The following is a 47,786-nucleotide window of genomic DNA, read 5'->3' as shown; positions in this document are numbered from 1 at the left end:
AGCTTGGGATTTGGTCCCGCTTGAGGCCGGGGAGCTGATCCGCTCACCCGCACCTTTGGGGTACGTATAGATACATTACGGCCAACCCGCGAGGCCGTCAAAAGCACGCCACACCCCGGGCGTGTCGGGCCAAAAGACCCCTCATCCGGCGGGCTGAACGGCCCATGCTGCCACCTGCACCCACGGGCTCAATCAATCACAACTCCACCGCCGGCATCCGCTCATCGAGAGTCGCCGGTACGACCGAGCGTCGCCGTTGCAACGGCGACGCTCGGCAACTACGGCGACTCTCGGCGGTTTTCGCTCAGAAGAGAAGCAACCCGCCCACCGGAAATACAAAAGACCCGCCACATCCGGGTGGATGCAGCGGGTCTTGACGTAGCTAAAACGCGTGACTAGTCGACCAGATCGTGGCGAACCACGATCTCGTCGCGGCCGGGTCCGACGCCGATCACAGAGATCCGTGCGCCGCTCATCTTCTCGAGGGCGAGTACGTAGTCCTGGGCCGCCTGCGGAAGATCCTCGAACGACCGCGCGCCGGTGATGTCTTCAGTCCATCCCGGGAGCTCTTCATAAATTGGGGTGGCGTGGTGGAAGTCTGACTGCGAGACGGGCACCTCGTCGAAGCGCACACCGTCCACGTCGTACGCGACACAGACAGGGATGGTCTCCAGGCCGGTCAGCACATCCAGCTTGGTCAGCACGAAGTCGGTCACACCATTGATGCGCGCGGTATAGCGGGCAATCGGAGCGTCGTACCAACCGGTGCGACGCGGTCGACCCGTGGTTGTACCGAACTCGAAGCCCTTGGTGCGCAGGAATTCGCCGGAGTCATCGAAAAGCTCGGTGGGGAACGGGCCGGCACCGACGCGGGTTGTGTACGCCTTGACGACAGCGATGATGCGGTCGATGCGGTTCGGGCCGATTCCCGAACCGGTGATCGCACCACCCGAGGTGGCATTCGACGACGTGACGAACGGGTATGTGCCGTGGTCGACATCCAGCATGGTGGCCTGGCCACCCTCGAAGAGGACGACCTTGCCATCGTTGAGTGCATTGTGCAGCGTCAGTGCAGTGTCGTCGACCATCGGGCGCAGGCGCTCGGCGTAGCTGAGCAGGTCTTCGACGATCTCGTCGACGGTGATTGCCCGACGGTTGTACATCTTGACGAGCATGTTGTTCTTCTGCTCGAGGGCACCCTCGACCTTTTGCCTCAGGATGTTCTCGTCGAACAGGTCCTGAATACGGATGCCGACGCGGTTGATCTTGTCGGCGTACGTCGGGCCGATTCCACGGCCGGTCGTACCGATCTGGCGCTTACCGAGGAAGCGCTCAGTGACCTTGTCGATGGTGCGGTGGTACTGGGTGATGACGTGCGCATTGGCGCTGACCTTGAGCTTGGATACATCGACGCCGCGGGCACTGAGCGCATCAAGCTCTTCGAAGAGGACCTCAATGTCGACGACAACGCCATTGGCGATCACCGGCGTGACGCCGGGGGTCAGGATGCCGGAGGGCAGCAGGTGCAGTGCGTACTTTTCGTTTCCGACGACCACCGTGTGTCCGGCGTTGTTACCGCCGTTGAACTTCACTACGTAGTCGACGCGCGGGCCCAGAAGGTCCGTCGCTTTGCCCTTGCCTTCGTCGCCCCACTGGGCTCCGATCAGAACGATCGCTGGCATGTGTCGTGCTCCTCCTGATGAACTCGCTGGCCGGCCCCCGAAGCGGCGCCGTGCAGCGCAGAATTCACCCCATCTTACCCAAGGCTGACCTCCGGGTCTGATGGGGTGAACCGATTATGCGGCGTCGAGCTCCCATGAATGCAGCAGCTTCAGGGTCGCGGGACTGAGCGTCACAAGCGCAGGGTTGGAGCTCGTGCTCAAACCCTTCCAGATCTGATTGGACCCGCTCCCCTTGCCGTACATGCCCGGCGTGCTCGGCGTGAGGTGCTTGTAGAGGTCGAGATAGCTCGACGTTGCGCTCTTCAGGTGCCCGTCTGTTTCGAGCGTCCATACCTGGGAACCGGCGCTCACTGAGCAGTTCTTCAGCGTGGCCGGGGTCGCAGCGGTGAGGCAGAGACCCGGAAGCGCCGCATTGTGGATCGCGCCGCGGGCATCCATGATCCAACGCTGCTCTTCGACGTCGGCACACAGCTTGCTCGTTCCGGTTGCCACGACGCTGTTTGCCGAACCGACGTCGTTGACCGAGAGACAGCGACCGTTGTCGATGGTGAACGCTGTGCCCTCAGGGAGCACGGTGGTTGCGCTCTCGGTCATGCCGTTCGCGGCCAGCAGCGCCACCAGCTTCGATTTCGCCGCTGCCTCTCCCGCTGCAAGGGCGACCATGTTCTTCTTGACAAACGACTCGACTGAAGCCGCCGCCGTCTGCTGGGCCTGGATCCGAGAGACGACATCCTGTGATGACGCGCTGAGACCGCTGAGGTCGTCCTTCCAGCTGGAGAGCTGCAGAGCTGCAGAGGCGGGCAGCACGGGAACGTCAACACCGACCAACTTCTGCAGTGACGCGTCGAGCTCGGCGACCTCCACCGCACGGAGAGCGCTATAACCCTGCTCCTCCCCGATGACGACGGCAGCTGCCAGGGGCGCGAGACCGGTGGCGATGGTGATTGAGTCACCCAGCGTCGTGGTGACACCGTTCTGGCGGCAGTTGACTTCGGCACCTGTTGGCGCGGCGGCATCCTCAATGTTGATATTGAACTGCTTCACGCCGTCGGTGGCCAGCAGCGCGGTGTTCTCGGTGTGGCCGTCCTGGAAACTGACCGCGATCCAGCACTGGCGCGCCGCACTCACGTTCGCGGTATCGACGGCGGCAGCAGCCGGGGTGAAGACATTGCCATAGTTGCTGCGGAAGGCCGGGTACATCAACGTCTGCGCCGGCGCCGATGGGTTGTACCCGCCCAGCAGCGTGAAGACCGGAACGCCTACCTTGCTCGGCTTCGGCGAGCTGAACGTCGGGTTCTTCACCTTGGCATCGACGTACGACGTGGTTGCGGTGTCCCAGTCGCGGTATCCGCTCGGGTATGCGAGGTCGGGGACGACAGTCTTCAGCGAACGCTGGATGATGTCGGCGCTGTAGCCGGTGTAGTGCGTGTATTTGGAGAGCGTGCTGGTAACCCAACCACCCGCCATTGAGTCACGGTTGTAGTTGTAGGTGCCCAGGTAGTTCTGCAGGAAGGGATCAACGTTCACCGAGAATCCCCCGGGCAGGAAAGCGCTGTCGCCCGCCAGGTTGGATCGCATGCGATCGCGGTAGGCGATATAACCCCAGCCGCTCTCGCTGTGCTGGCTCGCGTTGATGACCTTGGCATCGCCGGTCAACGAATTGTCGACTCCAGGGAAGTGCCCGAGGCCGTATGAGTGCCCGAGTTCGTGGCTGAACTCGTTGCCGACGGAGTCGTAGAGGGTCGCCATACCGTTTCCGCCACTCAACCCGTGCGACACGACACCGTTGGTGTAATTGCCTGCCGAGTGGTGAATGATCCGCTCGTTGAACGTTCCTGGCTGGGACTGGTTCATGGTGGAACTCGACGTACCGAAGTTCGCCAGGTTGATACCCGTGCTCACCTGCGCCTTGCCCACGTTTTCACGCATGTCGCCGCTGTAGACGTCGCCGCTCGTTGAGCTGGCATCCGTGTAGATCGCGCCACTGGCGACAATGACCTTCTTCAGGCTCACTGTTTCGTATTTCGCAATGATCATCTTCGCCGCGGGCACTGTCTGGAAGTAGTCAGATCCAGCCTTCTCCGGCTCGTTCAGCATGTAGTGACCTGTGGATGTCGGTGCCGCCGTCAGCATTCCCAGTTCAATCGAGCTGATGATGAGCTCGGTGGGAGCAGAGAACTCGAATTTGTCTGCTGCAAGCACGCCGGTCTCACCCGTGTTGGTCGTGAATTTCAACGACAAACCGGTCTTCATGACGTCCCACGGAAGCTGCGTGGTCCATGCCTTTCGCGTATAGACGACATCGTCTCGATTGCCTGTGATGTTCATGTCTGACCGCGGGATCTGGGTCGGGTCGTCGAGCGCTATCGTGCTGGTCACCACTCCGTTGATGCTGACCTCGACAGACACTGACTTTGCAGCCTTCTCCGGCGAGAACAGCAGCAGGGCTGCGCGCTGCGTCACAAGGGTCGGCATTTTTCTGGCGCGGTTGCCAGCAGCGTCGATGGTGTGGCTCTGTGCGAATTGCACCTGCCCGCTCAGGCTTCCTGCCAGATCATCGCGCAGGGTGCGTTCCGCGCCGGTCGCTGTGGTGTCGTAGAAGCCTTTTGCTCGCAGATCGTCGAGGTCGTACGCGTCGGCGTCCGGTTCGGGGGTCGGGGTCGGCACGGGCTCTGCACTCGGGGCTGGAGCGGGAGTCGGCTCGGCACTCGGGGCCGGAGTCGGCTCAGCACTCGGGGCCGGAGTCGGCTCAGCACTCGGAGTCGGAGTCGGCGCCACAGTCGGACTCGGCGCTGGCGCCGGAACTGACACGTCTGGAGTTGAGGGCGCCGCAGTCGGCGTCGCTGTTGGCGCCGGCGTCGCTGTCGGCTTCGCTGTCGCTGTCGGCTTCGCTGTCGCTGTGGGCTTCGCTGTCGCTGTGGGCTTCGCAGACGGTGTCGCTGACGGCTTCGGAGCAGATGACGCTGACGGGCTCGGTGACGGAGTACTCGACGGAGTCGTCGGTCTCGGAGCCTGGGGCTTGGCCGAGGACGGTCGTTTGGAGTTCACCATCGGCGCCTCGTCCTGTGGCCGGTGCTTCACTCCCCCGCCAGGCAGGATGCCGGTTTTGCCTGCCTTGGGTTCGGTGACGACGGGGAGCGACGGATCATCCACTCCCTTGTCAACGAGTGGCGCGCTCTTCGGGGCAGTGACGGCGTCCGACGCGCGGGAGGACGCATCCATCAATGAGCTGTTGGCGCTGCAGGCACTGATGCCGAGAAGGAGAACGCCCGCGCCGGCGACCGAAATCCAGCGACGGGTCAGACGATGGGCACGGGTTGAGTGGCGGGGCATATTCAGTCCTCGAGGCTCGTGTTCCCGCACAGTTGCAAATGCTGGCAGGTCAGTCGGGTGCGCTGCAGCTGATGAAGACTAGTCGAAGTGCACTAGCTGGTGCGCAAGAGACAGTATGACGTCAGACGTCTAGCCGAATCAAGAGAAAACCCGGAATTGGATACCTCAGTTGTCTACTACAGGTCGGTCAACAGGCTCACCGATGCTCTGTGGAGAGCCAGCGTCAGTCGTCTCGTCGGGCGCAGCTTCAGAAACGGGAGCAGCTTCGGCGGCAGCCGGGGTCGAATCAACAGCCTCTGGCCTGATGATCGTGATGAGCTGGGTGCTGGTGTGCAGCGACTGGATTCGGGAGATCGCTGAATTGTCAGAATCGTTCAGCAGGGTGGTCAGCCTGTCGACTTCGTCGAGCTCACCGATCTCGCGCGCGGCCCGGCGGAGCGCGTAAAGGGAGCGCAGCACGCCCCTATTTGGCTCGTGGCTCCACGGGATCGGGCCGGCACCACGCCACCCGGCCTTGCGCAAGGCATCTAAACCACGGTGATAACCGACTCTGGCGTACGCATACGACTCCAGGTAGCGCCCTTCGGCGTGCGTCACGTCAGCCAATTCGGCCCAAGCCAGTGATGACGTGGGATGCAGGGCAACGACGCGAGCGATATCGCTCCTGGCCGCCGCAGCAAGCGCCGCCTGAACCTCTGGTTCAGCGGGAAGGAGCGTCTCGGGCTGGTCAAGCAGATTTTTGCCGGTCACAAAAACATCGTACTGCGGACGCCCGGGTTCCGCCCGGCGAGATCAGGCCGCGGGCTTCAGGCTTCCGCTGAGAGACTGCAGAATGATCGCGGCCACGTCGTCCCTCGAACGCTCAGGCTCGAAGACCAACCATTCAAGTCCGCCCATCAACACCGCTCCGAAGACGCTGCTCGCCATCAGCTCACTCGTCGCCCGCGTCTGTGATTCAGGGAGCGCTTCAGCAATGGCTGACGCGAATTCACCCAGTGCGTCATGGCGGAGTGCAAACAATGTCTCTTGCCAGGCTCGATCGGTTCTGAAGATTTCGGCGGCCATCAGCTTGGCCAATGCCGAATTCTCTGAAATCCGGTGCAGGAGCGTGTCGACAAGTACCGTGATCGCACCCCAGCCATGCAGGCCGGAGCGGGCCTCGCGAAGAACTTCCGCGAGGGCACCGACTCCTTCCTCAAGTAACTCCTCGAACAGCTGGTCCTTGTTCTTGAAGTTGTAGTACAAACTTCCTTTTGCCACGCCAGCGAGCTCGGCGACTTCGTCCATCGTCGTGCCGGTGATGCCTTTTGACGCGGCGATCTGAAGTGCCGCGTCAAGGATGGCCTTCTTCGTACCGGTCACCCGTGGCATGACAGCACCTTTCCGCGCTTTAGATCGTGAGTTCGGGGTGCAGGCGAGCAATCGTCCACATCCGCTGCTTTGACGCGCTCCATGCGCTGATGGCCAGGGAGCCGATCATTACGAGTGCAAGCAACGCAACCGAGACCCACAGCCTATAGTCGATGCCGCCCGTAATGAGCTCCCGCAAGCCGCTGACGACCCAGGATGCCGGCATATACGGGTGCAGTGCCTGGAAGAACACTGGCGTTGTTTCGACGGGATAGGTTCCGCCAGACGAGCTCAGTTGAAGCATGAGCAGCACGAGGCTCACCACGCGCCCAGCAGCTGAGCCGAGCAAGATGATGAACATCTGTTGTAGGGCCAGGAACGCAAGCGTCGTCAGATAGATGAACGCGCTCGTGGCCACCCAGTACGCCGGTTCCAGACCGATTCCGTAGACAAGCACGAGCATCATGATGATGACCTGGCCAAGAGCAATCGCCATCGCGGGCAGGAAGCCGGTCATGACGGCCCGCAGACCGCTGGCAGATGTTGCCAGTGCGCGGGTCGGCAGAGCACGCAGGATGAGCCAGGAGATCAGCGCACCGACGAAGGTCGCGAGTGCGATGAAGAACGGTGCGAAACCTTCACCGAAGCTCGACGATTCGTTGTCCCAGGTCTGGTCGAGGACGATCGGGTCAGAAATGATCGTCGACTTTTCGTTGATAAGGGATTCAGAGTCGTTGGGAATCTGAGCCGCACCGTCGGTGAGGCCATCGGCGAGCGTGTGGCTGCCATCGACGAGCTGTCCTGCCCCGCTTTCGAGCTGTGTTCCGCCATCGAGCAACGCCTGAGAACCATCAACGAGCGTCTGTGTGCCTGTAAGTAACGAGCCCGCGCCGGTCGACAATGTTGCCGCGCCGGACTGGGCGGTGGACAGACCGGATGAAAGCTGCTCGGCCCCCGTGGCGAGCTGGCCTGCGCCAGCCGACAGCGTGCCGGTTCCGGAGGCGAGCGACGCTGCGCCGGCATCCGTCTGGGCTGCGCCGGCCTGAACCTGCGCGGCACCAGCCTGCAATTCGGCGAGCTTCGGCACAATGGCTGCCGCTGGTGTTCCGGCAGGCAGCGAATTGATCGTGTCGATCATCGTCTGTACGTTCGCCGCGACCTGCGCTGTTCCTGCGGCGACCTGTCCGGTGCCGTCCTTCAGCGTGTTTGCGCCGGTGGCGAGACTCCCGGCGCCTGCCGCGAGTTCGGCGGACTTGGACGACAGAGTGGATGCGCCGGATGTCAGGGTCGACAGTCCGGAAGACAATGAACTCGCACCGGTGGCGAGCTGGCTCGCGCCGTCGTTGAGTGAGACTGTTCCATCGGCAAGAGTCCCGAGGCCAACGACCAAATCGCCTGCGCCTGCCTTGGCGGTATCGAGGCCGTCAGCAAGCTGAGTGGCACCGTCGGCGGCATCCCGGAGTCCGCTGCCCGCATCGTGCAGGCCAACGAGCAAAGTGTTGACCGTCTGGTCGCCGATGCTCAGTGCGACGGTGTCGCGCAACTGGACCATCGCCTGCTTGCCGAGTGTCGACGCCAGGAAGCTGTTGCTGTCGTTGTAGTTGACCTGGATGACTGACTGCGACGGAGTGTCGGTGCCAGCCGAAACCGCGTTCTCGGAGAACTTCTCGGGGATCGTCACCGAGAAGTAGTAATCGCCGTTCGAGACGCCTTCTGCCGCACCGGCGGCATCCGTCACCTGCCAGTCGAGGTCTTTGCCATCGAGCAATTCATCGACGACATCGTCACCGGCCGTGAGGATGTCACCATCACGCTCGGCTCCGACATCCTCGTTGACGAGAGCGACGGGAAGGTTCTTGAGCTCGTCGGTCGGTGCCCAGAACGCCCAGAGATAAAGCGCGCCGTAAATCAATGGAATGAACAGGAGCACAGCGACCGAGATCTTCGGCAGGGTGCCCTTGCGGAACCGACGCAGCTCGGTACCGGAGGAGAGGAAAGCAAACATGTTCTAGAAGTCCTCGCTGATCGAGATGACGGTGGGGGTAGCGCGCAGGGTGGTCCAGAGTTCGGGCTCACCCGCGGTTGCCGCCACGATGACGACCGTGCCGCGCGCGGCGATCGCATCAAGGCACTCCCAGAGGACTCGCCTCGATGCAGCCTCGTGGAGCTGTTCGATCTGGTCGACGAAGAGCACATCGGGCTTCGAGAGCATGGCAAGCGTGATGCGAAGCAGCAGCGCTTGAAGTTCGGTGAGGTCCCAAATGGTGTCATTGGTCGAGGGCAGCGGGGCTGATCCGAAGATCGGGGCAGCGACCGCGGCGAACTGGGCCTGTGTCGGAGTCTTCACGAATGCCCACCACGGTGAGATCCAGGACTGGCGCTCGCGCACAGCTGCACCGACGCTGACCGACTCCTCCAGCGAATCAATACCGTCGAAACCGGCGATCGATGTGCGCTTCTGCACGCGGCGCGCGCCGCGCGGGAGGGAATGACCGAGCACTTCGACGGAGCCCGACGACTGTTTCATTCGACCGGCGAGCGTGAGCAGCGCACTCGTGCGCCCGCTTCCAGACGGCCCGCAGAGAACGGTGACACCGGTTCCGATGTCGAGGTTGACCGGCCCATAGACGGGGCCACGTTTGGCCTGCAGAGCGAGGTCATCCGCCCAAATAGTCGACTGCACGAGTCCTTCTTTCTAGTTTGTACTGACCAGTCAGTCTAACAAGAGGTGATTGAATGTCAATTGCAAGGAAGTCCTGCGGTGAACCCGAGGCGTGACACCGACGCTCGGGGCACTGCTCGTGGGGAGGGGGACGACGCATGATCATCACTCTGACCGAGGTAAGTAAGGGGCGCAGGGGCTCAGCTCTGCCGCAGACCTCGATCGAATACGTCAGTGGCCGAGCGAGTTTGGCTGTCGCCGAGACGGCTCAACGCCCGAGCGTGCTCGGCCTCATAGCTTCTGGCCGGATGCATCCGGACACGGGACAGGTCACGCTCGATGGGAAGACGGACTACCGACAGATGCGCAGGCGCATCGCGCTTGTCGATGCTCCGGATGTCAACGATCCGTCAACCGAGCTGACCATCTCTGACGTTATCTCCGAAGAGCTCATGTTCGCCGGCCGGCCGGCCGGTCCCGCCGCCACTCGACGGGCGATAGGCGATCTTGGGTACGACGACTGGCGCGGCTGGAGCATTGGCACCGTGCCGGCGATCGTGCGCGTGAGATTGCTTACCGAGCTGGCCACCATGCGCCCGGACGTCGAAGCCATCGTGCTGACTGCGCCAGACAGACATGGCGGTGATCCAGCTGACTGGTGGATGCGAGCCAGAGAACTCGCCTCACGAGGGTACGCAGTGTTGGCGATCGCCGGAGTCGCTTCAGCCACAGCGCTCGGTCTGCATGTCGCAGCGGGCGGCATCTTCCACGAACCGGCACTCGAAGCTACAGGCCCTGAAGCCATCACGTCCGGCAACGACCAACTCACGCTCGAACGCGAACGCGAAGTAGCAGAGGAAAGCGAACGCCCCGGAGAGTCCGACCCGTCGGACTACACAGCGCAGGATGCCGACATCGACCAACAGGATGACACTCCGGAGGCCCGCTCGTGAAGATTCCAGCAATGATCGCGGCTGAATTCCGGCGCCTCACCCGCACCCCAATGGCGGTACTCACGCTGTTGGCACTCGGCATCATTCCGTTGCTCTACGGAGGCCTCTATCTCTGGGCCAACCAGAATCCCTATGACAAGCTCAATGAGATTCCGGTTGCCCTGGTCGTCGAGGACACCGGCGCTTCGGTCAACGGCACCGAAACCAATTTCGGCAATGAAGTCGCCACAGAGCTCCTGGACGGCAAGCTGCTCAACTGGCACAAGGTGACTGCCGAACAAGCGCAGACGGGGGTCGACGACGGAAAATACGATTTCAGCCTCACACTGCCCGCTGAATTCTCCGCAGACATCGTCTCATCGACCGGTGATTCCCCCAGGCAGGCCGAGATCATCTTCACCACCAACGATGCCAACAGCTATCTGGGCACGACGATCGGCGAACAAGCGGTCAAGGAGATCAAGACCGCGATCGTGGCCAAGGTCAACGAACAGGCCGCGTCCCAGTTTCTTGACGGCTTGGCCACGATCAGGACCAGCCTGGTGCAGGCCGTTGACGGCACACAGAAACTTGTCGCTGGTGCGACGACAGCGGCCAGCGGCGCCGCCGAGCTGGCATCGGGCAATGCCCAGCTCGCGTCGGGCTCTGTCACGCTCCGCGACGGGCTCAACACGCTCGCCTCCGCAACATCCGACCTGCCGGCTGAAACTGCCGAGCTCGCCGATGGTGCCGCTCAGGTTGCCGCGGGCGATGCACGGATCGCCACTGTCGGAAATGACGTAGGAACGGTGTCGCAGGATGTCGTCAATCGGCTTCCCCAGGCTCGCGCCGATATCGCTCAACAGCTGACCGCATCCGGGGTTCTTACTCCAGCCCAGATCAACCAGGTGTTGGCCACCCTTGACGAGTTCGGGGCAAGGGTCACCGCAGGCAACGCGCGGGTTCAGGGCGTTGTTGGACAACTCAACGAGCTCTCTCGCGGATCAGCCGAGGTCGCCTCGGGCGCCAGAGAGCTGGCAAATGCCTCTCCAGAGCTGGCCAGCGGTATCGCGAGAGCGGCCGCCGGGTCGACCACACTCGCCACCGGGGCCGCTCAGGCAAGTGCCGGTGCAACGCAGCTGTCGAATGGGCTGCCTGAAATAGTCAACGGCCTCTCGACACTCGAATCGGGACTCCAGTCAGGCGTCACGAGCATTCCGGAGACAACACCGGAACTCCGAACTGCTCAGGCGAAGAACATCGCTGAACCCGTCGCAGTCAAGACGGCCGCTGTCGCCCAGGCCGGCAACTATGGGGCTGGGCTGGCGCCATTCTTCGTTGCCCTGGCCGCCTGGATCGGGATCTATTCGCTCTTCCTGATCGTCAAGCCCGCATCGGCACGCGCAATCACGGCCCTGCATTCACCGATCAAGATCACACTGGCCGGCTGGCTCACTCCCGCAATAATCGGAGCCCTGCAGATGGTCGCGCTCTTCTTCATCGTTGACAGAGTGCTCAACCTCACTGTTGAGAATCCCTGGCCGACTTACGGCATCATGGCGCTCTGGGCGATGATGGCCGCCGCGGTGGTGCTCGCTCTCAATATCTGGCTCGGAAGCGTCGGCCAGTTCATCGGCCTGATTCTGATGGTGGTGCAACTCGTGACGGCCGGTGGCACGTTCCCCTGGCAAACTCTGCCTGGGCCGCTGGCGACAGTTCACCATCTACTGCCGATGTCGTACGCAGTAGATGGGTTGCGACAGTTCATGTACGGCGGCAATATGGCGGATGCGGTGACCGATGTGCTGGTGATAACGTCCTGGCTGGTCGTCGCCCTCATCATCGCCGCGATAGGGGTGACGCGCATGACGCACTTCCGCACCCTGCGCGACCTGGAGCCGAGCCTGATCGAGTAGCACCGTGACCGGCAGGCCTCGCTAGAGCGGGGTCTGCTGGTGGGCCGCGACTTTCCAGCCACCACCCTGATAGAGGTATGTGGTGGACATCCGGAATTCGCGGGTGGCACCATCGCGACTCGTGATCGCACGGTAGACAACGACACCGGCACGGTTTCCGAGACGGATGATCGCCGGCTCGAGGAGTTCGTAGCCATCCCATGGCTCGAACGTTTCGAATGCCTTACGGACCACCTCACGGCTGTAGACGCCGTCGTTGACGATCATCAGGGCATCCTGCGTCATCAAGCGCTGGAAGTAGCTGCCACCACGACCGGCGATGATCGCCTGCCATCCGGCATGTTCCTCGTTGAGGAGGCGGGCGGGCAGATCGTCAGTGATCTCAGTCATGAGCCCCACGCTAGCGCAGCAACCCTGCATCGGCTGGGTTTGATTCTTACAAACCTCGTGCACGCTGGCCGTCGGCTCTAAGCAGTGGCGCGATCCCGCGCTACGGAGCCATCAACGCCGTCAAAAATGACCGAGAGCGCATTGAGAAAGGTGCTGGGATAGTCGAGGGCGATGAGTCGAGACCACAGAGCAGTCGCGTTCGGGTGCTGGTCGCGACTGATCACGGCCGCCGGCTGGACCCAGCCAGGTGAACTCGCCTGTGTACGCGGTGCCAACCGATCTCGCGCTGCCGTGGCACAGAAGGCGAAAGTGAAACTCGAGTATGCGGCGTAGAAGCGCAAGATCTCGGAGTCGTGCAGCCCCGCAGACCGAAGGACGCTCAGCAACGATTCCATCATGTCGAGCTCGGCCGGACCGACGGTTCGTCCTGCTGCCGCTTCAGCACCCAGGCACGGATACTCAAGAAAGACCTCGAGGCAGTTCTGTGCGCCGGCGGTGAGGAATCCACGCCAGTCAGAGGGATCAACGGTCGTTCGGTCGATGATGATGAGCATGACTCGGTCGAATAGGGCTGCAGTCAGGTCATCGTGATCCCGGAACTGCCGAGCGACATTGTCGACATCGGCGCCAAGTTCGACGGCGATATCGCGAAAGCGCACAGTTTTCGTTCCGGGACGCGCAGCAATGACCATCCCCGCGTCAAGCAGCACCCCGCGATCAATCGGCGCGCCCGTCTTCACGAATCGCCGTTTCCCCCAGTCAACAACCATGGTGCCTATTGTGCCCCACAGTGGCGTTCCCATAGAACGACACGTCTATATGCAGCGCTGAGAACGAAACAGAGAAACCCCGCACGATCGCGATGAAAGTGCGGGGCTCCTCTGCGGCCCTGTCGAGGTGCGCCGACTAGCTCAATCGACCACGACGCCGCAGCATCATCATTCCGGCTCCCAGTAACAGAGACAGGATCGCCGCAAGGAGCGGAATCAGCACTGCGGCTCCGGTGTGCGCCAGCGGTACCGCTTGAGCGACCACTGTGGTGTCGCTGTCCGTGAGCTGGGCATCCGGCCCCTGCTCAGTTTCTGACTCCACGGTGACCGTGTTCGTGACCGACGGATATGCGGCCTCGCCCACATTCACCGTCAGTGCGATCGTGGCGCTGTCGCCGACAGCAAGAGGACCCTCGATCGTGCAGCTGACCTTCTGATCCTTCTCGGAGCACTGAGCGCCGTCACCGTCGGCGGCTGCGAAGCGCAGGCCGTCAGGCAGAACATCAGTGACGACGATTGCATCGGCGTTCTCAGTGGGTCCTGCGTTGGAGACAGTGATGCGGTATTCGCCGGTCTGCCCCACTCGGAATGCGCCGGCGCTCTGTTTCGTGACAGTCAGCGAGGCCAGTGCCGGAACGGTGACGCCGTCTTCTGCCGTGTTGTTCGCCGGGTCGGATTCGGGAGTGGTGGAGGCAACTGTGGCGATGTTCACCACTGTCGGGTACGCAGCCGGGCGCACGACCGCGGTGATGCTCAGCGCAGGAGCCGTGTCACCAGGAGCAACGTCGGCACTCAACGCACACGTCACCGTCGTTCCGTTCGCCTGCGGTTCGAGGGCGACGCATGACCAGGCAGGATCGCTGCCCGCCGTATCGACGAACCCGAGACCGACGGGGAGCGTGTCGGTGACAACCACTCCCTCAGCGACCGATGGCCCACCGTTTCGCACCTCAAGGTCGAAGACAAGGCTGTCGCCGATCCGCACAGATCCCGAGTGGGTCTTGGTGATCGATAGGTCGCTCAGCTGGGCGATCGTGACTGTCTCATCATCGGTGTTCGACGACGGGTCAGGGTCAAGCGTCGGCGATGAAGCCGTGGCGGTATTCGTGACGGCGCCAGCTGACAATGCCGCGTCGACCTGCACCAGCATCGTGAGCGGATGCGCCGCAGCACCGGATGCAAGGGCCGACGTGCCTGCCCAACCACAGTCAACGGTTTGACCCGATGCATCGATCGGACCTGCCACGCACGCCCAGTCGAGCGAGTCCAGAAGTCCGACGTAGCTCAGACCGACCGGAAGCTGATCGGTGATCTGCAGAGGCGCGACCGCGGCCGACGGCCCATTGTTCGTCACCTGCAGGAGGTAACGCCCCTGCTCACCGGCGGTGAACAGCGTGACGGTCTTGGCCGACGCGTCGACAGCCGTCTTCGTCAGGCTGAGGTCAGCACGTGCCGTCACCGTCACATCCGCCGGGTCATCGTCGGTGTGGGTTCCGGCAGTGTCAGTCCAGGTCAGGACTGCCTGGTTCGTCAGGACTGCTCCGTCGACCACTGCCGAATCGATCAGTGCGGTCACCGTGATGTCGGAGCTGCCAAGCGGAAGCACAGCGCGATCGCACGTGCCGGTGGAGACACTGCAGGTCCAGTCGATTCCGGAGATAGCCGTGACGCTCAATCCTGTCGGTACGAGGTCAGAGACACTCACCACATTCCCCACCGACGGTCCACTGTTGGTCACTCGCACCGTGTAGTCGACGGTTGTCCCTGCAACGAACGGGCCGCTGGATGCGACGTCCTTTTCGATCTCCATGGATGCAACAGTCGTTATCGTCGTCGGGTCGGTCGCTGTGTTGTTGGCGGGATTCGGGTCGTCGAGTGGTCCATCGACCGACGCAGTGTTCACCAGGGTCTGCGCCCCCAGTTCCGCCGGAATCGCAACCGTGATGGTGATGGTGTCAGCAACCGCCGAGTTGACCAGCATCGTGTCGTGCTCGCACGTCACGGGGGTCAGCTTCGTGGTGATGTCAGTCGCGCCGATGACACAGTCCCATCCGGAACCGCTTGCGGCGGTGGGCACGAATCCCGCTGGAACGATGTCGGTCACGGTGATCGTTCCCGGCGAGTCCGACGGCCCGCTGTTGGTCACGACGAGACTGTAGTCAAGACTCGTTCCCGCAACGACGGAGCCAGTGTGGCTCTTCGCGATCGAGAGGTCCGCGTTACCGACCAGAGCCGTCGAGGTGTTGTCAGAGGTTGACGTTGCGTTCTCGGAGCTCACGTCTACCGTGTTCACGATCGGGGACGTCGTCGAGAGGTTACTCGCGGTAGCAACGTGGAGTCGCACCGTTGCCTCATTTTTGGTCGTCAGCGCCGACAGGTTTCCGGTGAGAGCGCACGTCACAGTCGTCGTTCCTGTACAGGTCCAGACACCTGCCACATTCGTCTTCGAGCTGTATGTCATCCCCGTCGGGAGCACATCGGTGAAAGTCACCAGGCGAGCGTCAGCGGGACCGTCGTTCGTGACGGTGACCTGGTAGACCGCTTCGGCGCCCGGGATGATCACGGGTGTTGGTGACACCAGCGATTTCTCGACGCGCAACGACGTGGCAGTCGACGGCGTGATCGAATCCACTGATGAACCGTTATTTGCAGGTGTCGGATCTGTCGTGGTGCCTGGGTTGACCTCGGCGGTGTTCGAGATGGGGCCGTCGACATAGGAGGAGTCGATCGTGGCTGTCACGGCCAGCAGACCTGCGGCTCCAACCGGCATTGCTCCGCCGTTTGCGGAGTACTCGCAGGTGATCGTCTCACCGGCGTCTGCCGGTTTCGTATCGCAGTCCCAGCCGGCACCAGTGGCGATCGCGCCGCTAACGCCCGCCGGAATGACATCCGTCACGGTGATGGGCCCACGCGATACAGAGGGTCCAGCGTTCGACGGGTTCAGCTCCCAGGTGATTGAGCCACCCGCTACCGGCGCAGTCGTAGTGATCGACTTCGTCAGCGCGAGATCTGCCCGGGTCGAAACCGTGTTGGGATCGTCATCGGCGTTGTTACCGCCGTGTGAATCGTGCGTCTTGGCTGCGACAGTGGCAGAGTTCGGCACTGACGTTCCGTGGACAACGGAAGCCGAAGCGGATGCAGCAACAGTGATCACCGGGAAGGACGCCTTGCTCGCCAGAACCTCAGTGGCAACCGTGCGCGCACAGCTGAACGCCCCAGCCGACGTGGGAACCGTGCAGGTCCACCCCGTGCCGCTCGCAGCGGTGATCGTCACTCCAGCGGGAAGCGTCGGAGTGTCAGTGACGACGAAGTTACCCCCCTCGGCTGCGCCTACCGCGGCATCCGGTCCGTTATTCGTCACGGTGAGAGTCCATGCTGACGGCGTGGTCGTCCCGGCAACGAGAGAGTCGCCCGCCGTCTTGGCGAGTGCCACGTCGGCTTCATTGATTCGAGCCTTCGCGCTGGCGGACGGCCCTGCGTAGTCAGTGGAAGCGTTGTTAGGGGCACCGGTGGCGTCGGTCACAACAGCCGAGACCGTGTTGGTGTGGACAAGTCCGATGCCAGCCCCGGGGTCGATCAGCGCTGCTCGTGTCGGAGTTGTCGAATAGGTGATCACGATGGAGTGACCGGCGGGAAGGTTCAGGAACGGAGCCCAGGCCAGCGTTTGGACGCCGTCGGCCGAAACGATCGTCGGCTCGCTGAGTGGCTGTGCAGTTGCCTTGTTGATGCTGATGGTGCCAGAACCGGCAACGTACTCCCAATTCTTGGGCAGCTCATCTGTTGCCCCGACCGATACCGCAGTGCCACGTCCGGTATTCGTCAGTGTCACAGTCCAGCCCAGGGGTGAATCGACGTAGGCTATCCCGCCGTTAGCGACAGTTTTGGCTACGGTGACGTGGGGGAAGTCGGGCGTGACGGCGGCCGTGGCTGTCGGCTCGCGGTACGTCGATCCACCGCTCGATTTGGAGTATTCCCGTCCATCGTTCGGTAGCGAGTAATACGTCGGGATCGAGACGACGTTGTCGATGCGAGTCGTTGCAAGCGTCGTCGACTCGGCGAGTTTTGCCGTGTAGGTGAACGTCGTCGACGCACCCTTGTCGAGCTGCGCGGTCGTCCAGGTGATGGTGCGCGCCGAGGCATCGATGACACCGCCGCCAGAGGTTACGGTGACAGTGTTCATGTCGAGGCCAGCTGGAATCGCGTCAACAACGGTGGCGTTGTATGCGGCGCTCGTCGTTTCGAGGTTGGCGTTGGAGACCGTGACCGTATAGGTCAGCAGTTCTCCGGGCTCCGGAGTCGTGTTGTTCGCGCTCTTCGCTATCGACAACTTAGGTTCGGTGATGGTGATCGCAGCGGTACCCGGCGTTCCGCTCTCGTCTGGCGTAGTGCCAGCCGAAGTGGGGTTTCCCTTCTCAGCGGTGTTCCACACCAGGCTTGCTATGTTCTGCCGCACGGTACCGGCGGTATTTCCGACAAGACTTGTCACCGTTCCGGTGAAGGTAACCCTCACGATTCGTTCAGTGGGCGCTGACGCGAGTGTACCCAGGAGCCAACCGATTTTCGTGCCGTCGTCGCTGCTCGGAGCGAGTGCCGCACACGGCGTTCCGTCCAACGAGCACGTGGCACCGGTGGCGCTGACCGAGATGCCGGCGGGCAGCGTGTCGATGATTGCCGCGTTGTAGAACATGACGTCTGCCGGGATGGTGACATCGATCTGATATGTGACGAATTCGCCGATCGTTGCCGTTGGTTTGTCAACACTCTTGACCGTCGTCGCGCCGATAACTGCAACGGTTGCGGCCGTGCTCGTGGCCGTGACAACCTTTTCGACGGAGCCGTCGTTCGAACCGTTCATCACCGTCGATGCCGTGATGGCCGCGACGTTCGAGTAGCTGGCAAGTCCCGCGGACGCTGGGCTGATCTGTGCGGTGAAGGTGAGTTTCACCGCGTTCGGGAAGAGCAGTTCGCCCGGGGCCGCAAGCGTCCAGGTGAGCTTCGTGCTGCCGACCGCACAGCCATTCTCTCCGGCAGCCGCACCCGTTCCTGTTCCCGGAGTCACAGTGGTGGCTGCAGAGGCGCTCGGCTCGGTGAACTCCTTAAAGATGAGACCGTTGGGGAGGCAGTCAACGACGACTGAGTCGTACGCCGCCGGGGCACCCTCGGTGTTGCCTGCGACAAGCGTGTACGTGACGATCTCGCCGCCTCGCGCCTCGGACTTGTCGATCGCCTTCGTCAGAGTGGGCTTTGGTACGACGACGGAGACCACAGCTGACGCAGTGCGATCGGGAAGCGACGCGCTCCCGACTTGCGTGCTGACCATGCTGCTGAACCGTGCAGTGTTCGTCAGGGTTCCTGTACTCAACTCGACACCGACGAGAGCACCGGAGATTGTCACGGTGAACACCTGGTCGGTTGCCGTGCTGTTGTTCCAGGTGGCAGGAAATGTCAGGTTACCGGCCGTCAGGCTAAAGCCAACCGGAAGCGCTCCACCGTCCAGTGTCGCGGCAAACCCTTCAGCACTCGGCAGCGTCATACCGGTCGGAAGAACGTCGCTGAGTAGGCCGTTGTACACCGTCGTTCCTGCCGGAATGGTGACGCTGTATGTGTAGTCAACGGTTTCACCGGCAACGACCTGCGTCGCTGCCTTGTTCGCACCGGGGAGGTTTGGTTTCACCGACTTGGCGACGGTGGCGTCTGCCAGTTTCACCGTGGCGGTGGCATTCGCTGCTGGCACGTTCCACTTGTCGGCTGTCGCTGTGCTGTTGTCGAGCGAATCGGTCGGGAAGTACTCGGTGTCTGTTCCACTGGTGTTCGGCGACGTGAATTTCACAACTGACGCGTTGTTTCTGAACACCTTCGAAACGCTGACCTCGGCCGGGATCGTCACGTTGTAGGTCACGGTCTCCGTCTGGCCCGGAAGAATCGGGCCGGGAACCGTCCAGAGGATGATGCTGCGCTTGGCACTCGTCGACGCCAGCGCGTTCGCGCGGTATCCGGCGTCGCCGAAGTCGAAGCAGCTGGCCGCGGGTGCCGTGGAAGAGATGGTCGAACAATCCAGACCCACCGGTAGCAGGTCCCATAGCTCAACGTTCTGTGCAGCGAAGTCATGAGCTCCGCCCGCCGTGCCATCGTTTTTCACCGTCAGGGTGAACGGGATGACATGGCCCTCGGCCACGAGGTTCGTGCCGCTCGGTGCCACATACGATTTAGCGAGTGACAACCTCGGCGTCGTGATGCTGTAATCCGCTGCATCACGGAGCGCGACGACTGTGCCGGCAGTGTTTTCCTGGCGGTACTTCATCAGGTTGGCGGTGATGTCGATGCCGGCGATCGCCGACGCATCGGTGACCACTGCCTGCACGTACATCGTCAGCGTCGCACCCATTGGCATATAGAGATTGGTATCGCCTCCGGTTCCGACGGATCCGAGGTGCCAGGCGGCGGGATCAGTGCCCGCACCTGTGGCTGCCTCAGTGCCAGAAACCGGCACGACCATCGACGCGAACGTTGGATCGACCGAGTAGCCGACGTATTCGGTACCGACCGGCACGAAGTCGGTGATGACCGCGTTGCGTGTTACAGCGGATGAGGAGAAATTGACGGTGAGCTCGAAACAAACAGCGTCACCGAGCTGGTAACCAGGCACGTCGGTATCGACGTACACGCTCGGGCTGGGCGGATTCGCACAGTCGAGCGCAGTGCCGTTCGCGATCGGGCGGGTGAGCACCTTCTTATTGATGGTCGGTGCCGTCGGGATGATGGTCGCCTTCGAGTCGTCGATCACGTCGACAACAGAAGGTGATTGCTGTGCGGTGACATCGGTGGTGGTGCCGGCGATGCCAACTGTGTTGGTGAAAGAGTCACCGACTGCCGTAGGAACCCCGTTCCCGGTGCCCGGCGTCGACGTTCCTCCATAAGCGGCACCCATCAGCGCCTGGTACGTGATCGTGTGGTCGGTGTTTGAGGCCAGCATGCTGCCGGTGATCGTCGGTTCCATGACCAGCGTGTACGTGCCGTCAGCGTTGTGTGTGGTGCTCGTCACACTCGCCCCGAGCACATTGCCTGCCTGGCATCCGTTACCTGAAACTCCACCGGGAACCAGCGGGCACAATCCGTTGGGGATGAGGTCTGTGATCGTCATTTTGCTGTCGTCGGTGTATTCACTCGCGCGCAGTAGCAGTGTGAATTCGGCCAGCTGGCCACCCGAGAAGGTGTCGCCCCCTGACGGCGTCGACACACTCTTGACGATCGACAGATCCATCGCCTTGACCGTCAGCGAGTCGGATGCGGTCACGACCGGGCTAGAGCCCGATGCGACGGTTCCGGTGTAGGTCCCTGTCGCGACAACCGTGTTGGTCAGGGATTGCCCGGCCTTCGCCCCGTCCTGCTGCCTCGTCGACGCACCCGTGTTGTTGTCAAGGTTCGAAGCCTGGGCGAGTGACTCCGCACCAGGTGCGGTGCCCGCCCACAGGGTGTTTTCTCGCAGAGGAATTCCGGCGGCATAGGTGATGGAGGTCTCGCCGGGCAACACGGTTCCGAAGGTCCAGGTGACCTTTGTGTAGACGCCAGCACCCAGCCGTCCGACCTCGTTTGCTGCGAGCTGTACCGTCTCGACCTTCGTCAGCGAGGTTCCAGCCGCGAGGCATTCTGAAGCAACGACGGTGTCACTCTGGCCCAGCCGACCCGATCCGGGATATTCCTCTCCGACCGTGCTGTTGTCCACACCTCCGCAGCCGAGGAACTCGAGTCCGGCAGGAAGATAATCGACGACCACGACATCACGCGTCGGGGCAACTCCCGTGTTGCGGACCGTGAGGGTGTATTCGGTCGTCTGGTCGTGCACGCCACGCATGAGCTCGTGTTCCGGGCTCGGTTCGCTCTTTTCAACCTCGATCGCGTTGATTTTGGTCGTTCCACCGACCGTTGAATCAGAGGCGATCGATGCGTCGGCCACCGCAACGCCCGTTGTCGAATTGAACTTAACCAGCTTGCGGGGGTTGCTCGGCGCATAAACCGATGCCTGGCCGGTGAACGAAGACCCGACCGGATACAGCGCAGGATCCGGCTGCACGCTGAAGGTGAGGGTCGCTGCGAGGTCGCGCGGCAAGTCGGCCAGATTCGACCAGATCAGGACCTGGTGGCTGACCGCCGGCGGACCAACTCGGTCGACGATGGTCACGATCGTGGGCTCTGGCATTCCGATCGCGTCTGCGCCCGTTGCGCTTCCGGTGACATACGTCACGCCGGCCGGAAGTTCGTACCTGAAAGCCACGTTGTACAGGTCGGTCGACGGCGAGCCGGTCGCCGTCAGAGAGATGCTCGCCGTCTCACCCGCCAGAATCGTCGAATCGCTCGTCGCCTCAAGGGTGACGAGCGTGTCAGCCATCGCGGGAGCGGCGACCGCGCCGACGACCAGTGCGCCAGCCACGAGAACGCCGGCAACGATGCTCGCTATGACTCGGTTGAACGCACGCGTCGGCGAGAGCATGCCCCCCACGGTGAATACGTGACGTGGTTTACGGCGCGACGAATGGTCGTCGTGGAGAGTCGGCATTGTGAAGCATTCCTCTGGTCTACGGGTCAAATCAGCTGACACTGCGAAATGCTCTTACGCACACCGACGGCAGTAGCAACAGAGGCCACGCGCAACATATGTCACTCACTATTCTGACGGACAGAACGACTCGTCTGTCCCACCACCCCCATCACTGGGGGGATGCCGCGTGTCGCTCAGTTTTTGGCGCGGCAATCATCGCCCCACGGCGACGCCCGCACTGCCTCCGCTGATCAGAAAGCGACGTGTTGCATGACCCAGCTGTGCATCGTCACTGCCGCAGCGGCCGATGCGTTGATCGAGCGCGTCGAGCCAAACTGAGTGATCTCAACGACGGCATCCGCTGCCGCGATCGCCTCATCGGACAGCCCAGGGCCCTCTTGTCCGAACACAAGCACGCAACGCTCCGGAAAGTCGAACGTCTCGATCTTGACGCAGCCCGGCACATTGTCGATTGCGATGACCGGCAGATTCTCTGACTTCGCCCAGACCAGAAATTCGGCGACGTCCGGGTGGTGCAGCACGTGCTGGTAACGGTCGGTGACCATCGCGCCACGCTTGTTCCAGCGCTTACGGCCGATGATGTGCACGGTATCCGCTGCGAAGGCGTTGGCGCTTCGCACGATCGAGCCGATGTTCATATCGTGCTGCCAGTTCTCGATAGCAACGTGGAACGGATGGCGGTGCTCGTCGAGGTCAGCGACGATCGCCTCCATGGTCCAATAGCGATACCGATCGATCACGTTCCTGGTGTCGCCGACCTTCAGCAGCTCAGCGTCGTACCACGGCTCGTCCGGCCACTCCCCTTGCCACGGACCCACCCCGTGGGTCGACAATTCAGCTGTCGGGTTCTGGGGCTGCTTCACGTCGGTATTCTCCACCCGTCAACCGTAACCCGCCGGGCTGGGCACTCAGCCCGCCTCAACCTCGCAGCTAGTCGGTTGTCACGCACCCTTTCGGTATGCCTAAAAATTGGCTATTATTTCGGCATGCCTAAATCTGCGACGACGATCGACACGCAGCACGGCGCGGCGCCGCACACGACAGCCAACTCGTCTGCACGCCTGATCTGGCTGCTTGGCCCCGCACTCGTTGCCGGTGTCGCCTATCTCGACCCTGGCAATGTTGCCAGCAACATGACGGCGGGCGCCGCCTACGGCTACCTACTTGTGTGGGTCGTCGTTGCCGGCAACGTGATGGCCTGGCTGATCCAGTACCTCTCGGCCAAACTTGGCATCGTCACGGGCAAGAGCCTTCCCGAGATTCTGGGCCTGCGCATTCGACGCCCACTGGCCCGGCGCCTCTACTGGTTACAGGCCGAGCTCGTCGCGATGGCGACCGACCTTGCCGAAGTCATCGGTGGGGCTGTCGCACTCAACCTGCTGTTCAATGTGCCGCTTCTCCTCGGCGGCGCCATCACCGGCGTGATCTCGATGATCGTTCTCGGCGTGCAGAGCCGTCGCGGCCCCCACGTCTTCGAGCGTGTCATCATCTCGTTGCTGCTCATCATCGCCGTCGGATTCACCGCAGGCGTTTTCGTGTCGCCACCGGATGCCGGTGGCGTGATTTCAGGGCTCGTCCCTCGTTTCGAGGGAACCAACTCGGTGCTGCTCGCGGCATCGATCCTCGGTGCCACGATCATGCCGCACGCCATTTACGCGCACTCCGCGCTTGCCCGCGACCGATTCCCGCAGTTCGTGGGACGCTCTGACACTCGCCGGCTGCTCTGGGCGACGAAGTGGGACGTCTCGATCGCCATGTTGATCGCTGGAACGGTGAACCTCGCGATCCTGCTGCTTGCCGCCTCCGCGCTACAGGGTGTTGAAGGAACAGACACACTCGAAGGTGCGTACCAGGCGCTCGACACCACCCTGGGACCCGTCATCGCGACAGTCTTCGCCGTCGGCCTGCTGGCATCCGGTCTGGCATCCACCTCGGTTGGAGCGTATGCAGGGGCTGAAATCATGCACGGCCTGCTGCGGATCAGGATGCCGATCCTCCTGCGCAGGCTGATCACGCTGATTCCGGCGCTCGTGATACTGGGTTCTGGCTTCGATCCGACTGAGGCACTGGTGCTCAGCCAGGTCGTATTGTCGTTCGGTATTCCGTTTGCGCTCATTCCCCTCGTCTGGATCACCGCCAAACGCGGCATTCTGGGCGAGTATCGCAACCGCTGGTTCACGACGGTGGCCGGAGCCATTGCTGCGGTGCTACTCGTCGCGCTTAATGTTGTGCTGCTCGTGCTTGTGTTCAGCGGGGCCTAGCCCAGCGATTTGAAACTACGCTGAGGTGACATGAAACCCACGACTCCGGCCGCCGAGGACTACCTCAAGACCATCTACTCTCACACCGAGTGGCAGGCGGAGCCCATTACGCCCTCAGCCCTCGCCACGCGGTTGGGTGTCGCCCCGTCATCGGTCACCGAGATGGTGAAGAAGCTTGCCGCATCTGGGTTGCTCACCCATGTGCCCTATGGCCCACTGACCCTGACCGCGGCCGGTCGCCTGCAGGCGACTGCCGTCGTACGCAGGCACCGCCTGATCGAGACATGGCTCGTCAGCGAGATGGGATACGACTGGGACGAGGTACACGAAGAAGCCGAGGTACTTGAGCACGCGATCTCTGATCGACTGCTTGAATCGATGTCGTCCAGGCTGGGTAACCCGACATCTGATCCGCACGGCGACCCGATCCCGGCCGCAGACGGCACGGTTTCGATGCCGTCGGCCGTGCTGTTGTCGGCTGCCCCCGTCGGTCATCGAGGCAAGGTGCTGCGGGTCAGCGACCGAGATCCAGCAGTACTCAGACAGCTGGCTGCTGCCGGCGTGAGTCCAAGCACTCCCATTACCGTGGCGGATGCGATGACCCTGCAGCTGGCATCCGGACACAGCCTGCAGCTGACCCCGTCAGCCTGCGACTCAATCTGGGTCACACGGTAGCTGGGTCGAGCGTCTACGGCCCGCGGTGACGACACAGCACCGTTACGAAGAGGAAACCTCACGCCGATAGGCTGGGTCCTTAACGAGAGGAGCTCCCATGGCACGCCGTGACGAGATCGAATGCTGGCTCACCGACATGGATGGGGTGCTGGTTCATGAGAACAGTGCACTCCCGGGCGCAGCTGCGCTGTTGGCACAATGGACCGATGCGGGAACTCCGTTCCTGGTACTCACCAATAACTCAATCTTCACACCGCGCGATCTGAGCGCCCGCCTGAGGCAATCGGGACTCATCGTTCCCGAAGAACGCATCTGGACCTCGGCCCTCGCGACCGCTGACTTCCTGCGCTCACAGAAGCCGGATGGCAGCGCCTTCGTGATTGGCGAGGCCGGTATCACCACGGCCCTGCACGAGGCCGGCTTCATCATGACCGAGAGCAACCCCGACTACGTCGTCGTGGGCGAGACTCGCAACTATTCGTTTGAGGCGATCACCAAGGCCATCCGTCTCATTCTCGGCGGATCGCGCTTCATCGTGACGAACCCGGATGCCACCGGACCAAGCGCCGATGGCCCGCTGCCGGCCACGGGCGCGATCGCAGCACTCATCACCAAGGCGACCGGCATGGAGCCGTATGTCGTCGGCAAGCCGAACCCGATGATGTTCCGCTCAGCGATGAACAAGATCGGTGCGCACTCGGAGAACACCGGAATGATCGGCGACCGAATGGACACCGATATCGTTGCGGGAATCGAAGCCGGTCTGCACACCATTCTGGTGATGACCGGAATCAGCGACGAGGCAGAAATCAACCGCTACCCGTTCAGGCCAGACGAGATTCTCGACGGCGTCCACGTTCTGGTCTCGAACGAGCCCGTAGAGTCCGACGCGATCTAGGCATCAGCCGCTGATATGAGTAACCACAACGACGATGACACGTCCATCTACAGCGATAAGCGCAAACGACGCCAACGCATAATGGTCTGGACGATCATCATTGCCCTCGTACTCGGCAGCGGCGGAGCGACAGTAATCTCGCTGCTGGCCAGCTAGGTTGCGATCGCCCGCCCTCGCTTGACATACAGACGCCCCCGATCCGCCTTCTCGGCAGATCGGGGGCGTCTCTGTATCTTCGCTGTGCGTACGGTTACGCGGTTGGGCCTGGGCCCGCAACGCTTCCGGTGAGGGGTTCGCCTGACGACCGGCTCACGAAGCAGTAGTAACTGCGCTGCCCACTCGACCACTGGTCTTCTGTGACGGGGTAGCTTCCCTGCAACTGCAAGTCGGGGAATGCAGCGGCCGCGGTCATGTCGATAATGCCGGGCACCGTGCATACGAGGTTGATTTGAGCGGCCAGTGCGGCTTCACCGGGGAACACCGCAGCCGGGTCGTCGCCGAACGAACCGCGGGACACCAACTGCGCGGTGTGCGGTGTTGCGCAGTCGACGACGGTGAATTCCTCGTTCCACGGCGAGACGAACGGCTCGAGACACTCAGTACCGAACATCGTGTTCCAGGCATGCACGCCAGCGGCCTGCGGAGCAGTGACCTCTGGCTCGGGGGTTGGCGTCGGAGCAGTTGTCGGAGCGGCACTGGCAGCAGCGGTCGGTGTCGTCGCTGCCACCGGGGCTCCACCGATTCCCTGACCGATGAAGAACAAGCCAACGAGCACCAGCACAGCGACGAGTCCGCCAGCGATCAGGACCAGGAGCTTGGTGTTCCTAGCAGCTGGCGGCTTCGAACCGCCCCCAACGGATGCTCCCACCGGTGGCTGGGCCGGCGGCGTGGGAGGCCCAGCGCTGGCTGCACCATTCCCAAACAGGGATTGTTCCGCAGGAGAAGCGACCACCACTGGCGGGACACTCACCGCTGCAGGTGCGGCGGAGTTGGTGTTCACAGGCTGCGGAGCAGCCGGAGCAGCCTTGCGCTCCGGCCAGGCCTTTGCACGAGGCGGTGCGACCTCAGGGGTCAGCCCGAATGGGCCGGAGCCGGTGCGTGGCAGTGCCGTTTCGTCGACGTCCGCCTCTGACTCACGTGCTGGAGCATCGCCCTCCGCTGATGGCGAGGTAGTCGATGCCGAGCCGGAGAGGAGACGAGAGAACGCCGACGTTTCTGGCTGAGACGGGCTGTCAATAAAGAAGGGAACGGCTTCAGCTTCGTCGGTTTCGGCGACGGGATCGGGATCGGGATCGGCGGCAACTACGGCGTCCGGCGCGACTTCTGGGTCAGACGTGACTGCGGTCGGGTCGAGCGTAGGTGTCTGGTCGGGTGCGGGCACAGGCGCGTCGAGAGGTTCGGCAGCTGCAGCCGGGATCCCGGGGAGTCGTCGACCGAATCGGCTCGTCCGAAACGCAGGTGGGGGCGTCGCGGCGCTCGGGGCGACAGGGGGCTGAACCGGAGTACCGCCGCTGGCGGCCACTTCTTCTGCGGTGAGGACCAGAGGAACCTGCGCCACGGTGGTCCACCATGGTTCGGGCTCATCGGCGGCGACAGGTGCAGTGCCGGATGATTCAGTTGACGATGCAGTTGCATCCGTGTCGGCGGCAGCCGGGGCTGGAGTAGCCGAGACCGGCGCAGCGGGCATGACCACCGGATCTGGTTCGTGTGTTGGCGTCAGGCCCCAACTGAATGCCGCGGCAGCTGGTTCAGCAGGCTCGACCACCGGCGCGGACACAACTTCCCGCGGAGCCTCGGTGACGACAGGCGGTATGGCGGGCTCAACCGGCCTGGCAGGTGTGGCAGGCGGCAGCGCATTACGAGGAACAGCGATCTGGCCTGGTCCCCACACGGCGGCAGCAGCAGGTGCTACCTGCGTTGGGGCAGACGTCGGCGGCGAAACAATTGAAGGAGCAGGAGCAGGAGGAGCCGATTCAGGCACAGCAGGCACGCTGAGCCCCGTTGCGGCGGGGCTCGTCAGCCCTGCGGCAGCCGACACCGGTCCGGACCCAGTCGCGGAGGTGTCGCCAGACGCATCCGCGCCTTCACCGTTTTCGCCACCCAGCTGCGACTGCAGCCAATCGAGGTCGCCAGATTCCGGTTTGTGCTCCTCTGGCATTAGCTGAGCCCCAGGTCTTCCAAACCGATTGCAGAGTAGTACGGGTAGCCAGCGGCTTCGATGATCTCTTTAGCCCCGGTGTTGCGGTCTACGACGACTGCGACTCCGGCAATGATCGCCCCAACTTTGAGGAGGGCTTCGATGGCCGCAAGCGGGGAACCGCCAGTGGTCGAGGTGTCTTCAAGCACAATGACACGCTTGCCGTTCAGGTCAGGTCCCTCGACCTGCTTGCCGCGGCCGTGATCCTTCGGCTCCTTGCGTACGACGAACGCGTCGTAGCTCGCTCCACGCGCAGCGCCCTGATGCAGGATCGCCGCGGCAACGGGGTCAGCGCCCATCGTCATACCGCCAACGGCTGAGACATCCGGGATGCCCTTGATCAGGTCGAGCATGACCTGACCGATCAACGGTGCTACTTCGTGGTCGAGGCTCACCCGACGCAGGTCTACGTAATAGGTTGCCTTCTTGCCACTGGTGAGAGTGAAATCACCGTGGAAGACAGCCTTGTTCGAGATGTGGTCAATGAGCTGAGTGCGTGCGTCTGTCACGTCCATAACTTTAGGGCACCGGCCTTGACATGTGCTGCGTTACGGTGGCCAAGAGTCGAGGCGTAGCTCTCTACACTCTGGCCTCGATACCCGGCGTTCCTAGAAGATTCGAACGAGCGAACGCTCCGGTGCGCGGCGATAGCCGTCTTTCTTGACCTCAACGATGCTGAGAACAATTGCTGCCACGGAGATTAGCCCGAGTACTGCCAGGAAAACAACCACGAGAATGCCTTTCAGAGGTTCTGCGCGAGTCGACGATCGCCACCGCAGCTCTCCTATTTGAGCAGGGTCAATTGTTCAAAACAATCGAATTGTTGTGGAGTGATTGTGTAGCTTGGCTACATGGACGTACAGCGCCTCGAGCTACTGCGGGAATTGTCAGAGCGCGGCTCCGTCACCGAGGTCGCCAGAGCCACACATCGCACCGTTTCTGCCGTCTCACAACAGCTGAAGCTGCTTGAGCGCGAAGCAGGTCTGCCGCTGACGGAACGGGCGGGTCGCGGGCTGGTACTGACGGATGCCGGACGCGCGTTAGCCAGGAGCGCGACGTCCGTCGCCGTGGCACGCGAGCGAGCGAACGCGCTGTGGGATGAGTTTCGAAACCATGCGACCGGCGAGGTGAGCCTGGTCACATTCCCCACCGCTGGCCAGATGTTGCTCCCCGGCGTCCTCAAGAATCTGGCCGCCTCGAATGACTTGCGCGTCAACTGTACCGACCAGGACCCGGAGCTCAACGACTTTCCGGCACTCACCTCTGACTTCGATATCGTTCTCGCTCACAGCATGCCTGGGCACCTGAGCTGGGGCGGGCGAGGGCTCACCGTCGTACCGCTCATGACTGAACCACTTGATGTTGGCCTGCCTGCCAATCACCGACTGGCCGATCGCGCGTGGGTGACTGCGGCAGACGTCGCCGCCGAGACCTGGCTGGGTGTGCCAGATGGCTTTCCGTTCCAGCGCATCCTGCACGAAATCGAACTGAAGGTCGGCGTCAACGTCGAGGTATCCCAGCGGTTCTCCGACATGCGCATCATCGAAGCGTTCATCATGGCCGGGCTTGGGATCGCACTCGTGCCCCGCTACACCTCCGGTGGCAGCCAGCCGGGCAAGTTTGTCTTGCGTCCGTTGCGGGGTGTCACGTCCGAACGACAGATCGTGGCCTTGATGCGCCCAGACAAGGCAGAACGCCTCGCCGTGCGCACAGTGATCGGCGCACTCCAGACGCGCGCAGCCGAGGTGCAGGCAGAGCATTCGGTCGTCACGCCCTGAGCCGACGTCGGCGGCTCGACTCACACGACGCAACGACCGCCGCGAGCTACGCTCGACCGTGCGAGACCCTGGTGCGCCGTGAAAGCGAGTCGACGATAACCGCGAGCAGGAGCACTGCCCCGGTGACCATGTAACGAATCGACGAATCGAGATTCATCAACGTGAGCCCGCTGGAGATCGATTGGATCACCAGGATGCCGAGCAGTGCAGAGAACGCGCTGCCACGGCCGCCGAAGAGGCTGGCTCCACCGATCACGGCAGCGGCGATCGCGTTCAGGTTGGTGTCACCACCACCGCTGCCCTGATTCGCAGCGGCAAGCCTGGCAGCGGCCAGGATGCCGCCGACGGCCGCGAACGTCGAGCAGAGGATGAATACCGAGATGTACACCCGGTTGACACGGATGCCGGCACGGCGGGCTGCCTCGACGTTGCCGCCGACGGCGAAGACTGACCGGCCCCACTTGGTGCGGGTGAGGAAGAAGTTCATCACCACGACAAGCACCAGGAAGAACAGGAACATCATTCCGATGCCCCTGGCCTGGTTGAGGTACCAGGCAGGGATTCCGAGCAGGAGCAACAGCCCGACGCACCGCACGATGATGGATGTCATCGACTTGGCCGAGAGCTCTGCCTTGTTCCTGGCGCGTGAGGTGACGAGAAGTTGAGCACCGTAGGCAAGTACCGCCAAGACGACGATCACGTAGGAAAGCCACGCGGGCAGGAACCACTGCTGGGCGAATTGGACGATCCACGAGTCGAACGGGATGTTGATCGAGCCTGTCGCCCCCAGCACCCACAGTTGCAGACCGAGGAAGCCGAGCAAGCCCGCAAGTGTGATCACGAAGCTCGGTACACCGAACCGTGTGAAGAGAAACCCATACAGCAGTCCGATCAACACGCCGGTGACTACCGACGCCGCAATGGCGACCACAAGTGGCCACCCCAGCGTGACGAAACCGACGGCAAGGATTGCCGACGACAACCCACTCACCGAGCCGACCGATAGGTCGATCTCGCCGAGTAGCAGAACCAGAACGACACCGATTGCGATCGTGCCGATCGCCGCGCACTGCAGGGTCAGATTCACCAGGTTGATACTCGACAAGAACGTGGGGTTGATCAGCTGGAAGACGATCCAGATCACCACAAGTCCGATGATCACGGGCAGAGATCCCAAGTCTCCTGATTTGATGCGATTGCGGAACGCGGTGATCGATCCCCCGATGCCTGAATGCTGGATCAGACGCTCATCCTGCAGGTCGGCCGCGACCGCCGAGGGGACCTCGGTCGCTTCGGGCATCGCAACCTCGGGGATCGTCGTCTTGGGAAGCGACGATTCAGGGTGCTCCGGAGCGTCCGGAACGCCAGGCGTTGTTGGTGTTGTCATGATGCCGGCTCCTCTGGGGCTCGTGCGCTGGCGCGCCGGGTGACCGCGTTGTCTGTCGCACCGGTGATTGCCGCGATGATCTCTTCGTAGCTGACATCCGCTACCTTGAACTCGCCGTTGTTGCGGCCGAGCCGCAACACGACGATGCGATCGGCGACGGCCTGGACATCCGCCATGTTGTGGCTGATCAGCACGACGCCGAGCCCGCGCTCGCGCAGCCGCTCAATGAGGTTCAGCACCTCTGCGGTCTGGGCGACACCCAGTGCTGCCGTCGGCTCATCGAGGATGACGATCTTGGGATCGCCGATCAGCGACCTGGCGATTGCGACTGTTTGACGCTGACCTCCTGACAGTGAGGCAACGGCGATCCGCACCGATGGGATCTTGGCCGAGAGTTGGCGCAGCAGGCTCCAGGAGCGCTGCTCCATTTCGACTTCATTCAGGGTGGCCCCATGCACCTCATGGCCGAGGAACAGGTTGGCGACGACGTCGAGGTTGTCGCAAAGCGCCAGGTCTTGATAGACGGTTGCGATGCCGAGAGCCCCTGATTCTGCCGGATTGGCGATGGTGACCTGCTTCTCGCCGGTGTGGATCTCGCCGCCGTCTGGTGGATGCACGCCGGCCAGGATCTTGACGAGCGTTGACTTGCCCGCACCGTTGTCGCCAACGATGGCAACGACTTCACCGCTGTAGATGTCAAAGTCGATGGCGGAAAGCGCCTGCACGGCGCCGAAATTCTTGTCGATCCCGCGGAGAGAGAGCACGAGCTCACCGCGCGGGATTGCTGCCGGGGGAACGGGGGTTAGCACGCTCATCGTGACTCCTAGGCGGATGCCGAACCGGAGACCACCGTCTTGGTGGGCTCCGGCCCGTCAACTCATGCTGCTTGAACTGCTGGTATGTGCAACTTGCTTCTGAACACTGCTACTCGAGGCCAGCCGTCTTGCAGGCAGCCGCGTAATCCGGAGTGCAGATTTCATCAATCGTGTAGAAGCCGTCCTTAACGACGGTGTCCTTGATGTTGTCAACTGTCACGACGACAGGTGTCAGCAGGGTTGCCTGAGTGCCATCGACGGTGGTGTCACCTGTGAGGGTCTCTCCACTGGCGAGCTTCGACGCGAGTACCGCTGCCTGCTCCGCCTCTTGCTTGATCGCCTTATAGACGGTCATGTACTGGTCTCCCGCGACGATCCGCTGGATTGCAGCGAGTTCGGCATCCTGACCGGTAACCGGGGGAATCGGCGTGACGCCCGCAGCCTTCAGCGCGGCGATCGCGCCACCTGCCGTGCCGTCGTTAGCCGCATAGACGCCGGATATCTGAGAACCGAACTGCGTGATCTGGCCAGCTGCCCATTCTTGAGCCTTGTCAGGACTCCAGTCAGGAGTGTCATACGAAGCCAGAATCGGGATGCCACTCGGATCGATCACCGACAGCGCGCCCTTCTTGAACAGCGCCGCGTTGCCGTCAGTGGGGGAACCATTGATCATGATGATTCCGGTTGTGGTGTTGTCGGCCTTCAGTTTGTCGACCAATGCCGTGCCCTGCAGCTCTCCGACCTTTTCGTTGTCGAACGAGATGTAGTAGGCGAGGTCCTTACTGGTCACCAGCCGGTCATACGAAATGACGGGCACGTTCTGCGCAGAGGCCTCCGACACGATGCTGGCTGCTGCAGCCGCATCGACGGGGTCGAGAACGAGCACCTTCACGCCCTGGGTGAGCGCCGATTCTGCCTGCTGCTGCTGCTTCGCCGCATCCTGGTCAGCATTGGCGTAAACAATCTCGTAGTCGCCGAGTGACTTGAGCTTGGATTCGAAGAGCGGCCGGTCAAATGCTTCATATCGAGCAGTTTTCGACTCGGGCAGCAGCAACCCAATCTTCACGGCTTCGCCGCTGGACGAGCTCGAGCTACTCGAACCGCCGGAGGTACATGCCGCAAGGGATCCGGATACTGCAATCAACGCAATTGCCAGGAAGGCAATTCGTTTCTGTGGTCTTCTCATAGCCAAGCCTCCACTCTGAGCGCCCTGGTCGGCGTGTTACGAGCGTGCTCTCGGCATCCCTTGTCGTCAAGACTTGAACACAAGATCGTTATCGGCCTGTATGCCCTCTCATTTAGCGGGTTCGCCAGGCCGCTTCGGTGCACTCAAGGCTGCTGGTCAACAGCGTCGATCGACGGCGGTTCAGCCGCTCAGGCGATGCTGGAGGCGATCCGCACCGCGTCGATGGCGGCGAGTGCCGCACCCATCACTTCGGCTTTGTCTCCCAGGTCGCTCTGCACGACATCCGGGATGCCGCCTGCCGTCCAAAGCGTCGACCGCTCGAGTGCGTGGCGTAGTGGAGCGAGCAGTGTTTCACCGGCCTCGGCAAGCTCTCCGCCGACCACGATGCGGTCGGGATCGACCAGGTTGCAGAGGCCTGCTGCGGCGATTCCGAGATGACGGCCGGCGTCAGCGATGACTCGTCGGCAGCTGGCATCGCCGGCCTCGGCCTGCAGCACGATGTCGCGCAATTTCAGTTCGCCGTGAGACGCCCGGAAGAGCTCGATGAGGGCGGCAGCGCCGATGACCGTCTCCAAACATCCGCGGTTGCCGCAACGGCAGATGGAACCGTGCTCGTCGATCGTCATGTGACCGATCTCGCCGGCTTTGCCCGAGCTGCCCCTGAATATCTGTCCTTCGATAATGAGACCGGCGCCGATCCCGTACGAGACCCGAATGTAAGCGGCCTGACGTGCGCCGCGCGCGGCACCCATCCGGAACTCGGCGAGGGCACCGAGGTTGGCCTCGTTGTCAAGGAAGATCGGGCGGTTGAAGCGTGCGCCCAGCTCATCTCTGATCGGGATGCCGTGCCAGCCACGGAGCAATCCGGGCGTGACGATGGTTCCGGAGCGGGGGTCGATGGGAGCGGGGAGACCGACACCGATGGCGAGCACGTCGGCGAATGAGGCGCCAACGGAATCCACCATGTCGGCGACGAGTACGCCTGCCCGTTCAAGTTCGCTGTCACAGCGATGATCGCGGGCGAGCGGCATCGAGCGCTCGGCGATCACCTGGTGGCCGAGATCCGCCAGTACCAGGCGCATCCGTGTGTCTGAAATCTGCAGACCGACGACAAGCCCCACTCCGTGGGCGAGGGTGACATGCAGGGCGCGGCGTCCGCTGCGTGACGTTGGCGCGGTGTGCAGCAAGCCAGACGAACTGAGTTCTTTGACGATGTTCGACACCGTTGCCGGTGAAAGCCCTGTCACCCCGGCTAGTTCGACCTGCGTCAGCCCACCGTGGTACTTCACCGCGTCGACGATGCGGGCGCGGTTGGCTTCACGCAATGAAGACTGCGATCCGGGACTAGCAACGATGCTGTTCACAGCATCAAGATACATGCATCGCTGGGGCCGGTGGTTGGGGTCATGTGCGATGGGCGCCGACCCTGTTGCCGCGAATGAATCTGCATAACTCCTGCAATTCGGGTTCGGAGCCGTCGCGATGCCCAGTAAATCGGGGGTTCAGTCGGTTGCCGGCCAAGAACTGCAGGAGTTATGCAACTGGCGGGAGGGGGCGGAGGAGGCGGACCGCCCTGGCGCCGCGCCTGGCACTGTGCATAACTCCTGCAATTCGGTATCCGCGAAGTCGTCAGTCCAGGGGTAGTTAGTTAGTGGTTCTGGGGAAAGCCCAGGTTGATTCCGCCGTGGCTCGGGTCGAGCCAGCGACTGGTGACCGCCTTCTCCCTGGTGAAGAAGGCGAAACCGCTCGGGCCATAGGCCTTCGCGTCACCGAAGGCCGAATCCTTCCAGCCGCCGAAGGAGTGGTAGGCGACGGGCACGGGGATCGGCACATTGATACCGACCATGCCCACCTGCACCTCGTTCTGGAACCGCCTGGCCGCACCGCCGTCATTAGTGAAGATCGCGGTGCCGTTGCCGTATCGACCGTTATTGATGATGTCGAGGCCCTCGGTGTAGCTGCCCACGCGCACGATCGACAGCACAGGGCCGAAGATCTCGTCCTGGTACACGGCGGAGTCGAGACTCACTTTGTCGAAGAGCGTCGGGCCGAGCCAGAATCCGGTCTCTTCACCGTCGACGCTGATGCCGCGACCGTCGACGACGACATCCGCTCCGTCTTCCAGCGCGATATCGATGTAGCCTGCCACCTTGTCGCGGTGCGCCTCGGTGATCAGCGGGCCCATGTCGCAGCCGCGCATGCCGTCGCCGACCTTGAGACCCTTCATACGCTCGGTGATCTTGGCGATGAGTTCGTCGGCAACAGGTTCGACGGCGAGCACGACGCTGATCGCCATGCAGCGTTCGCCGGCCGACCCAAAGCCGGCGTTGACGGCGGCATCCGCTGTGAGGTCGAGGTCGGCATCCGGCAGCACGAGCATGTGGTTCTTGGCACCGCCCAGCGCCTGCACCCGCTTGCCGTGTGAGGCAGCCGTCTCGTAGATGTAGCGGGCGATCGGAGTGGAGCCGACGAAGGAGATCGACTGCACGTCCGGGTGCACGAGCAGCGCATCGACTGCTTCTTTGTCGCCGTGCACGACGTTGAAGACGCCCTCGGGCAGACCGGCCTCTGCAAAGAGTTCTGCCATCCAGTTCGATGCTGACGGGTCCTTCTCGCTGGGCTTCAGCACCACCGTGTTGCCGGCAGCGATCGCGATGGGGAAGAACCACATCGGCACCATTGCCGGAAAGTTGAACGGGCTGATGATGCCAACGACGCCGAGGGGCTGGCGCAGCGTGTAGACGTCGACACCGGTTGAGACGTTCTCGGAGAACTCGCCCTTCGACAGCTGCGGCATACCGAGCGCGAACTCGACGACCTCGATGCCACGAGCGATCTCACCGAGGGCGTCAGAGGTGACCTTGCCGTGTTCAGCGGTGAGGATATCGGCCAGCTCACCCTTGCGGGCGTTCAGCAGCTCGCGGAAGTTGAACATGATGCTCTGGCGCTTGGCCTGTGACGTGTCGCGCCAACCGGGGAAGGCGGCCAGGGCAGCAGCGACTGCTGTTCCGACGTCGCCGGTGCTCGCCAGGCGCACATTCTTGGCAACGCTGCCGGTGGCCGGGTTGAACACGGGCGACGTGCGGGTGGAGTCGCCGTCGTGGGAGCTCCCGTTGATCCAGTGGGAGAGAGTGGGAGTGCCAGTCATGAGAAGCCTTTCGTGAGTGAGGTCTAAAGCAGGTCGAGGCTGAGGACCTCGTCATAGATCGCAAGCGCCTCTGCGACTTCGTCATCGGTGACGACGCAGGGCGGCACGACATGGATGCGGTTGTCTTGCAGGAACGGCAGCAGGTTGCGGCTGAGCAGCTCGGATTTGATGCGACCCATCACCGCTGCGCTGACCGGTTCGCGCGTCTCGCGGTCGGCAACGAGTTCCAGCGCCCAGAACACGCCGAGGCCGCGCACCTCGCCGATGATGTCGTGCTTGGCCTGCAGTGCGGCCAGGCCGGGAGCCAGCACGTCGCTGCCGATCCGGGCGGCGTTCTCGACGATGCCCTCGCGCTCCATCGCGTCGAGCGCGCCGATGATGGAGGCCATGGCGAGCGGATGCCCACTGTAGGTGAGCCCACCGGGGAAGACAGTGGTGTCGAAGTCGGAGGCGATGGCATCCGAGATGATCACACCACCCGTCGGTACGTAGCCCGAGTTCACCCCCTTGGCGAAGGTGATGAGGTCGGGCGAGACGTCGTACTCCTGGAAGGCGAACCAGTGCCCGGTGCGCCCAAAGCCGGCCATCACCTCGTCGAGGATCAGCATGATGCCGTAACGGTCGCAGAGAGCGCGCACCCCGGCCAGGTAGCCGGGCGGCGGCACCAGGATGCCGGCGGTGCCGGGAATCGACTCGAGAAGAATTGCCGCGATCGACGAGGAGCCCTCGCTCTGGATGACGCGCTCCAGGTGGCGAAGCGCACGCTCTGACTCCTGCTCTGGCGTCGTCGCCCAAAAGTCACTGCGGTAGAGATATGGTCCGAAGAAGTGCACGTGTCCGCGGGCGAATTCGTTCGGAATGCGACGCCAGTCCCCCGTCGCGACGATGGCAGCACCCGTGTTGCCGTGGTATGACCTGTATGTCGAGAGCACGGTGTCGCGCCCGGTGTGCAAGCGAGCCATCCGGATGGCGTTCTCATTGGCATCCGCACCGCCATTGGTGAAGAAGACCTTGTTAAATCCGGCAGGTGCCTTGTCGACGATGCGCTTGGCTGCTTTGCCACGCGTGAGGTTGGCCGTTGCCGGAGCGACGGTGGTGAGCGTCTTCGCCTGCTCGGTGATGGCGTTGATGACAGCCGGATGCTGGTGGCCGATGTTCACGTTGACCAGCTGGCTTGAAAAGTCGAGGTAGGTGCGGCCGGAGTGGTCCCACACGCGTGAACCCTCGCCCCCGGCGATCACAAGGGGTTTCAGGCCGGCTTGCGCTGACCAGGAGTGGAAGACGTGCGCCCGGTCGAGTTCGACGGCGAGCGCGTCGAGTTCTGGGCCGGAGCCTGGCAGGGAGTCGTTCACGAGTATCGCGATCCTTTCTCAGATGGTGCGAGGGTGCGGGTGGTGCGAACTGCGGGTGGTGCAGGGGTGAGCGGCCAATGACCGCCCACCCCGATTCGTGGATGCTAGTTGCCGCCCTCTTTCAGGGTGACGGTGAGTGGAGCGAAGCCCTCGCCCATGACGTCGACGCCTTCTGCCGTCAGCTCGTCGAGCGCCTTCTGCACGTATTCGTTCGAGTACGCGGTTGCGGGCGGGTCGGCGGTGATGATGGTGGCGCCGGTCTCGTTCTTGGTGTTCTTGGCGATATCAACGGTGTTCGCCCAGGCGTCCTCGTCGATGAGCCCCACACCGGCGGTCGACGGCCAGATCAACTTGTTGACCTCGTTGGTCATCCACAGCTGGTGGCTCTGGCCGAGTGTCGAGCCGGCGGCCGTCACGATTGCGGCGGCCTCTTCGGGGTTGTCCTTGGCGTATGCCCAGCCCTTGATGGATGCCTTGATCAACTTGACAGTCTGGTCGGCGTAGTCGCTGTCGCTCTCCAACTTGTCTGCATTAGCCCAGATGGCATCCTGCAGCATGGCGGTTCCGACGTCGTTCCAGTTGATGACGTTGAGTTCATCGGGCTGGTACAGCTCTCCGGTTGCCGGGTTGATCGACTCGAGCACCTGCGCGTACTCGTTGTATGTCATGGCCTGGGCTGCGTCGATGTCGCCGGAGAGGAATCCGGACATGTCGAATGCCTGCTGCACGAGATTGATGTCGCCAACTTCGACGCCATCCTTTTGCATGCCGGCGAAGAGCTCCCACTCGTTGCCGTAACCCCAGCTGCCGACGTTCTTGCCCTTCAGATCGCTGGGCGAGGTGATGTTCTTGTCGACGAAGCTGATCTGGGTGGTTGCGCTGCGTTCGAAGATCTGGGCTACGTCGGTGATGTTGGCACCCTGCTCGATTGAGCCGAGCACCTTGGGCACCCAGGAGATCGCGTAGTCGACATCGCCGGAGGCGAGGACATCCTGCGGCACGATGTCAGGGCCACCCTCCAGGATTGTGACATCGAGGCCTTCGTCTTCGTAGAAGCCCTGGTCGACGGCGGCGTAGTAGCCGGCGAACTGGGCCTGGGCCGTCCACTGCAGCTGGAGCGTCACCGGAGTGAGCTCGCTGCCGGCATCCGTTGATCCGGTGTCTGCGTTATCGCTGCTGCTGCAGCCGGAGAGCGCCAGGGCGCTGACCGCTGCCATGGCTCCCACTGTGGTGAGCCAGCGTGTGCTGTGTTTCATGAGTTCCTCCAGGTGACTGTTCACGGGAAATGCCTACTCAGGTGGTGCGGTTCATGATGGTGCGTCTTGCCGGGCGGCACTGGGTGGGTGCCGGCACGGGTCGTCTAGCCGCCTGATCGGCGGCTGACCAACTTCTCCAGGCCCAGTGCGGCGCAGTAGAAGAGGAGTCCGAGGAAGATCGACCCGAGCACATACGCCCAGGCCAGTCCGTAATTGCTGCTTGATGCCGACGAGGTGATCGATCGACCGAGACCGCCGACGGGGCCGCCGAAGTACTCGGCGACCAGCGACGAGATGACAGCGAGGGATGACGCGATCCGGAGGCCGGTGAACACGAATGGCAGCGCTGTTGGCAGTGTGACGACCCTGGTCGCTTGCCAGCTGGTCGCCGCGTATGAGCGCATCAGGTCGCGGTGCACCGGCCGCACCTGGCGGAGGCCCTTCACCGTGTTGAAGAACACCGGTACGAAGACGGCGAGCGCGGCCACCAGCTGCCTGGCCGTCTCGGCTCCCGCGCCGAACATCGTGTAGAGCACAGGGGCGAGCGCGACGATCGGAACGACAGCGAGGGCCGCGACGATCGGGGCGATCATGGCATCCGCTATCCGTAGCAGTGCTGCGATGATCGCGACGACGATGCCCATGATCGTGCCCATCACCAGGCCGATCAAGGCGTTTCGCCCTGTCACGATGACGCCGGCGAGCACCGTGTCAAAGTTGTCAACGAACTCGGAGGTGATCTGGAACGGGGCAGGCAGGATGAACGGCTTGATCTCGAAGACCATCACTGCGCCCTGCCACAGCAGCAGCACGATCAGGCCGAGCACGATGGGCGGCCACGCCGTGCGCGCGAACGATCCCTCTCTCATCGCGTTTCGACCCCACGGATGCCGGTGGGCGCTTCGCCGTGCAGAAGCTCGCGCACCTGGCTGACCCCGTGGAAGAACGACTCCTCCTCGCGCAGGTTCTCGCCACGCTGGCTGGCATCACCGAGCTTCACACTGAGGATGTCGCGGATGCGACCTGGACGGGGCGACATGACCACCACGCGATCGGAGAGGAAAACTGCCTCAGGGATCGAGTGCGTCACGAAGACGACGGCAGCACCGGTCTCGCCGCAGATCCTGACGAGTTCGTTCTGCATGCGCTCGCGAGTCATCTCGTCGAGGGCGCCGAACGGCTCATCCATCAGCAGCAAGCTCGGCCGCTCGGCCAGCGACCTGGCAATGGCGACCCGCTGCTGCATACCGCCGGACAGCTGATCCGGATAGTGGTTGGCGAAGTCGGTGAGGCCAACGAGCTCGAGGAGTTCGTTGGCCCTGGTCTTGCGTGCGGCCTTACTCACACCGTGCAGTTCAAGGGGCAGCTCGATGTTGCCGGTGACCGTGCGCCAGGGCAGCAGGCCAGCCTGCTGGAACGCGATGCCGTACGACTGGTTGAGGCGTGCCTGCCTGGCCGAGGTGCCGAACACCTCGATGCTGCCGACGGTCGGAGTATCGAGGTCGGCGATCAGGCGCATCAGTGTGGACTTGCCGCATCCGCTCGGCCCGATCAGCGACACGAATTCGCCGGGAGACACCGTGAGACCGACATCGTCAAGGGCGGTGACTGCACCGCGCTTGCCGGGGAAGACGCGGCTGACGTTGCTGACCTGCACGGCATAGGTGGGCTCTGCCACCACATGCGCTTCGGCCGTTGCCGGTGTCTGGACGCTCATACTGCAACCTCTCCCCTACGAAAACGACGAAGGAACAACCCGATCAGGCCGACGAAGCCGGCGGCAACGAGCCCGACAAGGATCGAGCCGAAAATCGGAGCCCATGGTTTGCCTGGATCGCCACCGGCAGCACCGGCGTACTCAATGATGAGACGGCCAATACCGCCACGCAGCCCGATCGACACCTCGGCGACGACGGTGCCGATCACCGCGCTGGCCGCGGCGAGCCTGAGTGCGGGCAGCAGATAGCTGACACTCGCGGGCAACCGCAGCCGCCAGAGCGTCTTCCACCAACCGACCGCATAGCAACGCATCAGGTCTTCGTGGGCGGCATCGGGCGAGCCGAGTCCGCGCAGCGCCCCAATTGAAACGGGGAAGAACGCGAGGTACGAGGCGATCAGGGCAACCGACATCCAGTTCTCCCAGGAGAACTCCCCGAACTGGATCTGCGCACCCCAGCGCCGCACAAGCGGTGCGATGGCGATGAGAGGCACCGTCTGGCTGAGGATGACCCACGGCAGGATGGCGGCTTCTGCCACCTTGAAACGCTGCATGAGCAGGGCAAGCGCGAGCCCGACAGTGACGCCGACAAGCCAGCCGACAGCTGCGATACCCAGCGTGAACAGGGATGCCGTGAGCACGGCCTGCCACATCGGAACGGCGTTGGCTGCACCGGTCACCGGTTCGAGAACGCGCTCCCACATGGTCCAGAGGTGGGGCATCGCCAGGTCACTCGTGCGCGGCAGGATGGTGAGCCCGCCGATGACGACGCCATCCGCAGGCCCGAGGAACTTGTAGAGTTCCCAGACCACGCCGAGCAGCACGATGCCGAGCGCCCCCCAGAGGAGGCGCCCGCCGAACGCACGCTGGCGCTGGGTCATGCCTTGGCCACGATGTGATCAGCCAGTGCAGGAATCACAGTCTCCCCGTACACGCGCATCGTCTCTTCTTTGTTGTCGTGCTGCAGGTAGCCCGCGAACTGGTCGACGCCGATCGCCTGGAGGGCTTTCAACTTCTCGATGTGCTCATCGGCCGTGCCAAGCAGGCAGAACCGGTCGACGATCTCATCCGGCACGAAGTCGGCGTGCGTGTTGCCCGCCCGGCCGTGCTCGTTGTAGTCGTAGCCCTCGCGGCCCTTGATGTAGTCGGTGAGAGCAACCGGCACTTCGGAGTTCGCGCCGTACTTGGTCACGATGTCTGCAACGTGGTTGCCGACCATTCCGCCGAACCAGCGGCACTGGTCACGCATGTGCGCCCAGTCATCACCGATGTACATCGGGGCTGCAACGCAGAACTTCACCGACAGCGGGTCACGGCCGACGTTTGCAGCGGCATCCCGCACCGTCCTGATCATCCACTCCGCCACATCGAGGTCGGCCATCTGCAGGATGAAGCCGTCACCGACCTCGCCAGCCAGCTTCAAGGCGAGCGGTCCATATGCCGCCACCCAGACATCCAGGCTCGACCCGGTGCTCCACGGAAACTGCAGCGTCGCCCCGTTGTACTCGACCGACCGGGAGTTGGCGAGCTCGCGGATGACGTGAATCGATTCCCGCAGGGTCTTCAGCGTCGTTGGGGCACCGTTGGTGACCCGCACAGCCGAGTCGCCACGGCCGATGCCGCAGATCGTGCGGTTGCCATACATCTCGTTGAGCGTCGCGTAGGTGGATGCCGTGACAGTCCAGTCGCGGGTTGCCGGGTTGGTGACCATCGGGCCGACGATTACCTTGCGGGTCTCCGCGAGGATCTGGCTGTAGATCACATACGGTTCCTGCCAGAGCAGGTGGGAGTCGAAGGTCCAGACGTGGCTGAACCCGTGGGCTTCCGCCAGCTTGGCGAGCTGGACGGTGCGAGCGGATGGCGGGTTGGTCTGGAGTACTGCGCCGAAATCCATCTGGTACGTCCTCTAGATCAGGTACTGGCTCAGACCGCGCTTGACGTACTTGCCGTCGCCCTTGGTTCCGAGGTACTGGTTGTCGTCGATGATGACCTTGCCGCGGGAGAGCACGGTATCGACGTGGCCGTCGATCTCGTAGCCTTCCCAGGCCGAGTAGTCCATGTTCATGTGGTGCGTGCGGCCGGTCGGCTGCCCGTGCGCATCAATCGGCAGGCCGATCGACGTGTGGCCGTTCGGGTCGTAGACGACGACATCCGCATCGGCACCCGGCTGGATGACGCCCTTCTTGCCGTACATGCCGAACATGCGGGCCGGGGTGGTCGAGGTGACTTCGACCCAGCGCTCAAGCGAGATCTTCTTGTCGACAACGCCTTGGTAGAGCAGGTCCATGCGGTGTTCGACCGAGCCGATGCCGTTCGGGATCTTGGAGAAGTCGGTCAGGCCCATGTCTTTCTGACCCTTCATGCAGAAGGGGCAGTGGTCGGTGGAGACCATCTGGATGTCGTTCGTGCGCAGGCTCTGCCACATGTGGTGCTGGTGGCCCTCTGCCTTGGAGCGCAGCGGCGTCGAGCACACCCACTTGGCACCCTCGAAGTCGCCCCACTCGTCGCTTCTGGCGCCGAGGTTCTCTTCGAGCGAGAGATAGAGGTACTGCGGGCAGGTCTCGCCGAACACGTTCTGGCCGTTGTCGCGGGCGATCGCGATCTGCTCAACTGCCTGCTTGGCCGAGACGTGCACGACATAAAGAGGAGCGCCGGTGAGGTTGGCGAGCATGATCGCCCGGTGCGTGGCCTCTTCTTCTGCCTGCCAGGGCCTCGTGACCCCGTGATAGTACGGCGTGGTGTTGCCGGCTGCGAGCGACTGCTGCACGAGCAGGTCGATGACGCTGCCGTTCTCGGCGTGCATCATGATCATGCTGCCGTTGTCACTCGCGCGCTGCATGGCCTTGACGATCTGGCCGTCGTCCGAAAGGAAGACGCCCTTGTACGCCATGAACAGCTTGAAGCTGGAGACGCCCTCGCGCACCAGCTCGTCCATCGCCGTTAGGGACGAGTCCTGTACGTCAGAGAGGATCTGGTGGAAGCCGTAGTCGATGGCGCAGTTGTCCCTGGCCTTCTCGTGCCACAGGTGGTACTGGTCGAGCACGTTCTCGCCGGCATACTGCACGACGAAGTCGACGATGCTCGTCGTTCCGCCGTGCGCCGCTGCCCGCGTTCCCGTCTCGAAGGTGTCGCTGGCCTCTGTGCCGCCGAACGGCATCTGCATGTGGGTGTGGGCATCGATCCCGCCGGGAATCACATACTTGCCCGCCGCATCGATGACTCGGTCGACATTGCGTTCGATGTCGAAGCCGAGCAGGTTCGATCCCGGTGCGAGAACTGCCGCGATTGTTTCGCCGTCGACAAGCACATCGGCAGTTGCTGTGCCGGTGGCATTGACGACGGTTCCGTTCTTGATGAGGGTCTTCATCGTCTACTCCTACGTCGCTATGGCTTGGGGATCGACGTGTAGGAGTCGGGACGACGGTCACGGTAGAACTGCCAGTCGTCGCGTACCTGGCGGATCATGTCGAGGTCGAGGTCGCGGATGACGATTTCTTCACTGTCTCCGCTGCCGTATTCACCGACGATGTTGCCCTGGGGGTCGGCGAACTGGCTGTTGCCGTAGAACGTGACGGCGAGGTCGCCGTACTCGTTGTCTTCGGTGCCGACACGGTTGGCAGCGGCCACGAAGTAGCCGTTCGCTGCAGCGGCCGCCGGCTGCTCGAGCTGCCAGAGGCGGTTGGAGAGGCCGGGCTTGGTCGCGTTCGGGTTGAAGACAATCTGGGCGCCGTTCAGGCCGAGCTCCCGCCAGCCTTCTGGGAAGTGACGGTCGTAACAGATGTAGACACCGATGGGACCGACGGCGGTCTCGAACACCGGGTAGCCCAGGTTGCCTGGACGGAAGTAGAACTTCTCCCAGAACCTGTCGAGGTGAGGGATGTGGTGCTTGCGGTACTTGCCGAGGATGGTGCCGTCTGCATCGACCACGACGGCGGTGTTGTAGTAGACGCCCGGCATGTCTTCTTCGTAGATCGGCAGCACCATCACCAGGTTCAGCTCTTTGGCGAGTGCAGCGAAGCGCATCACGATCGGCCCGTCGGCCGGTTCGGCGTATGCGTAGTACTTCTTGTCTTGCGTGATGCCGAAGTACGGCCCGTAGAAGAGCTCCTGGAAGCAGATGACCTGCGCGCCATCAGCCGCAGCATCCCGAGCGAATTGCTCGTGCTTCTCGATCATTGATTCTTTGTCACCCGTCCAGGTTGTCTGGGTGATTGCTGCACGTACTACGGTCATCTGTTGTCTCCACTTCGTGCTCGGCGCTGAGCTGGGGAGTGCAGCGCCGAAATTAGTTGAGTCGAACCAAACTGCGTTGTCCGGTTTTGTTATTATTCGACGTAAACATTTCTGATGTGTTTCTGTTTATGACGCACGCGTTAATCATCCTGTCGATCCGATGCGGTAAGAGCAAGAGAATATGCAGACTTTCCTCGACGAGATCGAGCACAAGACACCGGCAGGAATCGCCGCGGCCATCGGGAGATTGATCGCAGCAGGCCGACTGGCACCCGGCGAGCGCCTGCCGACGGTGCGCGAGCTGGCAGCAGCGCTCGGCGTGAGCCCGGCAACAATCAGTCATGCCTGGCAGGCACTCGGTTCTGTGGGCCTGATCGAATCGAAAGGGCGCAGCGGCACCTTTGTGCGCCAGCAGGCGCCGCACTGGCTGCCCGCCAGGAGCCAGTCGATGGTCGGGCACCACCAGCAGACCCGGATCGACCTGTCACGCGGCACCCCAGATCCGGCATTGCTGCCGGCGCTCGGCCCCGCACTGTCGCGGGTATCTGAGCGAGCTGTCACCCCGACGTATCAGGATCTGCCCGTCATCCCAGAGCTGCTCGCGCTGTTGACAAAGTCGTGGCCGTATCCGGTCGAGTCCATCACCGTTGTCGACGGAGCCCTCGACGCGATCTCGCGCAGCCTTGAGGCCGTCACCCGCTTCGGCGACCGGGTGATCGTTGAGAGTCCAGGGTTCCCACCTTTCTTCGACCTGCTCGACCAGCTCGGCCTCGAGCGGATCCCGGTGGACGTCGACGAGAACGGCATCGTGCCCGCGTCCTTCAAGGCAGCGCTCACCCTGTCGCCCACCGCCGTCATCCTGCAGCCTCGAGCCCACAACCCAACAGGCGCCTCGATGACACCGCAGCGGGCCGAGCACCTCGCCCGCCTGCTGAGCACCAACAAGCGCAACGCCAAGACGGTGGTGATCGAGGATGACCACTCGGGCGAGATCAGCATCGCGCCCGATGTGAGCCTGGGCGCCTGGCTGCCCGAGCGCACCCTGCACGTGCGCAGCTTCTCGAAGTCGCACGGGCCAGACCTGCGCATTGCCGCGCTCGGCGGACCGACAGCGCTTGTCGATCCCATCGTTGCCCGGCGGATGCTCGGACCAGGCTGGACCAGCCGGATGCTGCAGACGATCCTCTACGACCTGCTCACCAACACGGACTCCATCGAGCGGATCAACGATGCCAGGCGACTCTATTTCGCCAGGCAGAAGGGGCTGACCGATGCCCTGGTCGCACTCGGCATCGACGCGGTACAGGGCGACGGCATCAATACCTGGCTGCCGGTGGCCGACGAGCGGGATGCCATCGTGCAGCTGGCGGCATCCGGGATTCGGGTTTCTGCCGGGTCGCCGTTCATTGCCACCGATCTCGCCCAGCAGGGGCACCAGCCCCAGCTGCAGGCGCACGTGCGGGTAACCGTCGGAGCGCTGACCGAGGACATCGAGTTGGTTGCACAGGCTTTGGCGAGCGCCGCGATGGGTCCGGTGCCCGGCGTTCACACGCTTGAAACGCGATGGGCTTAAGCTGTCGGTGGACCACCGGTTGGCTATGACCGGGTGAGCGATCCCGGATTTGGGTAGCGAGTCACGTACACCGCATTTCTCTGCGGCATTCCGTCTCCCCTGCCATCTTTCGAAGAGGTCCCCCTATGTCGCGTCAACCCATTTCTCGCCGTGTTGCCCTCGTGGCTGCATCCGCCGTCTTGCCCGCCCTGTTGCTCGGCGGATGCGCGTCGAACGTTGCCGAGACCGGATCCGGCTCGGCGGCTCCCACCGCCACAGCGGCATCCGGCTACCCTCTCACCCTCGATAATTGCGGGACGTCTGTCACCGTTGATGCCGCGCCCACCCGCATCCTGACGGTGAAGTCGTCGACCACCGAGCTGCTGCTGGCACTGGGCGTCGGCGAGAAGATTGTCGGTTCGGCGTTCCTCGACGGCGCGGTGCCCGACTCACTCGCCTCGCAGCCCGGCGGCGCCACCCTCAACGTAGTGAGCGATTTTCTGCCGAGTCAGGAAGCCGCGCTCGCCCTCACGCCCGACTTCATCTACGGCGGCTGGGAGTCAAACTTCAGTGCTGACGGCGTGGGCGAGCGCGACCAGCTGACCAGCATGGGCGTGGGCAATTATGTGTCGCCCTCCGCGTGCAAGGAGGAGGGCTACGCGCCGGATCCGCTCACGTTCGACACGGTATTCGCCGAGATCACCGAGGCCGGCGCGATCTTCGGAGCGCCGGAAGCTGCGGCCAAACTTGTTGCATCGCAGCAGGCAGAGCTCGACGCGCTGGTGCCCACCGCAGATGCCCCAACGGCGCTCTGGTACTCCAGCGGAACAGACACCCCCTACGTCGGCGCCGGAATCGGGTCGCCCGAGATGATCATGAGCGCGGCCGGGCTGACCAACATCTTCGCCGACGTGCACGACAGCTGGACCTCGGTCGGCTGGGAATCGATCGTCGCAGCAGACCCCAGCGTGATCGTGCTTGTCGACGCGACCTGGAACACTGCAGCATCGAAGATCGCCACGCTCGAAGCGAGCCCGGTGACACAGGGGCTGTCCGCGGTGAAGGGCAAGCGCTACATCGTGCTGCCGTTCGCTGCGACCGAGGCGGGAACGCGCAACGTCGAGGCAGCGACATCCATCGTCGACCAGCTCGCTGGGTTCGGCGGCAAGTAATGACCAGTGCCGAGAGTCGCCCGTCCGACCGAGAATCGCCGCTGCAGGGGCGACTCTCGGCGGAAACGGCGACTCTCGGCGAGGGTCGGCGAGGTCGGGGGCGCCGGCACGGGTCTGGTCGGGGGCGCGGCTACGGCTGGTGGCTCGCCGGGTCGATCGTGCTGCTCGCGCTTGTGATCGGCGTCGCTGTCACGATCGGGCCCGCTGACATCTCGCTGGCGGATGTCTGGGGCAGCGTCGCCGGGCACCTTGGGCTTTCGGGCTGGGCGGGCGGGTACGCTGGCGCAGTTGGGTCTGCCGTCGCTGTTCCCCCGCTCACCGATTCGATCGTCTGGCAGCTGCGCTTGCCCCGCGTGCTGACGGCCGCGGCCGTCGGAGCCGGACTGGCACTGGCCGGTGCTGTCATGCAGAGCGTGACGCGCAACCCGCTGGCCGATCCGTATCTGCTTGGCCTGTCATCCGGGGCATCGCTGGGAGCTGTGGCCGTGCTGATTCTCGGTGTCGGATTTGCCCTGCCCGTCGCTGCATTCGCCGGCGCGCTGCTGGCGCTGATAGCCACGCTCAGCA

General features: G+C 63.0%; 36 protein-coding genes (1 of these 36 only partly in view). 10 read left to right on the top strand and 26 right to left on the bottom strand.

Annotation, left to right across the window (positions count from 1 at the left end; genetic code table 11):
* Positions 1-395: 395 nt before the first annotated feature.
* The 6 genes from ACMT3I_RS12505 to ACMT3I_RS12480 form a co-directional block, all read right to left on the bottom strand.
* Positions 396-1,682 carry an adenylosuccinate synthase gene (locus ACMT3I_RS12505; RefSeq protein WP_414804816.1) on the bottom strand — a complete coding sequence of 429 codons (1,287 nt, stop codon included), beginning with the start codon at positions 1,680-1,682 and terminating at the stop codon, positions 396-398.
* A 114-nt stretch (positions 1,683-1,796) separates the two neighbouring features.
* Positions 1,797-5,015 carry a M66 family metalloprotease gene (locus ACMT3I_RS12500; protein ID WP_414804815.1) on the bottom strand — a complete coding sequence of 1,073 codons (3,219 nt, stop codon included), beginning with the start codon at positions 5,013-5,015 and terminating at the stop codon, positions 1,797-1,799.
* Between the two features lie 165 nt (positions 5,016-5,180).
* Entirely contained in the window at positions 5,181-5,765 is a 585-nt protein-coding gene (locus ACMT3I_RS12495; protein WP_414804814.1) for a DUF3151 domain-containing protein, read from the bottom strand.
* A gap of 42 nt (positions 5,766-5,807) precedes the next feature.
* The gene (locus ACMT3I_RS12490) at positions 5,808-6,386 is read right to left on the bottom strand and encodes a TetR/AcrR family transcriptional regulator (protein ID WP_414804813.1); all 579 of its coding nucleotides are present in this window, start codon (positions 6,384-6,386) and stop codon (positions 5,808-5,810) included.
* Between the two features lie 19 nt (positions 6,387-6,405).
* Positions 6,406-8,370: a YhgE/Pip family protein gene (locus tag ACMT3I_RS12485; RefSeq protein ID WP_414804812.1), complete on the bottom strand. Its 1,965-nt coding sequence runs from the start codon at positions 8,368-8,370 to the stop codon at positions 6,406-6,408.
* A 3-nt stretch (positions 8,371-8,373) separates the two neighbouring features.
* A complete protein-coding gene (locus tag ACMT3I_RS12480; protein ID WP_414804811.1) occupies positions 8,374-9,048 on the bottom strand; it encodes an ATP-binding cassette domain-containing protein in 675 nt (224 codons plus the stop codon).
* 137 nt (positions 9,049-9,185) lie between these two features.
* Here ACMT3I_RS12480 and ACMT3I_RS12475 point away from each other — a divergent pair, with 137 nt between their 5' ends.
* Complete coding sequence (locus ACMT3I_RS12475; protein ID WP_414804810.1) at positions 9,186-9,980, top strand: hypothetical protein; 795 nt, start codon at positions 9,186-9,188, stop codon at positions 9,978-9,980.
* Positions 9,977-11,875 carry a YhgE/Pip family protein gene (locus tag ACMT3I_RS12470; RefSeq protein WP_414804809.1) on the top strand — a complete coding sequence of 633 codons (1,899 nt, stop codon included), beginning with the start codon at positions 9,977-9,979 and terminating at the stop codon, positions 11,873-11,875. Before ACMT3I_RS12475 ends, ACMT3I_RS12470 begins: the two co-directional genes overlap by 4 nt.
* 21 nt (positions 11,876-11,896) lie before the next feature.
* Here ACMT3I_RS12470 and ACMT3I_RS12465 read toward each other — a convergent pair whose 3' ends face one another.
* From ACMT3I_RS12465 to ACMT3I_RS12450, 4 genes are all read right to left on the bottom strand, one after another.
* Positions 11,897-12,265, bottom strand: a complete 369-nt coding sequence (locus ACMT3I_RS12465; protein WP_414804808.1) for a nuclear transport factor 2 family protein — start codon at positions 12,263-12,265, stop codon at positions 11,897-11,899.
* A 77-nt stretch (positions 12,266-12,342) separates the two neighbouring features.
* Positions 12,343-13,035, bottom strand: a complete 693-nt coding sequence (locus tag ACMT3I_RS12460) for a TetR/AcrR family transcriptional regulator C-terminal domain-containing protein (RefSeq protein WP_414804807.1) — start codon at positions 13,033-13,035, stop codon at positions 12,343-12,345.
* 136 nt (positions 13,036-13,171) lie between these two features.
* Positions 13,172-21,589: an isopeptide-forming domain-containing fimbrial protein gene (locus tag ACMT3I_RS12455; RefSeq protein WP_414804806.1), complete on the bottom strand. Its 8,418-nt coding sequence runs from the start codon at positions 21,587-21,589 to the stop codon at positions 13,172-13,174.
* Between the two features lie 233 nt (positions 21,590-21,822).
* The gene (locus ACMT3I_RS12450; protein WP_414804805.1) at positions 21,823-22,455 is read right to left on the bottom strand and encodes a TrmH family RNA methyltransferase; all 633 of its coding nucleotides are present in this window, start codon (positions 22,453-22,455) and stop codon (positions 21,823-21,825) included.
* A 123-nt stretch (positions 22,456-22,578) separates the two neighbouring features.
* Here ACMT3I_RS12450 and ACMT3I_RS12445 point away from each other — a divergent pair, with 123 nt between their 5' ends.
* The 4 genes from ACMT3I_RS12445 to ACMT3I_RS12430 all read left to right on the top strand — a co-directional run bounded on the left by ACMT3I_RS12445 (position 22,579) and on the right by ACMT3I_RS12430 (position 25,582).
* Entirely contained in the window at positions 22,579-23,853 is a 1,275-nt protein-coding gene (locus ACMT3I_RS12445; protein WP_414804804.1) for an Nramp family divalent metal transporter, read from the top strand.
* Positions 23,854-23,883: 30 nt separating this feature from the next.
* Positions 23,884-24,528 carry a metal-dependent transcriptional regulator gene (locus ACMT3I_RS12440; RefSeq protein ID WP_414804803.1) on the top strand — a complete coding sequence of 215 codons (645 nt, stop codon included), beginning with the start codon at positions 23,884-23,886 and terminating at the stop codon, positions 24,526-24,528.
* Positions 24,529-24,625: 97 nt separating this feature from the next.
* Positions 24,626-25,426 (top strand): HAD-IIA family hydrolase, encoded by an 801-nt coding sequence (locus ACMT3I_RS12435; RefSeq protein WP_414804802.1) that lies wholly within the window; start codon positions 24,626-24,628, stop codon positions 25,424-25,426.
* 15 nt (positions 25,427-25,441) lie between these two features.
* A complete protein-coding gene (locus ACMT3I_RS12430) occupies positions 25,442-25,582 on the top strand; it encodes a hypothetical protein (RefSeq protein ID WP_414804801.1) in 141 nt (46 codons plus the stop codon).
* Positions 25,583-25,676: 94 nt separating this feature from the next.
* On the opposite strand, the gene ACMT3I_RS12425 is transcribed toward ACMT3I_RS12430, so the two are convergent.
* From ACMT3I_RS12425 to ACMT3I_RS12415, 3 genes are all read right to left on the bottom strand, one after another.
* Positions 25,677-27,584, bottom strand: coding sequence for a hypothetical protein (locus tag ACMT3I_RS12425; RefSeq protein WP_414804800.1), 1,908 nt, complete (start codon positions 27,582-27,584; stop codon positions 25,677-25,679).
* On the bottom strand, positions 27,584-28,138 hold the full coding sequence (gene pyrE / locus ACMT3I_RS12420) for an orotate phosphoribosyltransferase (RefSeq protein WP_414804799.1): 555 nt from the start codon (positions 28,136-28,138) through the stop codon (positions 27,584-27,586). The genes ACMT3I_RS12425 and pyrE overlap by 1 nt, the downstream gene beginning before the upstream one ends.
* A gap of 93 nt (positions 28,139-28,231) precedes the next feature.
* Positions 28,232-28,354: a hypothetical protein gene (locus tag ACMT3I_RS12415; RefSeq protein ID WP_414804798.1), complete on the bottom strand. Its 123-nt coding sequence runs from the start codon at positions 28,352-28,354 to the stop codon at positions 28,232-28,234.
* A gap of 120 nt (positions 28,355-28,474) precedes the next feature.
* On the opposite strand from ACMT3I_RS12415, the gene ACMT3I_RS12410 reads away from it, so the two are divergent.
* Positions 28,475-29,401, top strand: a complete 927-nt coding sequence (locus ACMT3I_RS12410; RefSeq protein ID WP_414804797.1) for a LysR family transcriptional regulator — start codon at positions 28,475-28,477, stop codon at positions 29,399-29,401.
* A 46-nt stretch (positions 29,402-29,447) separates the two neighbouring features.
* On the opposite strand, the gene ACMT3I_RS12405 is transcribed toward ACMT3I_RS12410, so the two are convergent.
* The 13 genes from ACMT3I_RS12405 to ACMT3I_RS12345 all read right to left on the bottom strand — a co-directional run bounded on the left by ACMT3I_RS12405 (position 29,448) and on the right by ACMT3I_RS12345 (position 44,495).
* Positions 29,448-30,701, bottom strand: a complete 1,254-nt coding sequence (locus ACMT3I_RS12405; protein ID WP_414804835.1) for a sugar ABC transporter permease — start codon at positions 30,699-30,701, stop codon at positions 29,448-29,450.
* An 83-nt stretch (positions 30,702-30,784) separates the two neighbouring features.
* Positions 30,785-31,603, bottom strand: coding sequence for an ATP-binding cassette domain-containing protein (locus ACMT3I_RS12400; RefSeq protein ID WP_414804796.1), 819 nt, complete (start codon positions 31,601-31,603; stop codon positions 30,785-30,787).
* Positions 31,604-31,712: 109 nt separating this feature from the next.
* Positions 31,713-32,669, bottom strand: a complete 957-nt coding sequence (locus ACMT3I_RS12395) for a sugar ABC transporter substrate-binding protein (protein WP_414804795.1) — start codon at positions 32,667-32,669, stop codon at positions 31,713-31,715.
* A 308-nt stretch (positions 32,670-32,977) separates the two neighbouring features.
* Entirely contained in the window at positions 32,978-34,153 is a 1,176-nt protein-coding gene (locus tag ACMT3I_RS12390) for an ROK family transcriptional regulator (protein WP_414804794.1), read from the bottom strand.
* A gap of 284 nt (positions 34,154-34,437) precedes the next feature.
* Positions 34,438-35,937, bottom strand: coding sequence for a CoA-acylating methylmalonate-semialdehyde dehydrogenase (locus ACMT3I_RS12385; RefSeq protein ID WP_414804793.1), 1,500 nt, complete (start codon positions 35,935-35,937; stop codon positions 34,438-34,440).
* A gap of 23 nt (positions 35,938-35,960) precedes the next feature.
* Positions 35,961-37,289: an aspartate aminotransferase family protein gene (locus tag ACMT3I_RS12380; protein WP_414804792.1), complete on the bottom strand. Its 1,329-nt coding sequence runs from the start codon at positions 37,287-37,289 to the stop codon at positions 35,961-35,963.
* A 104-nt stretch (positions 37,290-37,393) separates the two neighbouring features.
* On the bottom strand, positions 37,394-38,545 hold the full coding sequence (locus tag ACMT3I_RS12375) for an ABC transporter substrate-binding protein (RefSeq protein WP_414804791.1): 1,152 nt from the start codon (positions 38,543-38,545) through the stop codon (positions 37,394-37,396).
* A 104-nt stretch (positions 38,546-38,649) separates the two neighbouring features.
* On the bottom strand, positions 38,650-39,414 hold the full coding sequence (locus ACMT3I_RS12370) for an ABC transporter permease (protein ID WP_414804790.1): 765 nt from the start codon (positions 39,412-39,414) through the stop codon (positions 38,650-38,652).
* Positions 39,411-40,262, bottom strand: coding sequence for an ABC transporter ATP-binding protein (locus ACMT3I_RS12365; RefSeq protein WP_414804789.1), 852 nt, complete (start codon positions 40,260-40,262; stop codon positions 39,411-39,413). The genes ACMT3I_RS12370 and ACMT3I_RS12365 overlap by 4 nt, the downstream gene beginning before the upstream one ends.
* Positions 40,259-41,143, bottom strand: a complete 885-nt coding sequence (locus tag ACMT3I_RS12360) for an ABC transporter permease (RefSeq protein WP_414804788.1) — start codon at positions 41,141-41,143, stop codon at positions 40,259-40,261. The genes ACMT3I_RS12365 and ACMT3I_RS12360 overlap by 4 nt, the downstream gene beginning before the upstream one ends.
* On the bottom strand, positions 41,140-42,156 hold the full coding sequence (locus tag ACMT3I_RS12355) for a TIGR03842 family LLM class F420-dependent oxidoreductase (protein WP_414804787.1): 1,017 nt from the start codon (positions 42,154-42,156) through the stop codon (positions 41,140-41,142). Before ACMT3I_RS12355 ends, ACMT3I_RS12360 begins: the two co-directional genes overlap by 4 nt.
* Before the next feature lie 12 nt (positions 42,157-42,168).
* Positions 42,169-43,629, bottom strand: coding sequence for a dihydropyrimidinase (gene hydA, locus ACMT3I_RS12350; protein WP_414804786.1), 1,461 nt, complete (start codon positions 43,627-43,629; stop codon positions 42,169-42,171).
* Positions 43,630-43,646: 17 nt separating this feature from the next.
* A complete protein-coding gene (locus tag ACMT3I_RS12345) occupies positions 43,647-44,495 on the bottom strand; it encodes a nitrilase-related carbon-nitrogen hydrolase (RefSeq protein WP_414804785.1) in 849 nt (282 codons plus the stop codon).
* Between the two features lie 181 nt (positions 44,496-44,676).
* Between ACMT3I_RS12345 and ACMT3I_RS12340 the strand changes: the two genes are divergently transcribed.
* The 3 genes from ACMT3I_RS12340 to ACMT3I_RS12330 form a co-directional block, all read left to right on the top strand.
* Complete coding sequence (locus ACMT3I_RS12340) at positions 44,677-46,068, top strand: PLP-dependent aminotransferase family protein (RefSeq protein ID WP_414804784.1); 1,392 nt, start codon at positions 44,677-44,679, stop codon at positions 46,066-46,068.
* A 125-nt stretch (positions 46,069-46,193) separates the two neighbouring features.
* The gene (locus ACMT3I_RS12335) at positions 46,194-47,219 is read left to right on the top strand and encodes a putative F420-0 ABC transporter substrate-binding protein (protein ID WP_414804783.1); all 1,026 of its coding nucleotides are present in this window, start codon (positions 46,194-46,196) and stop codon (positions 47,217-47,219) included.
* On the top strand, positions 47,219-47,786 hold the 5' end (the start) of the coding sequence (locus tag ACMT3I_RS12330; RefSeq protein WP_414804782.1) for a putative F420-0 ABC transporter permease subunit. 602 nt of this gene lie beyond the right edge of the window; only the first 568 of its 1,170 coding nucleotides appear in the window; the start codon lies at positions 47,219-47,221; the stop codon falls past the right edge of the window. The genes ACMT3I_RS12335 and ACMT3I_RS12330 overlap by 1 nt, the downstream gene beginning before the upstream one ends.

The sequence above is a fragment of the Leifsonia sp. A12D58 genome (assembly GCF_047530025.1).
In the GTDB taxonomy this organism is placed as follows: domain Bacteria; phylum Actinomycetota; class Actinomycetes; order Actinomycetales; family Microbacteriaceae; genus Cryobacterium.
This window is presented reverse-complemented; position numbering and strand designations above follow the sequence as displayed.

Excerpts from the sequence above, each read along its gene's own strand:
- ACMT3I_RS12505 (WP_414804816.1), bottom strand. The coding sequence starts at position 1,682 with ATGCCAGCGATCGTTCTGATCGGAGCCCAGTGGGGCGACGAAGGCAAG.
- ACMT3I_RS12500 (WP_414804815.1), bottom strand. The coding sequence starts at position 5,015 with ATGCCCCGCCACTCAACCCGTGCCCATCGTCTGACCCGTCGCTGGATT.
- ACMT3I_RS12490 (WP_414804813.1), bottom strand. The coding sequence starts at position 6,386 with ATGCCACGGGTGACCGGTACGAAGAAGGCCATCCTTGACGCGGCACTT.
- ACMT3I_RS12485 (WP_414804812.1), bottom strand. The coding sequence starts at position 8,370 with ATGTTTGCTTTCCTCTCCTCCGGTACCGAGCTGCGTCGGTTCCGCAAG.
- ACMT3I_RS12475 (WP_414804810.1), top strand. The coding sequence starts at position 9,186 with ATGATCATCACTCTGACCGAGGTAAGTAAGGGGCGCAGGGGCTCAGCT.
- ACMT3I_RS12465 (WP_414804808.1), bottom strand. The coding sequence starts at position 12,265 with ATGACTGAGATCACTGACGATCTGCCCGCCCGCCTCCTCAACGAGGAA.
- ACMT3I_RS12460 (WP_414804807.1), bottom strand. The coding sequence starts at position 13,035 with ATGGTTGTTGACTGGGGGAAACGGCGATTCGTGAAGACGGGCGCGCCG.
- ACMT3I_RS12455 (WP_414804806.1), bottom strand. The coding sequence starts at position 21,589 with ATGCCGACTCTCCACGACGACCATTCGTCGCGCCGTAAACCACGTCAC.
- ACMT3I_RS12445 (WP_414804804.1), top strand. The coding sequence starts at position 22,579 with ATGCCTAAATCTGCGACGACGATCGACACGCAGCACGGCGCGGCGCCG.
- ACMT3I_RS12440 (WP_414804803.1), top strand. The coding sequence starts at position 23,884 with ATGAAACCCACGACTCCGGCCGCCGAGGACTACCTCAAGACCATCTAC.
- ACMT3I_RS12435 (WP_414804802.1), top strand. The coding sequence starts at position 24,626 with ATGGCACGCCGTGACGAGATCGAATGCTGGCTCACCGACATGGATGGG.
- ACMT3I_RS12430 (WP_414804801.1), top strand. The coding sequence starts at position 25,442 with ATGAGTAACCACAACGACGATGACACGTCCATCTACAGCGATAAGCGC.
- ACMT3I_RS12425 (WP_414804800.1), bottom strand. The coding sequence starts at position 27,584 with ATGCCAGAGGAGCACAAACCGGAATCTGGCGACCTCGATTGGCTGCAG.
- pyrE (WP_414804799.1), bottom strand. The coding sequence starts at position 28,138 with ATGGACGTGACAGACGCACGCACTCAGCTCATTGACCACATCTCGAAC.
- ACMT3I_RS12410 (WP_414804797.1), top strand. The coding sequence starts at position 28,475 with ATGGACGTACAGCGCCTCGAGCTACTGCGGGAATTGTCAGAGCGCGGC.
- ACMT3I_RS12405 (WP_414804835.1), bottom strand. The coding sequence starts at position 30,701 with ATGCCCGAAGCGACCGAGGTCCCCTCGGCGGTCGCGGCCGACCTGCAG.
- ACMT3I_RS12400 (WP_414804796.1), bottom strand. The coding sequence starts at position 31,603 with ATGAGCGTGCTAACCCCCGTTCCCCCGGCAGCAATCCCGCGCGGTGAG.
- ACMT3I_RS12385 (WP_414804793.1), bottom strand. The coding sequence starts at position 35,937 with ATGACTGGCACTCCCACTCTCTCCCACTGGATCAACGGGAGCTCCCAC.
- ACMT3I_RS12375 (WP_414804791.1), bottom strand. The coding sequence starts at position 38,545 with ATGAAACACAGCACACGCTGGCTCACCACAGTGGGAGCCATGGCAGCG.
- ACMT3I_RS12370 (WP_414804790.1), bottom strand. The coding sequence starts at position 39,414 with ATGAGAGAGGGATCGTTCGCGCGCACGGCGTGGCCGCCCATCGTGCTC.
- ACMT3I_RS12365 (WP_414804789.1), bottom strand. The coding sequence starts at position 40,262 with ATGAGCGTCCAGACACCGGCAACGGCCGAAGCGCATGTGGTGGCAGAG.
- ACMT3I_RS12360 (WP_414804788.1), bottom strand. The coding sequence starts at position 41,143 with ATGACCCAGCGCCAGCGTGCGTTCGGCGGGCGCCTCCTCTGGGGGGCG.
- ACMT3I_RS12355 (WP_414804787.1), bottom strand. The coding sequence starts at position 42,156 with ATGGATTTCGGCGCAGTACTCCAGACCAACCCGCCATCCGCTCGCACC.
- hydA (WP_414804786.1), bottom strand. The coding sequence starts at position 43,629 with ATGAAGACCCTCATCAAGAACGGAACCGTCGTCAATGCCACCGGCACA.
- ACMT3I_RS12345 (WP_414804785.1), bottom strand. The coding sequence starts at position 44,495 with ATGACCGTAGTACGTGCAGCAATCACCCAGACAACCTGGACGGGTGAC.
- ACMT3I_RS12340 (WP_414804784.1), top strand. The coding sequence starts at position 44,677 with ATGCAGACTTTCCTCGACGAGATCGAGCACAAGACACCGGCAGGAATC.
- ACMT3I_RS12335 (WP_414804783.1), top strand. The coding sequence starts at position 46,194 with ATGTCGCGTCAACCCATTTCTCGCCGTGTTGCCCTCGTGGCTGCATCC.